Source organism: Saccharospirillum alexandrii (genome assembly GCF_004000275.1).
Lineage (GTDB): Bacteria > Pseudomonadota > Gammaproteobacteria > Pseudomonadales > Natronospirillaceae > Saccharospirillum > Saccharospirillum alexandrii.
In genome coordinates this window covers 340,769-390,169 of sequence record NZ_RCIP01000004.1, presented here as the reverse complement: position 1 = coordinate 390,169, position 49,401 = coordinate 340,769, and the positions used below count along the sequence as shown (strand labels likewise).

Annotated in this window: 43 protein-coding genes; 26 read left to right on the top strand and 17 right to left on the bottom strand. The window is 56.2% G+C overall.

What is annotated here, in order from left to right; all coding sequences use genetic code 11:
* Nucleotides 1–181: 181 nt before the first annotated feature.
* The 9 genes from EP166_RS17690 to prfC all read right to left on the bottom strand — a co-directional run bounded on the left by EP166_RS17690 (nucleotide 182) and on the right by prfC (nucleotide 7,078).
* Nucleotides 182–583 (bottom strand): ClpXP protease specificity-enhancing factor, encoded by a 402-nt coding sequence (locus EP166_RS17690; protein WP_181952732.1) that lies wholly within the window; start codon nucleotides 581–583, stop codon nucleotides 182–184.
* The gene (locus EP166_RS17685) at nucleotides 583–1,212 is read right to left on the bottom strand and encodes a glutathione S-transferase N-terminal domain-containing protein (RefSeq protein ID WP_028672244.1); all 630 of its coding nucleotides are present in this window, start codon (nucleotides 1,210–1,212) and stop codon (nucleotides 583–585) included. The genes EP166_RS17690 and EP166_RS17685 overlap by 1 nt, the downstream gene beginning before the upstream one ends.
* A gap of 93 nt (nucleotides 1,213–1,305) precedes the next feature.
* Nucleotides 1,306–2,061 (bottom strand): cytochrome c1, encoded by a 756-nt coding sequence (locus EP166_RS17680; protein ID WP_127559519.1) that lies wholly within the window; start codon nucleotides 2,059–2,061, stop codon nucleotides 1,306–1,308.
* A complete protein-coding gene (locus tag EP166_RS17675) occupies nucleotides 2,058–3,284 on the bottom strand; it encodes a cytochrome b (RefSeq protein ID WP_127559517.1) in 1,227 nt (408 codons plus the stop codon). The genes EP166_RS17680 and EP166_RS17675 overlap by 4 nt, the downstream gene beginning before the upstream one ends.
* Complete coding sequence (petA, locus tag EP166_RS17670) at nucleotides 3,284–3,877, bottom strand: ubiquinol-cytochrome c reductase iron-sulfur subunit (RefSeq protein WP_127559515.1); 594 nt, start codon at nucleotides 3,875–3,877, stop codon at nucleotides 3,284–3,286. Before petA ends, EP166_RS17675 begins: the two co-directional genes overlap by 1 nt.
* A gap of 235 nt (nucleotides 3,878–4,112) precedes the next feature.
* Entirely contained in the window at nucleotides 4,113–4,508 is a 396-nt protein-coding gene (gene rpsI / locus EP166_RS17665) for a 30S ribosomal protein S9 (protein ID WP_127559513.1), read from the bottom strand.
* 11 nt (nucleotides 4,509–4,519) lie between these two features.
* A complete protein-coding gene (rplM, locus tag EP166_RS17660) occupies nucleotides 4,520–4,948 on the bottom strand; it encodes a 50S ribosomal protein L13 (RefSeq protein WP_127559511.1) in 429 nt (142 codons plus the stop codon).
* Nucleotides 4,949–5,089: 141 nt separating this feature from the next.
* Nucleotides 5,090–5,431, bottom strand: a complete 342-nt coding sequence (locus tag EP166_RS17655) for a hypothetical protein (RefSeq protein ID WP_127559509.1) — start codon at nucleotides 5,429–5,431, stop codon at nucleotides 5,090–5,092.
* 69 nt (nucleotides 5,432–5,500) lie between these two features.
* Nucleotides 5,501–7,078 carry a peptide chain release factor 3 gene (gene prfC, locus EP166_RS17650; RefSeq protein WP_127559507.1) on the bottom strand — a complete coding sequence of 526 codons (1,578 nt, stop codon included), beginning with the start codon at nucleotides 7,076–7,078 and terminating at the stop codon, nucleotides 5,501–5,503.
* 144 nt (nucleotides 7,079–7,222) lie between these two features.
* Between prfC and cmoA the strand changes: the two genes are divergently transcribed.
* The 3 genes from cmoA (at nucleotide 7,223) to EP166_RS17635 (ending at nucleotide 10,532) form a co-directional block, all read left to right on the top strand.
* A complete protein-coding gene (gene cmoA / locus EP166_RS17645; RefSeq protein ID WP_127559580.1) occupies nucleotides 7,223–7,972 on the top strand; it encodes a carboxy-S-adenosyl-L-methionine synthase CmoA in 750 nt (249 codons plus the stop codon).
* A gap of 11 nt (nucleotides 7,973–7,983) precedes the next feature.
* Nucleotides 7,984–8,988: a tRNA 5-methoxyuridine(34)/uridine 5-oxyacetic acid(34) synthase CmoB gene (gene cmoB, locus EP166_RS17640; RefSeq protein ID WP_127559505.1), complete on the top strand. Its 1,005-nt coding sequence runs from the start codon at nucleotides 7,984–7,986 to the stop codon at nucleotides 8,986–8,988.
* Between the two features lie 773 nt (nucleotides 8,989–9,761).
* On the top strand, nucleotides 9,762–10,532 hold the full coding sequence (locus EP166_RS17635; RefSeq protein WP_127559503.1) for a hypothetical protein: 771 nt from the start codon (nucleotides 9,762–9,764) through the stop codon (nucleotides 10,530–10,532).
* 19 nt (nucleotides 10,533–10,551) lie between these two features.
* Here the strand turns inward: EP166_RS17635 and EP166_RS21670 are convergent, their stop codons facing one another.
* Nucleotides 10,552–11,964 (bottom strand): methyl-accepting chemotaxis protein, encoded by a 1,413-nt coding sequence (locus tag EP166_RS21670; RefSeq protein WP_127559501.1) that lies wholly within the window; start codon nucleotides 11,962–11,964, stop codon nucleotides 10,552–10,554.
* Between the two features lie 179 nt (nucleotides 11,965–12,143).
* Here EP166_RS21670 and gtfA point away from each other — a divergent pair, with 179 nt between their 5' ends.
* The 6 genes from gtfA to EP166_RS17600 all read left to right on the top strand — a co-directional run bounded on the left by gtfA (nucleotide 12,144) and on the right by EP166_RS17600 (nucleotide 20,554).
* Nucleotides 12,144–13,589 (top strand): sucrose phosphorylase, encoded by a 1,446-nt coding sequence (gene gtfA / locus EP166_RS17625; protein ID WP_127559499.1) that lies wholly within the window; start codon nucleotides 12,144–12,146, stop codon nucleotides 13,587–13,589.
* A gap of 477 nt (nucleotides 13,590–14,066) precedes the next feature.
* Complete coding sequence (locus tag EP166_RS17620) at nucleotides 14,067–15,422, top strand: ABC transporter substrate-binding protein (RefSeq protein ID WP_127559498.1); 1,356 nt, start codon at nucleotides 14,067–14,069, stop codon at nucleotides 15,420–15,422.
* An 81-nt stretch (nucleotides 15,423–15,503) separates the two neighbouring features.
* The gene (locus EP166_RS17615) at nucleotides 15,504–16,508 is read left to right on the top strand and encodes an ABC transporter permease subunit (protein ID WP_127559495.1); all 1,005 of its coding nucleotides are present in this window, start codon (nucleotides 15,504–15,506) and stop codon (nucleotides 16,506–16,508) included.
* A 10-nt stretch (nucleotides 16,509–16,518) separates the two neighbouring features.
* Entirely contained in the window at nucleotides 16,519–17,661 is a 1,143-nt protein-coding gene (locus EP166_RS17610; RefSeq protein ID WP_127559493.1) for a carbohydrate ABC transporter permease, read from the top strand.
* Between the two features lie 12 nt (nucleotides 17,662–17,673).
* On the top strand, nucleotides 17,674–19,278 hold the full coding sequence (locus tag EP166_RS17605; protein WP_425470058.1) for an alpha-glucosidase: 1,605 nt from the start codon (nucleotides 17,674–17,676) through the stop codon (nucleotides 19,276–19,278).
* A gap of 214 nt (nucleotides 19,279–19,492) precedes the next feature.
* Complete coding sequence (locus EP166_RS17600; RefSeq protein WP_246026338.1) at nucleotides 19,493–20,554, top strand: LacI family DNA-binding transcriptional regulator; 1,062 nt, start codon at nucleotides 19,493–19,495, stop codon at nucleotides 20,552–20,554.
* On the opposite strand, the gene EP166_RS17595 is transcribed toward EP166_RS17600, so the two are convergent.
* The gene (locus tag EP166_RS17595; protein WP_127559489.1) at nucleotides 20,551–21,906 is read right to left on the bottom strand and encodes a magnesium transporter; all 1,356 of its coding nucleotides are present in this window, start codon (nucleotides 21,904–21,906) and stop codon (nucleotides 20,551–20,553) included. The genes EP166_RS17600 and EP166_RS17595 overlap by 4 nt on opposite strands.
* A 314-nt stretch (nucleotides 21,907–22,220) precedes the next feature.
* On the opposite strand from EP166_RS17595, the gene rimK reads away from it, so the two are divergent.
* From rimK to EP166_RS17550, 10 genes are all read left to right on the top strand, one after another.
* Nucleotides 22,221–23,120: a 30S ribosomal protein S6--L-glutamate ligase gene (gene rimK, locus EP166_RS17590; protein WP_127559487.1), complete on the top strand. Its 900-nt coding sequence runs from the start codon at nucleotides 22,221–22,223 to the stop codon at nucleotides 23,118–23,120.
* A gap of 2 nt (nucleotides 23,121–23,122) precedes the next feature.
* A complete protein-coding gene (locus EP166_RS17585; RefSeq protein ID WP_127559485.1) occupies nucleotides 23,123–24,130 on the top strand; it encodes a succinylglutamate desuccinylase/aspartoacylase family protein in 1,008 nt (335 codons plus the stop codon).
* 15 nt (nucleotides 24,131–24,145) lie between these two features.
* Nucleotides 24,146–25,843, top strand: coding sequence for a transporter substrate-binding domain-containing protein (locus EP166_RS17580; RefSeq protein WP_220432622.1), 1,698 nt, complete (start codon nucleotides 24,146–24,148; stop codon nucleotides 25,841–25,843).
* Complete coding sequence (locus EP166_RS21710) at nucleotides 25,840–26,202, top strand: response regulator transcription factor (RefSeq protein ID WP_342775652.1); 363 nt, start codon at nucleotides 25,840–25,842, stop codon at nucleotides 26,200–26,202. The genes EP166_RS17580 and EP166_RS21710 overlap by 4 nt, the downstream gene beginning before the upstream one ends.
* A 6-nt stretch (nucleotides 26,203–26,208) precedes the next feature.
* Nucleotides 26,209–27,273, top strand: coding sequence for a sigma 54-interacting transcriptional regulator (locus tag EP166_RS17575; protein ID WP_342775654.1), 1,065 nt, complete (start codon nucleotides 26,209–26,211; stop codon nucleotides 27,271–27,273).
* A gap of 579 nt (nucleotides 27,274–27,852) precedes the next feature.
* On the top strand, nucleotides 27,853–28,875 hold the full coding sequence (locus tag EP166_RS17570) for an amino acid ABC transporter substrate-binding protein (protein ID WP_127559483.1): 1,023 nt from the start codon (nucleotides 27,853–27,855) through the stop codon (nucleotides 28,873–28,875).
* A gap of 122 nt (nucleotides 28,876–28,997) precedes the next feature.
* Nucleotides 28,998–30,188, top strand: a complete 1,191-nt coding sequence (locus tag EP166_RS17565) for an amino acid ABC transporter permease (RefSeq protein WP_127559481.1) — start codon at nucleotides 28,998–29,000, stop codon at nucleotides 30,186–30,188.
* 1 nt (nucleotide 30,189) lies between these two features.
* Entirely contained in the window at nucleotides 30,190–31,281 is a 1,092-nt protein-coding gene (locus tag EP166_RS17560; RefSeq protein WP_127559479.1) for an amino acid ABC transporter permease, read from the top strand.
* A gap of 11 nt (nucleotides 31,282–31,292) precedes the next feature.
* Complete coding sequence (locus tag EP166_RS17555; protein ID WP_127559477.1) at nucleotides 31,293–32,057, top strand: amino acid ABC transporter ATP-binding protein; 765 nt, start codon at nucleotides 31,293–31,295, stop codon at nucleotides 32,055–32,057.
* 285 nt (nucleotides 32,058–32,342) lie between these two features.
* A complete protein-coding gene (locus EP166_RS17550) occupies nucleotides 32,343–33,077 on the top strand; it encodes a substrate-binding periplasmic protein (protein WP_127559475.1) in 735 nt (244 codons plus the stop codon).
* Here the strand turns inward: EP166_RS17550 and EP166_RS17545 are convergent.
* A complete protein-coding gene (locus tag EP166_RS17545) occupies nucleotides 33,074–34,024 on the bottom strand; it encodes an AEC family transporter (RefSeq protein WP_220432620.1) in 951 nt (316 codons plus the stop codon). The two genes, EP166_RS17550 and EP166_RS17545, sit on opposite strands and share 4 nt — an antisense overlap.
* A 283-nt stretch (nucleotides 34,025–34,307) precedes the next feature.
* Between EP166_RS17545 and EP166_RS17540 the strand changes: the two genes are divergently transcribed.
* Nucleotides 34,308–35,930 carry a methyl-accepting chemotaxis protein gene (locus EP166_RS17540; protein WP_164744003.1) on the top strand — a complete coding sequence of 541 codons (1,623 nt, stop codon included), beginning with the start codon at nucleotides 34,308–34,310 and terminating at the stop codon, nucleotides 35,928–35,930.
* A 27-nt stretch (nucleotides 35,931–35,957) separates the two neighbouring features.
* Here EP166_RS17540 and EP166_RS17535 read toward each other — a convergent pair whose 3' ends face one another.
* Nucleotides 35,958–36,335, bottom strand: coding sequence for a DUF3461 family protein (locus EP166_RS17535; protein WP_127559471.1), 378 nt, complete (start codon nucleotides 36,333–36,335; stop codon nucleotides 35,958–35,960).
* 226 nt (nucleotides 36,336–36,561) lie between these two features.
* On the opposite strand from EP166_RS17535, the gene EP166_RS17530 reads away from it, so the two are divergent.
* The gene (locus tag EP166_RS17530; protein ID WP_127559469.1) at nucleotides 36,562–36,846 is read left to right on the top strand and encodes a DUF4350 domain-containing protein; all 285 of its coding nucleotides are present in this window, start codon (nucleotides 36,562–36,564) and stop codon (nucleotides 36,844–36,846) included.
* A gap of 371 nt (nucleotides 36,847–37,217) precedes the next feature.
* Nucleotides 37,218–38,675 (top strand): xylulokinase, encoded by a 1,458-nt coding sequence (gene xylB, locus EP166_RS17525; protein WP_127559467.1) that lies wholly within the window; start codon nucleotides 37,218–37,220, stop codon nucleotides 38,673–38,675.
* A 43-nt stretch (nucleotides 38,676–38,718) separates the two neighbouring features.
* Here xylB and fbaA read toward each other — a convergent pair whose 3' ends face one another.
* Nucleotides 38,719–39,798: a class II fructose-bisphosphate aldolase gene (fbaA, locus tag EP166_RS17520; RefSeq protein WP_127559465.1), complete on the bottom strand. Its 1,080-nt coding sequence runs from the start codon at nucleotides 39,796–39,798 to the stop codon at nucleotides 38,719–38,721.
* Nucleotides 39,799–40,069: 271 nt separating this feature from the next.
* Nucleotides 40,070–41,233, bottom strand: coding sequence for a phosphoglycerate kinase (locus tag EP166_RS17515; RefSeq protein WP_127559463.1), 1,164 nt, complete (start codon nucleotides 41,231–41,233; stop codon nucleotides 40,070–40,072).
* Nucleotides 41,234–41,429: 196 nt separating this feature from the next.
* On the opposite strand from EP166_RS17515, the gene udk reads away from it, so the two are divergent.
* Nucleotides 41,430–42,065 (top strand): uridine kinase, encoded by a 636-nt coding sequence (gene udk, locus EP166_RS17510; protein WP_127559461.1) that lies wholly within the window; start codon nucleotides 41,430–41,432, stop codon nucleotides 42,063–42,065.
* A 467-nt stretch (nucleotides 42,066–42,532) separates the two neighbouring features.
* Here udk and EP166_RS17505 read toward each other — a convergent pair whose 3' ends face one another.
* On the bottom strand, nucleotides 42,533–44,035 hold the full coding sequence (locus tag EP166_RS17505; protein ID WP_127559460.1) for a carboxypeptidase M32: 1,503 nt from the start codon (nucleotides 44,033–44,035) through the stop codon (nucleotides 42,533–42,535).
* Between the two features lie 209 nt (nucleotides 44,036–44,244).
* On the opposite strand from EP166_RS17505, the gene EP166_RS17500 reads away from it, so the two are divergent.
* Nucleotides 44,245–44,775, top strand: coding sequence for a putative pterin-binding protein (locus EP166_RS17500; RefSeq protein ID WP_127559458.1), 531 nt, complete (start codon nucleotides 44,245–44,247; stop codon nucleotides 44,773–44,775).
* Nucleotides 44,776–44,778: 3 nt separating this feature from the next.
* Nucleotides 44,779–46,572, top strand: a complete 1,794-nt coding sequence (locus EP166_RS17495; RefSeq protein ID WP_127559457.1) for a response regulator — start codon at nucleotides 44,779–44,781, stop codon at nucleotides 46,570–46,572.
* Here the strand turns inward: EP166_RS17495 and EP166_RS17490 are convergent.
* Nucleotides 46,535–47,980 carry a RimK family protein gene (locus EP166_RS17490; RefSeq protein ID WP_127559455.1) on the bottom strand — a complete coding sequence of 482 codons (1,446 nt, stop codon included), beginning with the start codon at nucleotides 47,978–47,980 and terminating at the stop codon, nucleotides 46,535–46,537. The genes EP166_RS17495 and EP166_RS17490 overlap by 38 nt on opposite strands.
* 199 nt (nucleotides 47,981–48,179) lie before the next feature.
* Here EP166_RS17490 and EP166_RS17485 point away from each other — a divergent pair, with 199 nt between their 5' ends.
* A complete protein-coding gene (locus EP166_RS17485; protein WP_164744002.1) occupies nucleotides 48,180–49,283 on the top strand; it encodes a GNAT family N-acetyltransferase/peptidase C39 family protein in 1,104 nt (367 codons plus the stop codon).
* Nucleotides 49,284–49,401 lie beyond the last annotated feature (118 nt).

Genomic DNA, 49,401 nt, shown 5'->3' with positions numbered 1-49,401 from the left:
TCACTTCATCCCGCCTCTCGGCTGGTTGGAGCCGCTGTTCGGTCACAGCGGAGGCGCATTATAGGGACTGAGTTCCCCGGGTCAACGCCTTTACTGACTTTCTTCAAAACTTTCTGCAGAAATTAAAAAAGGCGTCCCGGGGAACGCCTTTTACAGTGCACTCTCAGCTATCAGGCCGGAGCTACTTTACCACGCGCAAAGACGGCTTCTTACTACCACCGTCATCACCACCCGATGGCGTGTCGTCCGGATCCGGATCGTCCGGTGCCTCGAGATCGAACCCCATGCCCTGACCATTCTCTTTGGCAAAGATGGCCATAATAGAAGACATGGGCGCTCTGACCAGAGTAGGCACACCGGAAAAGCGAGCACTGAATTCCACCCAGCGGTTGTCGAGCACCAACTCCCTGACCGCCGAAGGCGCTATATTAAGTGTGATCTGACCATCCCGAACAAATTGCACAGGCACTTCGACACCTGGGAAGTCGGCTGCAATCACCAGATAAGGCGTGCAGTTGTTGTCGACAATCCACTGATGGAAAGCCCTGAGCATGTAGGGTTTGTTGGAGGTCATTTCACTCATCAGTCGCGCATCTCCTGCTCGACTTCAGACAGGCTGATCTGGAACGATTCACGTTCAAACAGACGTTCCATGTATTTGTGGATCGGCTTGGCCTGTTTTTCAGTCAACTCAATACCCAGGGCCGGCAAACGCCACAGAATAGGGGCAACGCAACAATCGACTAGAGTGAACTCCTCGCTCATGAAGAACGGCTTTTCGTCGAACAAAGGCGCAATGGCCAGCAGGCTTTCGCGCAGTTCTTTACGCGCCTTGGTCACACTGTCTTTACTCTTGGCAGCAACGATAACATCGACCTTGTCGCACCAGTCGCGCTGGATGCGAGCCATGTACTGGCGACTCTCGGCCCGGGCAACGGGATATACCGGCAGCAACGGCGGGTGCGGGAAACGCTCGTCGAGGTACTCCATCATCACGTAGTGTTCAAACAGCGTGAGGTCACGGTCGACCAGTGTTGGCAGAGAGTTATAAGGGTTGATGTCGGCAATTTCCTGAGGCATGTCATCCGGATCGACGTCTTTGATGTCGACCGCTACGCCCTTTTCCGCCAGCACAATACGCACCCTGTGGCTGTATTGACTGGCCGGATCGGAGTAAAAAGTCATGGAAGAACGTTTGGCAACGACGCCCATTAGGTACTCTCCTCGATGTAAAAACACCCTGATACAAGACAAAACAAGCGCGGACCAGCCGCGCTTATCAAAAAATGGTACTCGGCAGTCACGTTAGTGAATGTCTTTCCACAACTCGCGATACAGCAACTGACCGATCACCAGGAACACCGCCAGGAAGGCAAACACCATCCAGCCAATGCGTTCACGGTCTTTGGCATACGGCTCGCCCATGTAATCCAGGAAATTCACCAGATCATAGATGGTCTCGTCGTACTCAGCCTTGGTTTGCGAGCCTTCAACCGCGTAGTTTTCACAACCACCGTCGGTGATAAGGTTCCCCGTTAACGGGTCAAAACGACGGTCACTGACGGCATGAGGTGCTTCAGCACACAAACCCTGAAGCTCCATCAGAACGTGCGGCATACCGACATTGGCAAACACAGAGTTGTTGACACCCAGCGGGCGGCTATCGTCTTGGTAGAAACCACGAAGGTATGTGTACAACCAGTCTTCGCCGCGAACCCGGGCTACCAGCGTCAGGTCCGGCGGCGCCGCACCAAACCAGGCCGCGCCATCGTCGTAGCTCATGGAGTTCTGCATCAGCGAACCGATGGCCGCATCGGTAAAGATCAGGTTTTCCGCGAAAATCTCTTCGGGAATATCCAGATCAGCAGCAACCCGGTTGTAACGGGCGTATTCCAGTGAGTGACAGGCCATGCAGTAGTTCATATAGGTCTGAACACCGCGTTGCAGCGAGGCCTTGTCAGTAATGTCGGTCTCGATGTGATCCAACTCAACCGCGGCACCGGCGGCCAGGGCCACCAGTGGAGACATGCTCAATATGAGAGACAGGAACAGTTTCTTCATTTCGCTGGCACCCTCTCTGGTACGGGTTTGGTGGATTCCATGCGCGTGTATATCGGCATCAGCAGGAAGAAGCCGAAATAGATCACAGAGCCAATGCGGGCCAACCAGGTATTCAGATCGGTTACCGGCTGACCACCCAGGTAAGACAGCATGATGAAGGCCAGGGCAAACACCACAATGGCGGTCTTGCTCATCCAGCCCTTGTAACGCCAGCTCAGCACCGGGCTCTTATCCAGCCAGGGCAGGATGAAGAGAATGGCAATGGCGGCGCCCATGGCGATCACACCCATCAACTTGTCAGGCACAGCCCGCAAGATGGAGTAGAAAGCACCGTAATACCAGGTCGGTGCAATATGCTCTGGCGTCTTCAGCGGGTTAGCCGGCTCAAAGTTGGCATGCTCGAGGAAATAGCCGCCGCCTTCAGGGAAGAAGAAGATCACACCGCAGAACACGAACAGGAAGACGATGATCATCGGCAACTTGCCAAGCGTGTAGTAGGGGTGGAACGGAATGCCGTCCAGTGGTTTACCCTGTTCGTCTTTGTGCTTCTTGATGTCGATGCCGTCGGGGTTGTTGGAACCCACTTCGTGCAGCGCCAGAATGTGCAGCACCACCAATAGCGCCAGAACCAGCGGCAAGGCGATAACGTGCAGTGCAAAGAAGCGGTTCAGCGTGATGCCGGAAATCAGGAAGTCACCCCGGATCCACTCAGTCAGGCCATCGCCGATGACCGGAATGGCACCGAACAGAGAGATGATCACCTGGGCACCCCAGTAAGACATCTGACCCCAGGGCAGTACATAGCCCATGAAGCCTTCGGCCATCAGCACCAGGTAGATGAACATGCCGAACACCCAGATCAGTTCACGAGGCTTTTTGTACGAGCCGTACATAATGCCGCGGAACATGTGAAGGTAAACGACAATAAAGAAGAAAGACGCACCGGTGGAGTGCATGTAGCGAATCAGCCACCCCATCTCAACATCGCGCATGATGTATTCGACGGAGAGAAAGGCTTCATCGGCACTGGGCACGAACGACATGGTTAGCCAGATCCCGGTCAGGATCTGGTTGGCGAATACCAATGTTGCCAGCAACCCGAACACGTACCAGAAGTTCAGGTTAACCGGCGCATAGTACTTGGACATGTGCTTTTCATAGGCATTGGTGACCGGCAGGCGCTGGTCGAGCCATTGCATGAAGGCTGGCTTGTTAGTACTCATCAGGCAGTATCCTCACCAATGGTTAGCATGGACCCTTCGATCATATGCGGAGGCACCACCAGATTGGTTGGGGCGGGAACACCGCGAAAGACGCGACCGGCCAGATCAAAACGGGACCCGTGGCACGGGCAAAAGAAACCACCCATCCAGTTCTCATCGAACGACTGAGGCTCAACATTGGGCAGGAACTGGGGTGAACAGCCCAGATGGGTGCATACGCCTTCCAGTACCAGCAAGTCCTCGGAGCGGGAACGCGCCGGGTTCTGTGCGTATTCTGGTTGCTGTGACACCACTTCTGAGTTGGGGTCAGACAGACGGTCGACCAGTTCATCACTTTTTAGGTTGGCGATGGCCTCTTCAGTACGTCGAACGATGAAAATCGGCTTGCCGCGCCATTCTGCAATGCGCATTTCGCCGGGTTCGAGCCTACTGATGTCAACGGTCACCGGAGCCCCGATCGCCTTAGCTTTCTCACTGGGAAACCAGGAGCGGACGAACGGGGTTGCAACTCCAACCGCGCCTACGGCACCCATGGCGCCTGTCGCGATATAGAGAAAGCGGCGCCGACCCTTATTTACGCCGTCTTGCGTCATTATTAGGTCCTCTGTCTGAAGGTAGAAAAAATACGGGGCAGTTTCCACAAAATGACGGGAATACTAAAGAATTACACTCCCACTGACAAGAAAACCCTTCGCCTTACAAGGGTATTGGCAGGGGTCGGACCTTACCGGCTATCCATATGGTCATGGTTTCGACTGGCTGGCGCGGTAACAAACAAAAACGCCCGGACAAGTCCGGGCGTTTTGAAAGCAGGGCCATCCAGAACGATTAACGCTTGGAGTATTGCGGACGCTTACGCGCCTTGTGCAGACCGACTTTCTTACGTTCAACCATCCGGGCGTCGCGGGTTACGTAACCGGCGGCACGCAGTTGCTTGCGCAGAGTCTCGTCGTAGACCATCAGGGCACGGGTAATGCCATGACGAATCGCACCGGCCTGACCGTTGGCACCGCCACCGGCAACGCTGATGATGACGTCAAATTTGTCAGTCAGCTCAACCAGTTCCAGCGGCTGACGAACGATCATGCGTGACGTTTCACGACCAAAGTACACATCCAGAGGGCGCTTGTTGACGCTGATCTGGCCAGTACCTGGACGCAGGTAGACACGTGCGGCTGAGGTTTTGCGGCGACCTGTACCGTAATATTGCTGAATTGCTGTCATGTCGCTCCCCATTAAATCTTAAGTTCTTTGGGCTGTTGTGCAGTATGCGGATGATCGACACCGGCATACACCTTCAGCTTCTTCAGCATGGCACGGCCAAGCGGATTCCGGGGAATCATGCCTTTAACCGCCAGTTCGATCACGCGCTCGGGCTTGTGGTCGATCATTTTTTCGAAGCTCATAGACTTCAGGCCACCCGGGTACCCGGTATGACGGTGATACATTTTTTGCTTGGTCTTACGACCGGTCACAGCCACTTTCTCGGCGTTGATCACGACGATGTAATCGCCAGTATCCACGTGAGGCGTGAACTCTGCTTTATGCTTGCCGCGCAAACGACGAGCAATTTCGGTCGACAAGCGACCCAACGTTTGGCCTTGGGCATCGACTACGTACCAGTCGCGCTTTACTTCAGCCGGTTTTGCTACAAAAGTTTTCATTTAACTCCGCCTAATAAAAGTGGGGGGCTCAGGGGCAGTTAATCCGAAATAAGGGCGCGGATAGTAAAGAAACAACCACCCCTTTGCAAGCGCCTTCGATCAAATAGTATTCAAAAACGGGCCGATGGCCGAACGGCCCTGCTACATCCCGTCGCTTTCCGTGGTTCCGCCCGGCATTCTCACTCTCGCGAAGCGCACCAGGCCTACGCCAAGGCCGGCAATGCAGCCAAAAACCGTCACCAGCATACCGAACACAGTTTCAGGCTCCAGGCCCACTTCCGGGCTCAACACAAAGCGGGTGACACCCCAGAAATAGGCGAGACTGGTCACCAGAAACGTCAGCATCAACATACTGACCACCCAGTACCCCTTGGCATCGTAGAGCCGCAAGCGGCCTTTCAGCACCCGGCTGTGTAGCAGCGTAAAGAGGCCGGTCGAGGCACCCGCAACAATCAGCGCCAGCGCCACCAGATAGATGATCATGCCGTCCCTCCAGGTTGAATGATGCCGCCCGTCACTCGGCAACGGCCAAAACGGGCACCAGGCCCTGCATCAATGTTCCCGGGTTTTCCGGAACGCAATATCAGGGTGCCGTTCCTGCGCCATCTGCAGATTGACCATGGTCGGGGCCACATAGGCCAGGTTATCTCCGCCATCCAGCGCCAGATTATCGTAGGCCTTATCGCGGAATTGCTCCAGTTTGCGCGGGTCCGAGCACTCGACCCAGCGCGCCGTGGCCACACTGATGGGCTCGTAAACCGCATCGACCTTGTACTCCGACTTCAAGCGCTGGGCCACCACGTCGAACTGCAGCATACCAACAGCGCCGACGATCAGGTCATTGTTCTTGAGCGGCCGGAAGACCTGGACTGCGCCCTCTTCAGACAGCTGCATCAGGCCCTTTTGCAATTGCTTGGCCTTAAGCGGGTCGCGCAGGCGAATGCGGCGGAACAGTTCGGGCGCGAAGTTCGGGATACCCGAGAACTTGACCATCTCACCCTGGGTAAAGGTATCACCAATCTGAATCGTACCGTGGTTGTGAAGCCCGATGATGTCACCGGGCCAGGCTTCCTCGACAGCAGACCGATCACCTGCGAGGAAGGTCAGAGCGTCGGAGATGCGTACGTCTTTGCCGGTGCGGACATGTTTCATCTTCATGCCTTTCTCGTATTTGCCGGACACAATGCGCAGGAAGGCAACACGATCGCGGTGGTTCGGGTCCATGTTTGCCTGAATCTTGAAGACGAAACCGGAGAAAGAGCTTTCACTGGCATCCACAACCCGCTCATCGGTGGCCCTAGGCTGGGGGTTCGGCGCCCAGTCCACCAGGCCGTCGAGCATGTGGTCGACGCCAAAGTTACCCAGCGCCGTGCCGAAGAACACCGGTGTGAGTTGTCCGGCCAGGAACTCTTCCAGATCGAACTTGTTGGCGGCGGCCAGCAGTTCAACATCCTGACGCAATTCCTCGGCGTATTCGCCCAGCGCCTTGTCCACATCTGGGTTGTCGAGCCCCTTGATGACCCGACGCTCCTGGATCATGTGCCCCTGGCCAGTCTGATACAGCAGCACTTCATCGTTCAGCAGGTGGTAGACGCCCTTGAACTGCTTGCCCTGGCCAATCGGCCAGGTGATGGGCGCACAACTGATCTTCAGGATATTCTCGACTTCATCCATAAGCTCAAGCGGCTCGCGGATATCGCGGTCGAGCTTGTTCATAAAGGTCAGTACCGGGGTTTCGCGCATCCGGGCGACGTCCATCAGCTTGATGGTCCGGTCCTCAACGCCCTTGGCCGCATCGATTACCATTAAACAGGAGTCAACCGCGGTCAGGGTACGGTAAGTGTCTTCGGAGAAGTCTTCGTGCCCCGGGGTATCGAGCAGATTCACCAGCTTGTCGTTGTAGGGGAACTGCATAACCGAGGTGGTAATGGAAATACCCCGGTCTTTTTCCATTTCCATCCAGTCCGACTTCGCATGCTGGCCAGACTTCTTGCCCTTCACGGTACCGGCCGTCTGCAGGGCCTTCCCGAACAGCAGCACCTTTTCAGTAATGGTGGTCTTACCGGCATCGGGGTGCGAAATGATGGCGAAGGTATGACGTTTTGAGACTTCTTCAGCAATGGTGCTCATAGATAAGCGGCATTTCCCAGACAAAGCGGTTCAAATTGCCGCGCATTATAACGTTCGCCGCCTGATTTTCGACCACAGGGGCGAAGATAGTCGGCGGTCCATGTAAAATACCGCCACCCAATGCCCAAAGTGACCCGCTTGACCATGACGCATCACCAGCCACCCGAACCCGCCAAAGACACGATCTACGCCAGCGCACACGGTCAGGTCGCCGACTTCCGCTTTGACGATACCGTCGCACGCGTCTTTCCGGACATGATCAAACGCTCGGTGCCGGGCTATAGCCACATAATAGGCATGATCGGCATCCTCGCCGAGCAATACGCCCAGCCCAACAGCCGGCTCTATGATCTGGGCAGCTCCCTCGGTGCCGCCAGTCTGGCCATGCGCCACCGGGTACATGCCCCGGGCGCCGTGATTGTCGCTGTCGACAACAGCGAAGCCATGCTCGAACGCAGCCGGGATTTCCTGGAGAGTGAGGACTTGCCAACCCCGGTGCAGATGCTCTGTGCGGACATCACCTCACTGACGCTTGAGAACGCCTCCTTCGTAGTGCTGAACTTTACCCTGCAGTTCATTCCACTCGAACACCGCCAGATGACCTTGCAGCGAATATACGACGGCATGCTGCCCGGCGCAGCTCTGGTGCTTTCTGAAAAACTGCGCTTTCCCGATCCGGTGCAAGACCAGTTGCTGATTCAACACCACCACGATTTCAAGCGCGCCAATGGCTACAGCGACCTGGAAATCAGCCAGAAGCGCCAGGCGATTGAACGCGTGCTGCTGCCCGAAACCGCCGAAGACCACCTGAAGCGGCTGAAAGCGGTTGGCTTCAGCACCGCAACCCTCTGGTTTCAGAGCTTCAACTTCGCCTCCTTTCTGGCCATTAAGTAGCACGGGTACCCATGATCGACTTTCGACCTTTTATAGCGACCCTGAGCCATACGCCCCTGTCTGTCTGGCAAGCGCCACTCCAGTCTCAGTTGGACGAGTTATTTGCCACTCTGAACGATGGCAACCTGCCGCGCTTTTTGAAATGCATCGACCAGCTCCCGGATGTGACCGATATCAGTTTCGACCCGCACCATGTCGAACTGACAACAACCAACCCCCTAAGCGATACAGACCAGACGCAACTGGAGCACGCCCTGCGCGGCTTAATCCCCTGGCGCAAGGGACCGTTCCGGTTGTTTGGCACCCACATCGACTCGGAATGGCGCTGTGACCTGAAATGGGCCCGTGTCGCCCCGCACCTGAGCGACCTTAACGGCCGTTGCGTGCTGGATGTCGGCAGTGGCAACGGCTACTACGGCTGGCGCATGAAAGCGGCTGGCGCTCGCGTTGTGGCCGGCATCGACCCCTCCTGGTTATCCGTCGTGCAACACCTGGCCATCAACCATTATGTTCAAGACCCGAGTCACACGGTTTTGCCGTTCACGCTGGAAAGCCTGACCCCCGACCTCGAAGCCTTCGATACGGTATTTTCGATGGGCGTGCTCTACCACCGACGCTCGCCGCTCGATCACCTCGCCGAGCTGCGCGCTGCGTTAAGACCCGGCGGTGAACTGGTACTGGAAACCCTGGTCGTCGACGGCAACGAACGCGAAGCCTTTGTGCCACCGGGCCGGTACGCCCGCATGAATAACGTCTGGTTTCTGCCCAGCCCGAAAGCACTAGCGCACTGGCTGGAAAAATCCGGTTTCGAAGACGTGCACATCGCTGATGTCACGCCCACAACAACCGAAGAGCAACGCACCACCGACTGGAAACCCGGCCAGTCGCTGATTGATTACCTAAGCCCAACTGATCAAACACAAACTATCGAAGGACACCCAGCACCTTTGCGAGCTACACTTATCGCGACAAAACCGGCTGGTGCCAAACGTCTCCGCAGGTACTATCTGGACTGAGGTCACTCTCAGAAAACTCGGCTAAATAGACAGCTATCGATATGGCAGCCACATTGTACAGCCAACTTGATCACAATTTTTAAACTATCTGAAGAAGTGATGCTTTTTTAACAATAAATGGTCACTTTTTCGGCTGTTCAAAACTACGTCAATCGAATAATCTCTCCTCATCGCATTAAACATCTAGACTCAACAACGGCGTAGGGACTCAGCATTAGCTGAACCGCCAATGAAAATTGGAAGGAAGGATGTCTTCATGAGCCAGATTATAAACAGCCCATCTACATACTTTGCATTGCCAAACTTACAAAAATTTCTGTTCATTAGCGCACCGGGTTGTAGGCCGGTCGGGCTAACAGTCACATCGTTATTATGTAATACGACCTTGTGACGCCCTGATGGCGAGCCTGACAGTAAAAAGCTATTTTTTTAACGCGGCATCATGTCGAGTAATGTGAAAGCATAGCTGAGTGCTGTTGAGAGCGGGCGAACTTAACCGGCAGCTTTCAAGTCAAAATGGAGAGAGCATGACAAAAACTCAGATAGCCTGCTTACCTTTTGGGGTTACATCGTTTTGGCTTGGAAAGTCAGGCCCGTTTGCTGGTATCGATGGGGTAGTTTTTTTCCTGGCTTTATCCGTGTTGATTTCAATAAATCTGCTTCATGAATTTCACAACCAATAACTAGAAATACTCAGCGAGCATTAAAGACCACTACTGACTAATTAAACGTTTCAATACAAAGAGACTGGGTAATAATGGAAGGCCATTTTTTTGAGAACTAACAAAGACGCGCTTAGAGCAATGGCTTTTGTAGTTGGCTTGCCGCTAGGACTGAGCTTTTTACTTGGCTTCCCTTTCGATACAATGTCACAACCTCAAGCAATGTATTTAGCTCACTCAATCTTATACTTTCTTGCTGTATTCACCCCTGGTTTAATAATCAAAAGCTACAACGAGACTCCACGAACAAAATTGCAGAGCACTCGGACCTCGGCACGTAGCCTGACCAGTACAGGTGGCTTGGTTGCTTTGATATCATTTCCCAGTTCGGAAACAACACTACTATTGTATTTTTATGAGTGGATCTGGTTGATTTTGATACTAATGTCTGCCTTGTCTTTCCTGGTTTTCCGGCTTTATTCTTCTTTCAGGTTTAATAAAGTAAGTCAAAAAATGATAATTATTGCATTTCGAACCATTGGCTATGCGTCTCTTTTTTCGGCTGTCATGGGGTATGTCTATAGCCTATCAATAGTTCAGACAATCTGTTCATTCTTAGTAATTCTTGGAGTTTTTAATAATCAAGTATGGCCTGGTAATACCAAACTTCTTGCGACGAGGAAGAAGGCAACACCGTTAGCCAAACGTGCAATAGATTTCGTTGAAAGCTTGTCTTTCTCGTCCGGCATTACGCTATTGATATCCCTTTCACCTTCAAATCATGCTGGTTCAATAGCAAACACCGCCGTTTTTTTCTTAGTTTTATTTGCAGCTCACTGGTTGATATCCCTAGCCAAGAGCCGCCAGCCAGTGAGTAATTGAATACTAGCACTGAATAATTTCACTTCGTCACCACACTCAACTCATCAGCAGACTGCTGTACCAGATCAGCCACTTCGGCCAGAGCTACCAATCGATTGCTGAGGTTTTGCACCGTCTTCAAGGTGGAGCTGCTAATCTGGTTCAATTCCTCACCACTGCGAGTTTGTTGCTGCATTTCCGTTGCAACGGTCCTCAGTTGTTGTTGGAGCTCTGTAAAAGCACTGCGCATGGCAGTCACCTGCTCGGTCACAGCGTGCACTCGCTGCTCGCTGTCTTTCGCCTGAGTCAGGCCCTGCTTTATGTGTTTGGCACTGTCAGCCAGCAAGGTATTAATCTCATTGGCGGACTGGTTGCTACGGGTCGACAGTGTTCGGACTTCGTCGGCCACCACAGCAAAACCTCGCCCATGCTCCCCGGCCCGGGCGGCTTCAATCGCCGCATTCAAGGCCAGCAAATTGGTCTGGGTGGCAATATCGATAATCACCTGCGAGGCTTGCTCAATACGGTCGTTGCTGGCCTTTATCACATCCATCAGTGCCAGTAACTGAGAGGCCAGCTGCCGGGTCTGCTCACTTTCGGATTCCGTGGCATCCAGCGACTGCCCAACCTGACTCAATGCCTCCTCGCTCACCGAAACTGCATCCTGCACCCGCTCCAGGCTCGCAGCCAGACTGGCCGCAAACTCATGCTGGCGACCGGCAGCATCGTTCAACTCTCCGGACTGCGCACCTATCTGAGCCTCTACCTCGCCCAGCGAAGCGGTCGCCCTGACCAGCCGCCCGGATACATCCCGTGTTTGTGTCATCACGGTATTCATCTGGTCACTGGCTTGCTCAAGGCTGGCCTTCTGTTTGCTGACTGCCGCCTCGGCCGAGCGAGCTTCCGCTACAGCGCTCAACGTGATGCGCTGCATATAAGATTGCCCAACCCAAATCATTACTACCGGTAACAGATATCCAACGACGATATCCCGATTGAGATCAGAGCCCGTCAAAGGTGGCTCGGGAAAGGTATGCCCGGTCAGCTTGAGACGCACAAACACGATCGCGACCAACAGCATCGCAGCCGACCAAACCGAGCCCCACAACGGATTGGTCATCATATAAGCCAACACGATCAAGGTGACCATCCACAACAGATACTGCGAATCGATGCCACCGAACATATAGGCTGAATACAGCGCATGAACCGCCATGCCCAAAATGGCAAGATTGCCGCCGAGCACCACTGAATACCCCTGGCGCACCAGAAACGGCACCGGCAACACCAGCGCCATCAATATCAGGGCCGTCAACTGCAACTCGCCTACATCAAAGGCACGCCATTTAACCAGAGAGTAAGCGCCCACCAGCAACGCCAGCAGGCAAAACACCACAACTGCTTTCTCCCGAACCTGATCACCCTCAGTATTGGGCAAGAACCACGTCAACATTGAACCACCTCAGCAACTTTGACTGCAGTATGACTGCTATAGGTGTTAGAACTTTAGACCGGGTTGGTCAGTTTGTCCGTTCAGTCACCAATACCGGTTTAGTCTGAGGTTTAATGCTTTACTTAATCGTTTAAGACGATTATCGTCCACCTCCTGTTAACGCCCTACAGAGACCGAGCATGAAAAATCAGGTTCAGTTAATTACCTACGTTGACCGCTTTGGCGGCAGCGGCGTTCAGGCCCTGCACCGCTTGCTGACCACCTCGCTGGAGGGCGTGTTTGGTGGAGTGCACCTGTTACCGTTCTATACCCCCATCGACGGTTCCGATGCCGGCTTCGATCCGGATGATCATCTGACCGTCGACCCGCGCCTGGGTGACTGGGGCGATGTGCTTGAGCTGAGTAACAGCACCGACGTCATGGCCGACCTGATTGTCAATCACGTCTCCAGCCGTTCGCCGCAGTTTGCCGATGTTGTTGCCCGGGGCAGCGACAGCCCCTGGTTCCCGCTGTTTCTGACTTACCAGAGCGTCTTCCCCGACGGTGCCCGCGAAGAGGAGATCACCGCAATCTACCGGCCGCGGCCCAGCCTGCCCTGGACGCCCTATACCCTGGGCGGTACCAACCATCTGATGTGGACTACTTTCACCCCGCAGCAACTGGACATCAACGTTGAAACCGAGGTCGGCAAGGCGTATCTAAACAGCATTCTCGACCGCTTTGAACAATCCGGCGTGTCGATGATTCGGCTCGATGCCGCTGGCTACGCGATCAAACGCCCGGGCACCCGCTGCTTTATGCTGCCGGAAACCTATGCCTTTATTCAGCAATTGTCCGACAACGCCGCTGCGCGGGGCATTGAAACCCTGGTTGAGATTCACAGTCATTACCAGACCCAGATCGACATTGCCAACCGGGTCGGTCGCGTCTACGACTTCGCACTGCCGCCCCTAATTCTCCATCTGCTGTTTACCGGCGACGCTCGCCCTCTGGTCAACTGGCTGGAACAATCGCCACGCAACTGCATTACCGTGCTGGATACCCACGATGGCATCGGCGTGCTGGATGTCGGGGCCGACGGCGACAAGCCTGGCTTGCTGGCACCCGAGGCGATCGATCAGCTGGTTGAAACCATTCACCAGCGTTCAAACGACCAGAGCCGGTTAGCCACCGGCGCCGCCGCATCGAACCTCGATCTGTACCAGGTCAACTGCACCTATTATGCGGCCCTGGGTGAACGCGATAACGAATACCTCATCGCCCGGGCCCTTCAGTTTTTCGCGCCCGGTGTTCCCCAGGTGTACTACACCGGCCTGCTGGCTGGCGGCAATGACATGGGCCTGCTGACAAAAACCGGCGTTGGCCGTGACATCAACCGGGCGTATTACCGCTCTGCCGACATCGACGACGCGCTGGAACGACCCGTGGTGCAGCAACTTATTGGTCTGATTCGCCTGCGGAACGAGCATTCAGCTTTCGATGGCACCTTTACGCTGGACCTTGCTGACAACCAGCTAACCCTGAGCTGGGCGAACAGCGACGCGCGGCTAACGCTGACCCTCGACTGCCTGGCCCGCAGGGCTCGCATTACCGATCACACCGGGGCCGAGCTGTTTGTGCTTTAGTAGGTTGTTGAAAAAGGCTTCCCGCCTTTTTCAACACACGAGACTCAAAATTGCGATTGTCGCTTCTCTCACAAAATCAATGACTTAACAGTCATCAAATTTGCCGGAGCGTCCTTATTCCGGTAACAGGCTGTTAGAGCTGATACGGGTCAAGACAGTCCGGTTCAGGCGGTGTTAATTTCCCGTTGTCTAGACTGGAAATGCTCCAAAGCACGTCTACGCTGTATCGATTAAGACGTTAAGAAGTAGTTAAGTCTGCTGGTCAGAAGAAATTGTTCTAAAAAAGCAGATGACAACGTGTCTTAAACGATTAAGCTAACAGGGTGCTTAATAAGCCCAATGCCGGTTTCGGTTGGCATTGACCGATTATAACGTTCAACCCAGCACCTACTGGCACCATTTAGTAACCGCTGGCGCTGTTGAGTCAGCAAACGTACGAACCAAACCAATAATAAAACAGCACGAAAGGGCAAAATAATGAAAACCTCCTTAGTAAAAAAATCACTCGTCATCGCAGTATCCGCTGCCATGTCTGCCGGTGTTGCCGCTGAAGTAAACCCGACCAAGGGCAGCGGCGACTACAACTGGGACAGCCTGGCCCCGTTTGAAGATATGGACCTGTCCGGTCAGACCGTGACCGTCGCAGGCCCCTGGCTTGCGCCGGAAAATGCCATTTTTGAAGGCATCGTCAGCCACTTTGAAGCAGCCACCGGTGCGGATGTTCGTTACACCGGCTCCGACAGCTTCGAACAGCAGATCGTCATTGACCTGCAAGCCGGCTCGGCCCCTAACCTGGCGATTTTTCCGCAGCCGGGTTTGGCTAAAGACATGGCCAGCCGTGGCCTGTTGCAGCCACTGGATGATGCAACGCGCCAGAACGTCCTGGACAATTACGCGGCCGGCCAATCCTGGGTTGACCTGAGTACCTACCCCAACGAAAACGGTCAGGACGACTTTTACGGCGTGTTCTTCCGCGTCGACCTGAAAAGCCTGGTCTGGTACTCTCCGGATAACTTCGCCGATTACGGCTACGACGTTCCGGAAACCATGGAAGAGTTGATCGCCCTGTCCGACCAAATGGTTGACGACGGCGTCAGCCCCTGGTGTATCGGTCTGGGTTCGGGTGCAGCAACTGGCTGGCCCGCGACAGACTGGGTAGAAGATATGATGCTGCGTTTGCACGAGCCATCAGTCTACGACGGTTGGGTCGACAACAGCGTCCCCTTCAACGACCCACGTGTTGTTGAAGCGATCGAATTGTTTGGTGATTTCGCCAAGAACCCGGATTACGTTCAGGGTGGCGTTGCCTCCGTTGGTACAACCGACTTCCGCGACAGCCCGAACGGTCTGTTCAGCATTCCTCCCGGCTGCTTCATGCACCGTCAGGCGAGCTTCATTCCAGCCTTCTTCCCCGAAGGTACAGTCATCGGTGAAGACATCGACTTCTTCTACTTCCCGGCTTTCGCAGAGAAAGATCTGGGTGCTCCGGTACTCGGTGCAGGCACCATCGTCACCATGCCGCGTGAGAACGAAGCCGCTCAAGCTCTGCTTGAGTACCTGACTACGCCACTGGCCCACGAAATCTGGATGGCCAACGGTGGCTTCCTGACACCACACAACAACGTCAACAACGATCTGTACGCCAACGACACCTTGCGTCGTCAGGGCGAGATTCTGCAGAACGCCACCACCTTCCGTTTCGACGGCTCTGACCTGATGCCGGGTGCGATCGGCGCAGGCGCCTTCTGGACTGGCATGGTCGACTTCGTCGGCGGTGACTCTGCTGAAGACGTTGCTGATTCCATTCAGGACGCCTGGGATGCTGCCCGATAAGTAATCGGGAACTGCACTAAGGACAACTCGCCCCGGACCCGGGGCGAGTTCATTACCGGTCTAGGTCAGGAGTATCCCCCCGTGATTTCGCAAATCATAACGGCCTCGTTTGTCATTGCTCTGGCAATCGGCCTAAGCGCACTCTTCTTTGTTGGTTCAAACTTTATACTGGATCGTTTTTTATCCAGTGAATCCCTGACATCCGATAGGGATCGTCAGCGGCGCGACAATCTACGTGAAGGCATTCGCCCCTGGATATTTGTTGGCCCAGCCGTTCTGGTTCTGGTTGTCTATCTCGTTTACCCCGTTTTCGCTTCTTTGATTTATTCTTTGCAAGATCGCAATGCCGACGGCTTTGTTGGCCTGGCGAATTACGCCTGGGCTTTTGGGAACGAGGGTTTCCAAATCGCGATTCGCAACAATATTCTCTGGTTGATCATCGTACCGACCATGTCCACCGCCTTTGGACTGGTGATTGCCTACATGACTGACCGCCTGTGGTGGGGCCAAATTGCCCGCACCCTGGTATTTCTACCGATGGCCATTTCGTTCGTGGGCGCCTCGGTTATCTGGAAGTTTATTTACGACTACAAAGGCTCCGGTGAAGAAATCGGTCTGTTAAACGCCGTCGTGATGGCATTGGGTGGCGAACCCCAGGCGTGGATTTCTCTGGAACCCTGGAACAACATCTTGCTGATGGTGATTCTGATCTGGATTCAGACGGGCTTTGCCATGGTGATACTGGGTGCGGCCATTCGCGGCGTTCCCGAAGACACCCTGGAAGCTGCCATCATGGAAGGCGCCAATAACTTTCAAATTTTCTTCAAGATCGTGATCCCTCAGATCTTCGGCACCATCGTCGTCGTCTGGACCACCATCACTATTCTTGTCCTCAAGATCTTCGACATCGTGTTTGCCATGACCAACGGCCAATGGGAAACGCAGGTGTTGGCCAACTTCATGTACGACCAGCTGTTCCGTTCCGGTGATATCGGACGCGGCAGTGCGGTCGCTATTGTCATAATGCTCGCGGTAACCCCGGTGATGATCTACAACATCCGCCGTGCCCGCATGGAAAACCAATAAGGAGGCCAAGATGCAATCAGCAAACAAACTGCCTTTGGCCACCCTTGCCAAACACGCTACTGTTTTTCTGCTCGTTCTGTTGTGGACGCTACCGACCTTGGGTCTGCTGATCAGCTCGGTGCGCGACAAAGACTCGCTGACCACCTCGGGTTGGTGGACGGCGCTGGCTCCGGCCGAACGCAATGAGGTTTTCCGTACACCAACGGCTGAAGCACAAACGCAATCCGGCGATGTCTTCGTCATCGAAGACCGCTTGTTTGAAGAAGGTGCGCGCACGCTGGACACCTGGGGTCAGAGGCCAACCGACCTGACAGCCAACCAGGCCGGTGACGTGGTTACCTTGGATAACGGCACCCGCATGACGTTGACGGAAGACGGCCAGTTCCGCTGGGAGTCCGACGAACCGTTCGAGCTAACCCGAGGCGAACGGGTGTTTTACGTCTCACAAGTACCGCCAACCTTCACGCTCAACAACTACGAAGAAGTGCTTTCCTCTGAAGGGGTTGGCCGCGCCTTTATCAACACCCTGACGGTCACCCTGCCCGCGACGTTCATCCCGATTTTGATCGCTGCTTTCGCGGCCTACGCCCTGGCCTGGATGAACTTCCCCGGTCGGTTGTGGATTCTGGCCGGCATCGTGGGTCTGTTGGTTGTGCCGTTGCAAATATCGCTGATCCCGGTACTCAGAATGTACACCGGCCTGTCGGGCATCTTCGGCTGGGAGGCTAAATCCTACGGTGGGGTCTGGCTGGCGCATACGGGGTTCGGTTTGCCGCTGGCGGTTTACTTATTGCGCAATTACATGGCCGGCTTGCCCAAAGAAGTGATGGAATCGGCCCGAATGGACGGTGCCAGTCACTTTGAAGTGTTCCGCACCATTGTGCTGCCGCTGTCGATTCCGGCGCTGGCTTCTTTTGCCATTTTCCAGTTCCTCTGGGTCTGGAACGACCTCCTGGTTGCCCTGGTATTCCTTGGGCAGGGTGAAGGCAAAACCGTGATGACAGCTCAGTTGGTTGAACTGTTGGGTTCACGCGGTGACAACTGGGAAATTCTGACCAGTGGTGCCTTTATTACCATGCTGGTTCCGCTGGTCGTTTTCGTTTCAATGCAACGTTACTTTGTCCGCGGCCTGTTGGCCGGCTCGGTCAAATAAAGGAGTAAAATCTTGTCGAATAATGAACTGAACTGGTGGCGCGGTGGTGTGATTTACCAGATTTATCCGCGCAGCTATTTCGACAGCAACGGCGATGGTATCGGGGATATTCCCGGTATCATTTCCAAACTCGATTACATCGCGCAGTTGAATGTCGATGCGATCTGGCTGTCACCCTTCTTCACCTCACCGATGAAGGACTTTGGCTACGATGTGTCGGACTATCGCAACGTCGACCCCATGTTCGGTTCATTACACGACTTCAAGCACCTGATCGATGAAGCGCATCAACGCGGATTAAAAGTGCTGATCGATCAGGTCTACAGCCACACCTCAGACCAGCATGAATGGTTTCAGGACAGCCGGGAAGACCGCACCAACGACAAAGCCGACTGGTATGTCTGGGCCGATGCCAAAGCCGACGGCACACCACCCAACAACTGGTTATCGCTGTTTGGTGGCTCAGCCTGGCAATGGGATACGCGCCGTGGCCAGTATTTCATGCATAACTTTCTCGATAGCCAGCCAGACCTGAACTTCCATAACCGGGACGTGCAGGATGCCATTCTGGATACGGCCCGGTTCTGGCTCGACCTGGGTGTCGACGGTTTCCGTCTGGATGTCGTGAACATGTATTTTCACGACGAATCACTCACCGACAATGGCCTGGCCGACAGCCCGGAAAAGGTGTTTGTCGGTGTCGATCCGAAAAATCCGTTTTGTCGTCAATACCATATCAACCAGATGTGTCGCGATGACAACCTGGCCTTTTTGCAACGCCTGCGCAGCGTGATGAACGACTACCCCGGCACTACCACCGTCGGTGAAATCGGTGCGCCCCAGGGCATGAAATACATGGCGCAGTACACCTCGGGCGGTGACAAACTGCACATGGCGTACACCTTTGAGCTGCTCAATGATGCTCACGACCCCGATTACATTCGTAAGACCATTCAAAAGGTAGAAGACAACCTTGGTGATGGCTGGCCCTGCTTTGCCCTGAGCAACCACGACGTGGTGCGCAGTGCAACGCGCTGGGGGCAGGATGCCAAAGACCCGGAGGGTTTTGTTAGAACCGCGTTGAGCTTACTGGCAACCCTGCGCGGCAGTCCCTGTTTGTATCAGGGCGAAGAACTGGGTTTACCAGAAGCGGACGTTGGCTTTGAACAACTGCAAGACCCGTTCGGCATCGAATTCTGGCCGGAATTCAAAGGACGTGATGGCTGTCGTACCCCCATGCCGTGGATCAACGAAGCCATGGGTGGCTTCACCAGTGGTGGGCACAGCTGGTTGCCGGTAGAACCGATTCATCGTCAGTTGGCGGTGTCCGAACAAACCAAAGTGGATGAGTCGACGCTGAATTTCACGCGTCGCTTATTCGCGTGGCGCAAGGAACACCCGGCTTTGCAAAACGGTGACTTCGAATGGCTGGAAAGTGACCCGGCGTTGCTGTTATTCCGGCGCACCAATGCACAGGAAACCATCACCGTGGCCATCAACATGACCGCCAACGCCTTGCCGGCCAAGGTAGAAGGCCAGGCCATTGAGGTACCGGGGTTTACACAGACGGGCAGTGATACCATTGCCGCCTACAGTGTTGCCGCCTGGGTGCATTAACAGGCCGCCTGTTCCCCGGGAGCAATAAGCCGGCCAGTCATCATCGGAACTGAAATTCAGCATCCCAGTTGATGGCTGGCCTTTAAACGGGCGGGTCGTTACACTCCCCAGCCCAAAATGAACCACCACGACGCGCGATAGCAGCACTCGATTGACACAAAAGACCCAAGCTTACGGTCACAACCAACAATAAAAACGGCAGGTAATAACCAGAGTGAGTAAGCCCGCACCTTCCACCAGTGCGTCGCGACGGATGACATTAAAGGCGGTTGCCCGGGAGCTGAATGTTTCCACGGCTACTATCTCCAATGCCTTCAACCGACCCGACCAATTATCCGCAAGCCTGCGTGATCACATCCTGCTCGAGTGCAAGCGACTGGGTTATCACGGGCCAAACGCGGCTGCCCGCAGTTTGCGTACCGGTGCTACCGGTATTGTGGGTGTCATGCTGGCCGAACGGTTGTCTTACAACTTTCGCGACAGCTGTGCGACTGAATTCTTGCAAGGCGTCTCCGAAGTACTAGACGACGCCAGAGCCAACCTATTGCTAATGCCCGGACGCGATGAGTTCTATCACGAACAATCCATGGAATCGATTCCGGACCGCTACATCGTGTATGGCCCACCACGCGATCTCAGCGTACTGGACCGACTGGTGCGGCAACACAAACCGGTTGTCACCGTTGATTTCACGCTGGAAAATCATTTGTCGTTAAACGTCGACAACTACGGCGGGGCCAGGCAAGCCGCTGACCATGTGTTCAGCCAGACAAAGGGCGACGTGGTTGTCATCGGATTACGGCTCACCAGTTCGGATGATGTCGGACGCATCGACAGCCATGAATTGTTCGATGCGAAAATGTCGATTTCCCGTCAGCGCCTCGAAGCCTATCGGGACTCCGCGCTGGCTCACCACTATACACTTGGGGACGACCGCGTCTGGAACACCCATGAAAGCACCTGGGCTGATGGTGTTAAAGCCGCCCGGGAAGCCTTAACGATGAACCCTCGCCCCACCGCCATGCTGTGCATGTCGGATCAGCTCGCACTGGCGGCGTTAAGCGTCGCCCGTGACATGGGCTTAAGCGTGCCCGACGATGTACGCATCGTCGGCTTCGACGACATACCCGAAGCCCGCCAGATGCACCCCACCATCACCACTGTGTACCAGCCCAGCATCGAAAAAGGCCGCCTGGCCGCCATGATGGTTTTAAACCCGGAGCGCTATGAAAGCCGGGTATTACCAACCCACCTGCAAGTTCGCGAAACGGGTTAACCAGCCAAACTCAACGCAATGGTCGCTGTCCCCAGAAACGCGAAGAAGCCGACGACGTCGGTTACCGTGGTCAGCACCACTGAGCCAGCAATGGCCGGGTCGATTTTCATGCGCGACAATACCCAGGGTACGATCACTCCCGCCAGGGACGCAGCGATGATGTTCACCAGAATGGCAAAGGCAATGATCCACATCAGCATCCAGCTGTCGAACCACCAGGCGGCTATTAAGCCGATCGCAATGGCCCAGAAAAAGGCGTTGATGGTGCCGAGGATCAGCTCCTTGCGAATCAGGTTGCGCACGTTCGCGGCCCCCAACTGACCCGTCGCCAAACCGCGAATGGCAAGCCCCAGGGTTTGGCTGCCAGCAATGCCACCCATGCTGGCGACAACCGGCATCATCACCGCCAGTGCCACCCATTGCGACAATGCCAGTTCGAACAGGCCGATTACCCAGGCAGCCAGTAACGCGGTGATCAGGTTAATGCCCAGCCACAGCCCGCGTTTGGGCACCGAACGACGCACCGGCGAGAACAAATCTTCCTCATCCAGACCACTGCTCAACTGCATCATCTGGCGTTCTTTTTCTTCCAGCATCACATCGAGCGCATCTCGCGAAGTGAATCGACCCATCACCGCACCGGTCTCATCCACAACCGGCAACATGGCCCGGTCGGCAGCGCGCAACCGCTGCGCCGCTTCGTGCAGGGAAGAAGCTGGGTTTAGCGGGGTCAGTTCGTCATCGGCGTAATCACTCAGTGGTGCTGTGCTGGGGGTTTGCATGGCCGCATCGAGCGACAAGCACCCCTGAAAGCGTCCGTCTTCATCGAGCAGAACAATCACGTCGGTCATTTCCGGAATACCGGTTTCCCGCAACGCCTTGCGAAACAACCGGCCCGGTGTTGATGCTTCGGCCGTAATGACTTTAAAACTGAGCCAGCGGCCCACCTGGTCGTCATCGTAGGTTAAGGCATTCTTTAATTGCTCGCGGTCTTCGCTGTCCATCCGGTGCAGGACTTTGCGGCCCAGTTGCCCCGGGAGGTCATCCATCAGCTCCAGCAAGTCTTCCGGATCGGTCTTGCCCAGCCATTGCAGTAAAGCCTCCGGCGGGGCCGCTTTGAGCAACGAGCGGCGATGCTCGTCGTGCAGCTCGACCAGTACTGCCCCCCGCAATTCCGGTGCCACGGTTTGCCAGATGGTCAGGCGTTGCTCGAACGGCAAACACTCAAGCGCAAAGGCAATATCGGCCTCCGACAACCCCTCCAGCCAGTCTGCTACGGGCTCACGATCTTCAGCCAGCTCACTGAGCCAGTAGTCGACATGTTCAAGCAAGGTATCTTCGCGGGTGGCCATGGGTAATGCTTCCCTTTATGTGGATGTACCGGCTGAAGAACTCAGCCAGTGCAGCAGCTCAGTCTCTGGGTAATTGTCGTTAACTCTAGCAAAAAAGCGGCCTTCCGGCCCCGCTAACGCACGCACGAATCCTGTAAAAGCGCTAAACTGGTTTTAAAACCGGTTTAAGACGACCTCACTTGGCAACACCGGCATTTAAGGGGATGATGCACACCTTGTCGGGAACCGGACACAGCGCCGTTCCTGCTACACTCTGATTTGCCATATCCCCTGCGCAACACCAGACATTACCGGTACAACTTTGGGAGTTATCCATGAAACTGGCGGTGCTTTCACGCGAGCCTTCGAATTACTCATCCCAGCGATTGGTCGAGGCGGCCGAGAAACGGGGCCATGAGATTCGCATTGTCGATACCCTGCGCTGCTACATGAGCATCGTGGCGCATCGCCCATCCATTCATTACATGGGCGAGCCACTGGAAGACATGGATGCCATTATTCCGCGCATCGGCTCCTCCATTACCTTCTATGGCACGGCCGTGGTCCGCCAGTTCGAGATGATGGGCACTCATACGCTGAATTCGTCACTGTCGATCTCCCGCTCGCGCGACAAACTGCGCTCCATGCAAATGCTGGCGCGCAAGGGCATTGGCTTACCGATTACCGGCTTCGCTCACAGCCCCGATGAAGTGCCCGATCTGATCCAAATGGTCGGCGGTGCACCCCTGGTGGTCAAACTACTGGAGGGGACCCAGGGCATCGGCGTTGTGTTGTGCGAGACCCGCCAGGCTGCGGAGTCGGTCATCGAGGCGTTTCTGGGCCTCGATACCAACATCCTGGTTCAGGAATACATCAAAGAAGCCGGTGGTGCCGACATTCGCTGCTTCGTGATTGGCGATAAAGTCGTCGCGGCCATCAAACGCCAGGCGGCGCCAGGCGAATTTCGCTCCAATCTGCACCGGGGTGGTTCAGCCGCGGTGGTAAAAATCACCCCGGAAGAACGCAAGACGGCGGTGCGTGCCGCTAAAATCATGGGGCTGCAGGTGGCCGGGGTCGATATTCTGCGGTCCAATCACGGCCCGGTGGTGATGGAAGTCAACTCCTCTCCTGGTCTGGAAGGCATTGAAATGGCAACTGGCAAAGACGTTGCCGGCATGGTCATCGATCATCTTGCGAAAGAGATGAGTGAAAAACCCAAGCGAGTGGAAGGCTGACCGTGACGCAGATCAACCCCACCAGGCTGACGTCCGGAAAGTGGCACAACGTTCCCTTGTCACTGCCGGGCGCGCCGGGCAATTCCGACGCCATCATGCACTGTTTTGTACGGCGCAGCCGCAAACCGGGTCCGACCATTTTCATCACAGCGGCCATGCATGGCGATGAGCTCAATGGCCTGGAGATCATTCGCCGCTTTATGCGCAGCCGCAAACTCGGCGGATTACAGGGTACGGTAATCGTCGTTCCAGTGGTGAACGTTCACGGGTTCGGGATGGGCTCGCGCTACCTGCCCGATCGGCGGGATCTGAATCGGGTGTTTCCAGGCTCGGCCAAGGGGTCTCTGGCGGCACGCGTGGCCGAAGTGCTGATGCAGGAAGTGGTGCTGCGTTCCGACTACGGTATCGATCTGCACACCGGCGCTATTCACCGGTTCAACGTGCCACAAATACGGGCAGAGCTCGATAACGAGGTCGTCGAAGGCATGGCACGGGCGTTCGGCGTGCCGCTGGTACTGAACAGTGAATTGCGCGAGGGGTCGCTGCGGGAGTCGGCCGGGCAGAACAACATTCCGGTCATCGTGTACGAGGCAGGCGAAGCGCTGCGTCTCGACGAAATCAGCATCAAGGCCGGCACCCAGGGCATTATTAACGTCATGATGCACCTGGGTATGCTCAACGGCACCCCCAAAATCCGCAAGGAACAAGCGATTGCCGACAACTCCTACTGGGAGCGCGCCAGCGATTCGGGCGTGTTCCAGTGCCTGGTCAAACCCGGCACTTATATTCAGAAAGAGCAGGTTCTGGCGCGCATCATGAACCCCAGCACCATGGAAGCCTCAGAAGTCAGAGCTTCCCGCGCTGGCGTACTGGTCGGCCTGACCCAGTTGGCCCTGGTCTACGAAGGCGACGCCCTGTTCCACATTGCCCGCTACCGCGGTATGCACGAAGACGTCGCCCAACAGGTAGAGCGCTTTCACGAGGAACTGGGCCCGGAATACGGGACCTGACACATCGGACGCTGCATGCCACATCCGAAAACTGCCCGCATGAGTTACCTCACCTTCCTGGCTCTATTCGTGCTGGGCTGTTTACCTATGGCCTACGCAGAGCCGGCCAATCAGGTTATTCGCGTTGGCGGTGACGACAGTTACCCACCCTACGAATTCATAGACCAGGATGGCAACATCGCCGGCTACAACGTCGACATGACCCGGGCGATCGCTGAAGTGATGGGGATTGATGTGGAAATCACCCTCGACAGTTGGTCGATCATGCGGGAAAAGCTGGAAAATGGCGAAATGGATGTGCTTCAGGGCATGGTGGCCTCTGAAGAGCGCGAAAAGGAGTTTTCGTTCAGTGCCCCGTCGGTCATGGTCAACTATTCGTTTTTTGCGCGCAAGGGCGACCCGGAACCCGCCAGCTATGACGACCTGAAAGGCAAGTCGGTCGTGGTTCAGCATGAGGGCATCGTTCACGATTTTCTGCGTGAAAATGATTTTGGTGTCACCATCGCCACCGTGCGGGCCCACTCCGATGCGCTACGCCAACTGGCCGCCGGTAACTACGACTACGCCCTGGGCGCCACCCTGCCCAGCCTCTATTACAGCCGCGAGAACAAACTGTCCAACATCGGCGTCGTTTGGCGACCGCTGCGCCCTCAGCCTTATGGTTATGCGGTGAGCAAAGGCAACGAAGAGATTCTGACGCTGTTCTCCGAAGGGCTCGCCATTCTGCGCAACACCGGCCGCCAGCAAGACATCTACGACAAGTGGCTGGGCTCGCTGGAACGCCAGGGCACGACCAACTGGCGTTTGCTGGGCATTATCGCCGCCATCAGCAGCGCGGTCCTGTTACTGGGCCTGGTTCTGGTGACCCTCTGGATTCGCACGCTGCAGCGGCAGGTTGAACGCCGCACACAAGAGGTCAAGAAACAGCAGCAGCAGTTGATTCAAGCCGACAAGATGAGTTCACTCGGCACCCTGGTGTCGGGTGTTGCCCATGAAATCAACAATCCGAGCGGGCTGATCCTGCTCAATCTGCCGATGCTGAAAGACGCCTGGGAAGACGCCTTGCCACATCTGGACGGGCTCTATGAACAGCACGACGGCTTCGATATTGCCGGGCTCGATTACCGTCGCATCCGCCATGAAATCCCCTACATCATCAACGAGATGAATGAAGGCGCCCAGCGCATCAAACGCATCGTCAACGACCTGCGCGATTTCGCCCGCCAGGAAGCGACCGATGCCATCGAACCGATGAACCTGAACGATGTGGTCTCCACCGCTGTGCGCCTGCTCGATGTCACCATTCGTGGCTACACCAACCGGTTCAGCCTGATTCTCGACCCCTATCTGCCCTCGATGCTGGGCCACCCGCAGCGCATCGAGCAGGTGGTGATCAACCTGATCATCAACGCCTGCCAGTCACTGCCAGACGACCAGCACGGCGTGAAGGTCGAGACCCGCATCGACCACATCCGCCAGCGCATTGTGCTTTCCGTGCACGACGAAGGCTGTGGCATTGAACCGGATGCAATGCCCAACCTGACCGACCCGTTTTTTACCACCAAACGCGAGCAGGGCGGCACCGGGCTTGGCTTGTCGGTCTCGGCCGGTATCATTAAGGCTTACGATGGCACCATGAAGTTTCATTCACGCCCCGGTGAAGGCACCCGGGTAGACGTCACCTTTCCGTGGAAGATGGTCGAACCTCAATGACAGACAATAAAAACAAGAAACGCAGCCTCTACCCTGAGTTCGGTGTGTTACTGATCGACGATGAACCCTCCTACCACCGCAGCCTGGGCCTGATGCTCGAACGTAAGGGCGGCATCACCAACCTGCACTACTGCCAGGACAGTCGCGAGGCGATGAGCTACCTGGAACATCACGCCATTGGCGTGGTCCTGCTTGATCTGAACATGCCCCATAAATCCGGCAAAGACTTGCTGATCGAGATGGCCGAGGCCTTCCCCGATGTTGCCGTGGTGGTCATCAGTGGTTTGAACCAGGTCGAGACGGCGGTGGAATGCCTGCGCCTGGGTGCCTTTGATTTTTACGTGAAGACCACCGAGTAGGCGCGCCTGCTCGAAGGCATCAAACGCGCCATTCAACTGCAGGAGATCAAACGGGAAAACCAGGAGCTGCGCCACCGGGTACTGAGCCGGCGGCTGGATTCACCCGAGGCCTTTGCCAACATCCTAACGCAAAGCCGCAGCATGGCCTCGGTGTTTCAATATCTGGAGTCAGTCGCGAAAAGCTCGCAACCTGTGATGATTTGCGGCGAAAGTGGCACCGGAAAAGAACTGATCGCCCGGGCGGTTCACACCCTAAGCGGCCGCCAGGGCAAGCTGGTCACCGTTAACGTGGCCGGGCTCGATGACCACATCTTCAACGACACCCTGTTCGGCCACCGCAAGGGCGCCTTCACCGGTGCCGACCAGGAGCGGCGTGGTCTGGTCGAGGAAGCCTCGGGTGGTACCCTGTTTCTCGATGAAATTGGCGACCTTAGCCCCAGCAGTCAGGTGAAATTGCTGCGGTTGCTGCAGGAAGGCGAGTTCTACCCCATGGGTTCAGATCGCCCGAAGCGCCTGCAGGCACGCATTTTCGTTGCTACCCATCAGGATCTGGCAGAGCGCCAGCGCGACGGAGCCTTCCGGCGCGACCTCTATTACCGACTCTGCACCCACCAGGTGTTAATCCCGCCTCTGCGCGCGCGCCGCGAAGACATTCGCCTGCTGTTTACCTTTTTCGCTGAACAAGCCGCCGACGATATGGGCAAGCCCCTGCCCGAGTTCAGCCCGGATCTCTGGGCCGCACTGCAAGCCTATGAATTCCCGGGTAACGTACGTGAACTGCGGGCCATTGCCTTCGACTCGGTAAGCCGACACCACGGCGGCGCCATGACACGACAGGACCTGCACCTGTTCAGTCATGCGCAAGGAGCTGACACCAGCAGCCAGGACAACACCCTGGTTCACTTCGCACCCGACAACCGCTTGCCCACGCTGGCCGAAATCGATGACCTGCTCATTGCGGAGGCCATGCACCGGGCAGACCATAATCAGTCTATCGCAGCCCGGATTCTGGGCATTTCGCAGCCTGCGTTAAGCAAGCGGCTGAAGCGGCAACGCGAACTCGAATCGTAATCTGAACCGACGCAACACCCCGGCGACTGGGTATTTGTGACCCAGCGCTCAAAACAAAACCCGGTTATTCCTTTGGTTATAGTTATTCCAATGGTTATAGCCAGCGCCATACACCCTACTGACACTCCTCTGACATCCAATAAACCTATGTAAAGCACTGCCTCAGTGCACTTTCTCACAGCGAACCCACGCACTGCCTTGACGCAGTGCAGAATAGAGCCCGCCCCCGGGCGGGCGACTATTCCTCTGGTTATAGCCACGGCCTCTCTTAAAAGCCTGTCAACTGACCAATAAAGCCTTTAATATCAATGAATTAGAGTGTATCGGTACAAATTGGCCTTATCCTTGCAATTCGTTCACTGCATCGAACCATAACAACATAAAGTAAGGCGACTTAAGTTGCCGCTCGATCCTCCTTACAGACTGCAGACGTTTCGGCGTGTGCATCATGTTTGTTTTCGGTCACGAGCCGAAGACGAGAATCCGCGCAGACCCCGGTCTGAGTGGTCATCAGTGCTTTGGCACACCGACAGGTCTGCCAAAGCCGATAATAAAAGCAATGAAATAATGGAGAGTAAAATGCTTAAGAAACTGACCAGCACTAGCGCCGTAGCGGCGTTGTCACTGTCTGTCCTGGCCGCTGGCGTTCAAGCCGGTGAAACCGTTGATGCAGTCATGGACAAAGGCTACATTCAGTGCGGTGTTAACACCTCTCTGGCTGGCTTCTCAAACGCCACTGGCGGTGAGTGGGCCGGACTTGACGTCGACCTGTGCCGCGCGGTAGCCGCAGCCATGCTGGGTGACTCAGAAGCCGTTCGTTTTACTGCTCTGACCGCCAACCAGCGTTTTACTGCCCTGCAGTCTGGCGAAGTCGACATCCTGTCTCGTAACACTACCTGGACTCTGACCCGTGATACGGCTCTGGGCCTGAACTTCGCTGGCGTCAACTACTACGACGGCCAGGGTTTCATGGTTCGTAAAGATCTGGGTGTTTCCAGCGCCAAAGAACTCAGCGGTGCGGCCATCTGCGTAGAGCCAGGCACCACCACTGAACTGAACCTGGCTGACTATTTCCGTGCCCAGGGCATGGAATTCGAGCCGGTTGTTATCGAAAACACCTCTGAAGTCACCGCCGCCTTCTTCGCCGGCCGTTGCGACGTATACACCACAGATGCTTCAGGTCTGGCCTCTGCCCGTAACGTCTCTGCCGAAAACCCGGCTGACTACATGATCCTGCCAGAAATCATCTCTAAAGAGCCACTGGGCCCAGCTGTTCGCCATGGTGACGACGAGTTCATGGACATTGTCCGCTGGACACTGAACGCCATGATCGAAGCTGAGGAATATGGCATCACTTCTGAGAACGTGGATGACATGCGTGACAACAGCTCAAACCCTGGCGTCCAGCGTCTGCTGGGTACAACTCCGGGCCTGGGTGAAGCATTGGGCATCGACGAAGACTGGGCGTACAACATCATTTCTCAGGTCGGTAACTACGGTGAGTCTTACGAGACCAACGTAACCGAACTGCTGGGCCTGGAGCGTGGTATTAACGCTCTGTGGACCGACGGTGGCCTGATGTATGCCCAACCCGTTCGTTAATCATGAGCCTGGCAATGCAATATTGCTGATCTCTGTTTAACGCCGCGGCCCTGTCCTACAGGGCCGCTTTCTATAAGCTCATTGCATTATTCTGATTTGCATTCCCTTTGGAGACGTCGGGTATGAGCCCCAAACACTCAAAAAGTAACGACGTTAACCCGATTCTGACTCTTTTGTATGACAAGACATTTCGCTCTGTCGTCTATCAGATTCTGGTTTTTGGTGGAGTTTTTCTGCTCGGCTGGTATTTGGTCGGCAACACCATGGCCAACCTCGAGAGCCAAAACATCGCCACCGGCTTCGGTTTTCTGGAACGAGAAGCCGCCTTTGGTATCAGCGAAAGTGTCATCGCCTACTCGCCTGAAAGTAACTACGGCCGAGCCTTACTGGTCGGCATTACCAATACACTTAAAGTGGCCAGCATCGGTATCATTCTCGCGACCATTCTCGGGACGCTTATCGGTATTGCCACGGTTTCAAAAAACTGGCTGCTGCGTTTCATCGGCGTTACCTACATTGAAACCTTCCGGAACATTCCAGTATTGCTGCAGTTAATTTTCTGGTACGCCATCATTAACCGCGGTCTGCCCAACATCCGTTCGGCACTTAGCCCGATCGAAGGGGTCTATCTGTCTAACCGGGGGCTTTATATTCCCGTGATGGCCGACCACCCGGCCTGGACCTGGGTGGGTGCTGGATTCATCGTCGGCATCATCGGCGCGATCATCTTGCGCAAATGGAGCTTGAAACGCCTGGAAGCGACTGGCCACATATTCCCGCACCTGAGTGTCGGTCTGGGCATCGTTGTCGCGGTTCCCTTCCTGGTTTGGTTGGTATTCGGCGCTCCCACCGAGATGAATGTCCCTGCGATTCAAGGGTTCAACTTCCAGGGTGGCGCACGCATGAGCCCTGAGTTTACCGCCTTGCTACTGGGTCTGACGCTCTACACCACAACCTACATTGCGGAAGTGGTTCGAAGCGGTATCCAGTCGGTTCCCCATGGCCAGACGGAAGCAGCCACCTCTCTGGGGTTACGCTCTACCTGGATCATGCGATTGATCGTGCTGCCGCAGGCACTGCGCGTCATCATTCCGCCACTGACCAACCAATACCTGAACCTGACCAAGAACAGTTCGTTGGCCGTTGCCATTGGCTACCCTGATCTGGTGTCCGTCTCGAACACCACCATGAACCAGACGGGTCAGGCCGTTGAGGGGGTCGCCATTTTCATGACGGTCTACCTCAGCATCAGCTTGCTGGTCTCCTTCTTTATGAACTGGTACAACAAGCGCATGTCGCTGGTGGAGCGTTGATATGACCGAGAATACCAACCGAGCCCGGCCCATCAGCGGACCCGTTCTGAACCGCAGTCTGCGCTGGATGAGAGACAATCTTTTCTCGTCACCGATCAATACGGTCATTACTCTGCTGTGCGTCTACATTATCTGGAACGTACTCGACGTTATTGTTTCGTGGGCAGTCCTCAATGCCAGCTTTGGTGCAGCCAAAGAGGCCTGTGAAGCCGCTACGGGAGCCTGCTGGGCCTACGTTCACGACATGTGGCGTTTCCTGTTGTTCGGCACCTTCCCGGCCGACCAGCACTGGCGCCCATTGTTGGCGATGGTCATGCTGACATCGGGTATGTTGCTGAGCATGAACCGCCGCTTCTGGTCACCCTGGTTGGCTGTTGCCTGGATTGTCGGGTTCATCGCAGTCTATTTTGTCCTGCGGGGCGGGGTACTGGGTCTGTCACCGGTGCGTACTGCCCAATGGGGTGGTTTGACCCTGACACTGGTTCTGGCAGTCGTTGGTATCGCCTTCGCTGCGCCACTGGCCTTGTTGCTGGCCCTGGGACGTCGCTCCGAGATGCCACTGATTAAGGTAGTGTGCATCGTGGTCATCGAAGTGTTCCGCGGCGTGCCTCTGATTTCTGTGCTGTTCATGGCATCGGTCATGTTTCCCCTGTTCTTGCCAGAGGGTGTGAGCATTGACGTGCTGCTTCGGGCACAGATCGGCATCATTATTTTCCAGGCTGCCTATCTTGCCGAGGTCTTTCGGGGAGGCATGCAGGCCATTCCCAAAGGTCAGTATGAAGCCGCTGATTCTCTGGGCCTGAATTACTGGCAAAAAACGTTCAAGATCATTTTGCCGCAGGCGTTGCGTCTGGTGATCCCGCCAACCATGAGTACCTTTATTTCGCTGTTCAAGGATACCTCTTTGGTGGTCATTATCGGCCTGTTTGATCTACTGGCAGCAACCCGCGCAGCCGTCAACGACCCCATGTGGCGCCAGCAATTTATTGAGGCCTATGTATTCATTGCCCTTATTTACTTCTGCTTCTGCTTCTTTATGTCGCGATACAGCGCGTACCTCGACAATGACCTGAAGAAGAGCACCTCACACTAGGAGTCCAGACTATGACTGAACAAAGCCGACTGGCCGACCGTGAATCTGTTATTCAGGTCAAGAAAATGAACAAATGGTACGGTGACTTTCACGTACTAACCGACATCGATCTGGACGTAAAACAGGGCGAGCGCATCGTTATCTGCGGGCCTTCCGGTTCCGGTAAGTCAACGCTGATTCGTTGTCTGAATCGCCTGGAAGAACACCAGGAAGGCGACATCACCGTCAACGGCATTGAGCTGGGTGACAACGTCAAGAACATCGAAGTCATCCGCAAGGATGTGTGCATGGTGTTCCAGCATTTTAACCTGTTCCCACACCTGACCGTGCTCGATAACCTGACGCTGGCTCCCATGTTCGTGCTCAAGCAACCCAAGCGGGAAGCTGAAGCGACGGCAATGAAGTTTCTTGAGCGGGTTAAAATTGCCGAGCAGGCCAACAAATTCCCGGGGCAGCTATCCGGTGGTCAGCAGCAGCGTGTAGCGATTGCGCGCTCACTGTGCATGAACCCGAAAGTGATGTTGTTCGACGAACCCACTTCGGCGCTCGACCCGGAGATGATCAAGGAAGTGCTGGACGTAATGATCGAGTTGGCCGAAGAAGGCATGACTATGTTGTGCGTAACCCACGAGATGGGCTTCGCCAAGCAGGTCGCCGACCGCGTGATCTTTATGGACGCCGGCCAGATTGTTGAAGAAAACGAACCTCACGAGTTCTTCAACAACCCGCAGAACGACCGGACCAAGCTGTTCCTCAGCCAGATTCTCGGTCATTAAAAAAAGTAACAAACCCGGTGTCAGCGTAACGGGTTGATGTTTACAACAGGCGAGTCAGTCCTGGCTCGCCTGTCGCTTGCTCCACCCCGGTGTTTAAAAAAGCACGGTTTTTACCCTCCCGCAGCGCCCAAGCCGCCGCTCGCCTGTGCGCACACGGTTTGCTGTACGGAACTGTCTTGACCAAGCAGAGTCTGAGCCAGGGAACCGCTCATGATGACCAATCGACGGATAGCCTGACCCAAAAACGTCCAGCTTTCTGACTGGAATCACCTGAGAGTCACTGCCATGAAAAACAGCATTACCCTGGCTAAATCTTTGTTGTTGTCTTTGCTCTGCTTGATCGGTTTGCCAGCCGTCGCTGAAGACGATGATACCCAGTTGTACATCTACACCGAGAACTACGGCAACTATAACTACAGCCTCAGTGGTCGCGACTACGAACACAGGCGAGATGATATTGGCGGCACCTCAACCGAGGTGGTCAAGGCGTTACTGGCCGATGCCGGATACGACTACCGCATGCGATTGCGCAACTGGGGCGTCGGCTACGGCCGCACTCTGGAACGCCCGTACTATGGAATTTTTTCCACGGCCAGAACACCACAGCGTGAAGACATTTTTCAGTGGGTAGGCCCCATCGCCCAGTACAACTGGACGATCTTTCGGTATGAAGGCAGTGATATCGAGGTGAACGATATTGATGATCTGCGCACGCTGAGAGTGGGTGGTTATGCCAACTCGGCCACCACTTTGTTCCTGCAGGACCAGGGCATTGAGGTCTCCACCCTGCCCAACGACAGTCTGAATGCTCAGCGGCTGGCTCAGGGCCAGATTGATGTGTGGATTGCCTCCGACGTCAATGCCAACGACCTGGCCGAAGAAGCCGGCTACCCTGCCATCGAACCGGCCTGGGTGATTCGCACGGTCGACATGTACCTGGCGATGAACAAGGACACCCCGGTTGAGGTTGTCAACCGGCTGCAAGCGTCACTGGAACGCGTGCAAAGCCAGGCCAATTAAACCCAGCCCAGAGCGCGCAAGACGACCAACCCGAGGCTGGTCGTCACCAGGCTAACCACGGTCGTCGTAGCAATGATGGAGGCCGCCAGGTTGGCATTGCCGCCCATTGCACGCACCATCACGTAGCTGGCGGCAGCGGTGGGCGTGCTGGCCATCAGATAGAACACCCCCAGTTCAACATCCCGGTAGCCCAGAGCATAGGCAATCAGCACACCACTGAGCGGTATCAGGGCCAGTTTGAACACGGAGGTGAGGGTGGTTACCCGCCCGGCCTCAACAAACCCGGCCCAGCTTAAACTGGCGCCTACGCAGATCAGCGCCAACGGCAGGGTCATGCGGGCAAAATAGTCGCCGGTATCGAGCACCCAGTCCGGAACCGGAATGTCCAGAACCACAATGGCACCGGCCAGCGCGATGGCGATGATCAGCGGATTGCGAACAATGTCTTTGGCAGCAGACACCAGCGGGTGGCCCACGACCTGACGCGGCGACCAGCGGCTCAGTGTAATCACCGACAGCACGTTATAGAGCAAGGTAATGAAGGCGAGATAGACTGACGCCAGCACGGCGGCTTCCTGGCCAAAAGCGTTCAGCGCAAAGGCCAGGCCGATAATGCCCATGTTGCCGCGAAAGCTGCCCTGAACAAAGACACCGCGTTCGTCTTTGTGTGGCACCAGCCAGGGTGCCAGTACTGACAAAACAACAAACCAGCCCAGCGTAAACAACGCCGCCACCAGAATAATACCCCCACCGGGAATGGTCTCCGGCCTGGAACCGACGATGTTCAGGAACAGTAAACTGGGCAGTGCCACGTTAAACACCAGTTTGGAGCCACTCTGCACAAAGGCATCGTTAATCCATTCCCAGCGTTTAAAAGCCGCCCCCAACACCACCACCAGGGCAATCGGGCCGGTAATCTGTAACGAAAACAACAATAGAGACAACACCAGGGCGTTTCCTCGCAGGCAGGCAAACTGAACAACCGCCACGGCGACCGCCGGGGCGGCGGCAGTCTACCATCAAGCCACACTAAAAACTCAATGGCTGACGAAACCCGCCGATACTACACTTATAACGTGAGTTTCGGAGTCCTGTTGTGTATTGCCGCCAGGAGTCCGTGTCAGTCACTTGGTTGCCAACTCCGAGACTTGAGTAGCAAACAGAATTGACAAATAGGCAGATCTTCCCGGGCCAAAACAACAATCCATCAGAATGCCGAGGAATTGCCCTGTGTTAAAACGCTTCACCATTCGTCAGCGGCTAACCGCTACCTTTATCGGTATCGTGCTGGTTTTCGTCGTATTGGGTTCGCTCAGCCTTAACCGGCTCGATGCAAGTAATGCCCAGGTTTCCGTTATTGCCCAGGATCGACTACCCAACCTGATCGCGGCCAACACGCTGTTCAAGTACTTCAGTGATATTCAGGTACCGGCCACAGCAATGATTTTTTCAAGTTCCGCTTCGGAACGGGAAGCCTTGCAGCAGACCATCGATGAGTCGGTTGCCGCGCTGAACTCGGCCAAAGCCGCGTATCAGCAGAACATCACGGCGGATGAGAATCAGCAGATTTTCGATGCCTTCGTGGCCGCCGAGACCCAGTTTTTGCAAGCGTTGAACGACGGCATTCAACTGGCATCCAACTGGCGTGGTGCCGATGCACTGCGTCTGCGGACTGAAACCATGCTTCCATTGGCTGAGCAAGCCTTCGACCATCTGCAAGCGCTGATTAACTATCAGCAAGAGCGTATCGCCACGGCTGAACTGGAAGCCGGTCAGGCTTACCAGGCATCGCGCCTGGTAACCATTACGGCGATCAGTGCGGTTGCTGTATTGCTCGCGCTGATCGCCTGGTCGCTGGTCAGAAGCATTTCCCGGCCGTTGCAGCAGGCCATTCATGTCGCCAACGACATCGCCGCCGGTATGCTAACAACCGATATCAACATAGAAGGTAAAGATGAAATTTCCCTGCTATTGCAGGCGCTGAGAACCATGCAACATAGCCTGCGCGATACCCTGAGCCAGATCGCTGAATCGGCCGACCGGCTTGGCCATGCCTCAAGCACACTCGATGCCGTCACCGAGCAGTCGCTGCAGGAATTGCAGCAACAAAACGATCAGTTGGAGCAGGCCGCTACGGCCGTTAACGAACTGACCGCCGCCATTGAAGAGGTGGCCAGCAACGCCGTGGGCACCGCCGGTGAATCCCAACAGGCCAATGAACGCACTCAGTTTGGTCGAGAGAAAGTGCAATCGACGGTGCAAGCCATAGAGCAGTTAGCCAGCCGGATTCAGGGCGCCAGTGGCAATATGACCACGCTGGCGCAACGCGTGGCCGATGTCGGGTCGGTACTGGACGTGATTCGTGCCATTGCCGAACAGACCAACCTGCTGGCCCTGAACGCGGCCATTGAAGCAGCCAGAGCCGGTGAGGCAGGCCGCGGCTTTGCCGTGGTGGCTGATGAAGTGCGCGCCCTGGCCAGCCGTACGGCCGACTCAACACGCGAGATTGAGGCCATTATTCAAGCGGTGGAAACCAGTTCAGAGCAGGCGGCGGGCACGTTGCGCGACAGTGATACTGATGCGCAGCACACGCTGGATGCCGGCCACGAGGCGGGCGAGGCACTGGTGGCCATTGCCGATTTGGTCAACACCATCAACGACCGAAACACCTCATCGGCCAGTGCCGCCGAGCAGCAAGCTCAGGTGGCCAAGGAAGTCGACAAAAACCTGGTCAACCTGCGCGACCTGGCAGCCAACACCGCAACCGGTGCTGACCAGACCCGCCAGTCGAGCCGGGACCTGGCCAGTCTGGCTGATAACCTGAATCGGCTGGTCAAACGCTTCGAGGTGTAAAAACGGCTCCCTCGGGAGCCTGAGCCCTTACAGCTTTTTCAGATCGGCCTCGATCTCTTCGATCTTGCTTTGCACCACTTTTTCCAGGTGATGCAGGTCGTTGAGGATCTTTTTCTTCAGATCCACTTCTTTGACTTCCCGCTTGGCGATAACATCGAGTTCCTCGACCACGTACCGCAGTGTCGGGGCAATCTCGGTGGTGTCGGCGTATTTTTGCGTGCCACTGTCGACTTTGACGCGCTTCATCTGGCGCGGGTATTTGAATTTTTCACTGCGCGCGAACATCTCGCCTTTGTCACGCTTGTAATAAATCTTCAAGATATCGAACCGACCTTCGGTGCGCAGGGTGTATTTTTCGATTCGGTCGGTGTCGGTAACGCCAATGGCTTTCAGGTTTTCAAACATGGACAATCCTTTACGGGAACAAATGCGTTCGTGGGCGGTGTGAAATAACGATGATACCGTCAGATTAGAACATTCACTGCAGGTATCAACACTCTGTCGCAGTTTTGTAGCCCCCGACACGGGGTGACCTGTAGCGCGGCGTGTACAGCGTTTGACACGTCACAGTAGCAAATCACTGAGGCCGGCACCCCCTTTCCAAACCGATTAACCAGGAGGAACCTGAACCATGACGTTGCACATTCGGCTGATCGAAATTGAGCGTTATGTCCCCGGTGTGAATAACACCGCCGACCTGTCGCGCGCTTTCGGCCCCCTAAAACGTTATTGTCGCGACCAGGTCAATGTAGCCCTGACGCTGGCCCCCTGGTCCGAAGTCGATCGCGGTGAAGCCACCCTGGTGATTCTGGGCATCGACCGGGGCCAGGTAGAAACCGAAGCCCGCCATCTGGAGGACTGGATGGAAGCCAACCTCGAAGGCCAGAGCCTGCGCCTGGAAGCCAGTTGGCTGTAACCCAAGCTTCGGAGTCTTATGAGGCTTTATCGCCTAAAACCCGCGCCGGATGGCAGGGTTGTTCCCGCGGGGGCGCCGTGAAAACTTCCATGTTGGCTTAACTTCGGGATATGAATCCCATCCCTGGAATTCACCCTTCGGGCTCGCTACGCTCATGCTAAAACGCTCCAGGCGTTTTAGTCCATGCCTCAGATACCCCCGCAGGAACAACCCTGCCACCCGGCGCTAGCCTGTCGCGATTATCCATAAAAAGTAAAATTGGCATCCGGTCGGAAAAATGTACCTGACCACTCCACCGCAATGAACATTTGACGCTAACCGGCCACCCCGGCATTATATTTTGACTAATAAAATAATTACAGGAGCACCCTATGTATCTGGGACTCGACCTCGGCACCTCCGGGTTGAAAGCGGTATTGATCGACACAGCCGGACACGTAGTTGATACCGCCAGCGCGAGCCTGACGACAGATTCACCTCAGCCGTTGTGGAGTGAGCAAGACACACAGCAGTGGTGGCAGGCTATTCAATCGGTATTGGCGACGCTCGGAGGCCGTCAGGATCTGAAACAGATCAAGGGCATTGGTTTGTCGGGGCACATGCACGGGGCGGTGTTGATCGATGCCGATCATCAGGTCATCCGACCCTGCATTCTGTGGAACGATGGCCGCAGTGCCGCCGAGTGTGCCGAGCTTGAAGCAGCCCTGCCAGATTTTCGCGAGCGCAGCGGCAATGTTGCCATGCCTGGCTTTACAGCGCCCAAGGTGCTGTGGGTTAAGCACCACGAGCCGGATGCCTTTGCCCGCATTCATAAGGTGCTGCTGCCAAAAGATTATCTGCGCCTGCTGCTCACGGGCCGCTGTGTTTCTGAGATGTCGGACGCTGCCGGCACGCTCTGGCTCGACCCGGCCAAACGCGACTGGGACGATGACCTGCTGGCGATCAGCGGCCTCGGTAGGCAGCACATGCCCGATCTGATTGAGGGCAGCCAGCCCAGTGGCCAATTGACCGAAGCAGCCGCTAAGGCTCTGGGCCTGAACCCGGTTCCGGTCGCCGGTGGGGCCGGTGACAACGCCGCCGGTGCGGTGGGCGTTGGCGTTACCGAGCCCGGCCAGGGGTTTATTTCACTGGGCACGTCCGGGGTTTATTTTGTCGTCAGCGAGCAGCATTGCGCAGCGCCCGAGCAAACCGTGCATGCCTTTTGCCATTGCCTGCCCGGCCGCTGGCACCAGATGTCGGTCATGCTCAGTGCCGCCAGTTGCCTCGACTGGTTCGCCAACATCAGCAACACAACGGTCCCCAAGCTGCTCGAAGAGGTTGAAGCCAGCCCTCACACCGAAACCAGTGTGTTGTTTCTGCCGTACCTCAGTGGCGAACGCACACCCCATAATAACCCGCTGCTCAGCGCCCAGTTTTTCGGACTCAACACCCGCTCGCGCCGGGTGGATATGACCCGCGCGATTCTCGAAGGCGTTGCGTTCAGCATGGCCGATGGCGAACAGGCACTGACAGCCGCCGGCACGCCACTGGATGATATTTCGTTGATCGGTGGCGGTGCACGTTCGGCGTTATGGCGCCAGCTGATTGCGGATGTGTTGCAGCGGCCGCTGCATTTTCGCGAAGGGGGTGAAGTTGGGCCCGGCCTGGGCGCTGCCCGGTTGGCGCAGTTGGCGGTTGAGGGTGACAGCCCGGAGAACATTCGCGCGCTGTGCCCGGCACCGCCCATTGTGCAGACGCATCTGTCGGATGCGTCTCGGGCGACCTATTACCAGGGCAAGCTTGAGCAGTACCGGGCCTTGCATCGACAGACAGCCGCGCTTAACGGCTGAGTGTCAGGCATACGCCCCGGCGTGCCGGGGCGAATTCGGTCGATCAGTTGCGGTCGACCGCGTTCAGGTCGGCAAAGGTTTTTTCCAGGCGGGCACTCATGCTTTCCTGGGCTTTGCGCAGCCAGACACGCGGGTCATAGTATTTCTTGTTCGGGCTGTCTTCACCCTCAGGGTTACCGATCTGGCTTTGCAGGTAGCCTTCGTGCGCCTGGTAATACTCACGAATACCGTTCCAGTTGGCCCATTGGGTGTCGGTGTCGATGTTCATTTTGATGACGCCGTAGCTGATCGATTCTTCGATCTCGGCTTCGGTCGAGCCGGAACCACCGTGGAAGACGAAATCCAGAGCGTTCTTTTCCAGTCCGAATTTCTCGGAACAATGCGCCTGGGAATCACGCAGAATGGTCGGTGTCAGCTTGACGTTGCCGGGCTTGTATACGCCATGCACGTTGCCGAATGAGGCGGCAATGGTGAAGCGCGGGCTGATGGCGTTCAGTTTTTCGTAGGCGTAGGCAACGTCTTCTGGCTTGGTGTAGAGGTTGGAGGCATCGAGATGGCTGTTGTCGACACCGTCTTCTTCACCGCCGGTCACACCCAGTTCGATCTCAAGCGTCATGCCCATTTTGGCCATGCGGGCGAGGTATTCGGAGCAGGTGGCGATGTTTTCTTCCAGCGAGTCTTCTGACAGGTCGATCATGTGGGAGGAGAACAGTGGCTTGCCGGTTTCGGCGAAGAACTTTTCGCCTTCATCGAGCATGCCATCGATCCAGGGCAGCAGTTTGCGGGCAGCGTGGTCGGTATGCAGAATCACCGGAACACCGTAGGTTTCAGCAACAGCATGCACGTATTTGGCACCGGCGATACCACCGAGCACCTGGGTACCCTGGCCGTCCAGTTTCAACCCTTTACCGGCAAAGAAGCCGGCGCCGCCGTTCGAGAACTGAATGATCACCGGCGATTTGACGCGAGCGGCGGTTTCCAGCACGGCGTTAACGGTATTGGTGTCTATGCAATTCACCGCCGGCAGTGCGAACTTCTCGGCCTTGGCGATGGCAAAAATTTTCTGAACGTCGTCGCCGGTCACAACACCGGGTTTTACTACGTCGAGTACTTTTTGAGACATGAGTCGTATCCTCTGCTGTCGATGAACGGCACCCCTTCCAGTGGCTACCGCTTATTGTTGTGCGCTCGGCTCATGACACCCTGGGTTGGTCACCCTTTAACGCCACGAGTCCGTGTTGGCCACCGGGTGAGTCTATCCGGGGTCGGCGTAGACCCGTCCATGGGGCCTAGATCGCAGCATCCATGCTGCGAACTCCCCCGGATAGACTCACCCGGCAGCCACCACTCAGTGTTTTGGTTAACCCTCACTTAAACCTGAGTTCTATATTTCTTCAGTCTTTGGCGCGTTGTTCCAGAATTTCAACGGCAGGCAGTACTTTGCCTTCCACAAATTCCAGGAAGGCACCACCGCCAGTAGAAATGTAGGAGAAGCGGTCTTCCATACCGAATTTTTGCACTGCCGCGATCACATCGCCACCACCCAGCACTGAAAACGCGCCAGAATCGGCAATGGCTTCAGCAACGTCACGGGTACCGTGGGCGAAGTTATCAAATTCAAACACGCCACAGGGGCCATTCCACAGAATGGTTTTGGCGTTCTTGATCACTTCGGCAAAGCGCTTGGCCGTTTCCGGGCCGAGGTCCATGATTTCTTCGTCGTCCTGCACCTGATCGACCGGCTTGACCACGGCTTCGGCCTTGGGGCTGAACTCTTTGCCGACGCGTACGTCGATCGGTTCAGGGATGTCGAGTTCTTCCATCAGTTTTTTCGCCTGTGGAATCAGGTCTTTCTCGTGCAGGGAGTTACCGACATTGTAGCCGCGCGCGGCGACAAAGGTGTTGGAGATGCCACCACCGACGATCAGCTGATCACAGACTTTCGACAGGCTCTCCAGCACGGTCAGCTTGGTCGATACCTTGGCGCCGCCGACGATGGCAACCATCGGCCGTGCCGGGTTATCCATGGCTTTGGCAAGGGCTTCCAGTTCGCCAGCGAGCAGCGGGCCGGCGCAGGCGACCGGAGCGTACTTGGCGACACCATGGGTAGACGCCTGGGCGCGGTGGGCGGTGCCGAAGGCGTCCATGACATAAACGTCGCACAGGGCGGCCATTTTCTTCGACAGGGCGTCGTCGTTTTTCTTTTCGCCTTTGTTGAAGCGAACGTTCTCCAACATGACGACCGAGGCATCGGTGTCGACACCCTCAACCCAGTCGCGAATCAGCGGAATGTCCTGCCCGAGCAGTTGGCTCATGTAGGCAGCAACCGGGGCCAGTGAGGCTTTTTCGTCGAATTCGCCCTCTTCCGGACGGCCCAGGTGCGACATGATCATGACCTTGGCGCCCTGCTCGAGGGCTGCTTTAATGGTCGGCAGCGAGGCGGTAATGCGGTTATCCGAGGTGACCTTGCCCTGGTCATCCAGCGGCACGTTCAGGTCCTGGCGGATCAGTACGCGCTTACCGGCCAGATCGAGGTCAGACATTTTGATCACAGACATGGCAGTTCCTTAGGGGACGTCGTTGAAAATGGGATCGCCATTGTAGACCCTGCAGGGTCGAGAATCACGGGGTCTGTAATTTTATTACAAGTCGCCCGGTGCCTGTTTTTCCTGAACATTTGATCAAAGACAAGTCTGCAGTGCCTTGCTACAATGCTTACCCAGCCATTCTTTAGTCATTTGCTGGAAGCCTTTCATGTCTGTCACCCCCATTTTCATCGGCATCGCCGGTGCCTCTGCCTCCGGCAAGAGCCTGCTTGCAGGCACGATCTATCAGGAATTGAAACAGGAGCTGGGCGACTCGGCACTGGCGATCATCAAGGAAGACAGCTATTACCGCGAGCAGGGCAACCTGACCATCGAAGAACGCACGGAAATCAATTACGACCACCCCAATGCCTTCGATCACGACTTGCTGATCCAACACATGGATGCGCTGCATTCGGGAAAGGACGTCGAGATCCCGATCTACGATTACACCATTCACAATCGCTCCGACCAGACGTTCCCGCTCAAGCCCGCCCGCATTGTTATCATTGAAGGCATTCTGCTGCTGCACGACAAAGCCATTCGCAAGCGCCTCGACGCCAAGGTGTTCATGGACACCCCGCTCGATATCTGCCTGCTGCGTCGCCTGCAACGTGACATCGCCGAACGTGGACGCACGGTCGAATCGATCATCGAGCAATACAAGCGCACCGTCCGCCCAATGTTTCTGGAATTCATCGAACCCACCAAGCAATTCGCCGACATCATCGTGCCTCGCGGCGGCAAAAACCGCGTTGCCATTGAGATGCTCAAAGCTCGTATTCTGCAGATGTTGGACGACTGACGGATTCCGTGGTTGCTTAAACTTCCTATACGGTGGTTATTTTTATTTCGGTGGCCTAGTGCGTGCAGGCCACCGGGTAGACCGTTGCGGGGTCGGCGTGAACCCATCCATGGGGCCTAGTCCGTAGCATCCATGCTACGGACTTCCCCGCAACGGTCTACCCGGCAGCCTACACTTGGTATATGGCCTACGCTTAATCTAGAGCAACTTCCCCAAAGCGCATTAGATATCCAACACGTTTACTCTACCAAGCCTCCCTACCAGGATGTTCCATGAATGAGTATTAACATCTGGTTTTGTGGGAGGAAGCAGCAGCACCCAACTAAGTGCTGGGTACTGGGTATACCTATCTGGGGAAGTCCGCAGCAGGGATGCTGCGGCCTAGGCTCCATGGATGGATTCACGCCGACCCCAGATAGGTATACCCGGTATCCAGCACGAACCCCTGCCACAAAAACAACCCAACGTTAAGCCGACAGGTACCGCGACTGCAGATGGTCCAGGAAGTAATCCGGGTTCAGCACTTCGCCAGTGGCCTGGGTCATCAGGTCGTCGTAATTGTTAAAGCGACCCTGTTGCCAGATGTTTCGCGACAGCCAGTCGAAGATCGGCGCCAGGTCCAGCTGGGCTATGCGTTCGGCAGCGTCGGGAATGTCCCGTAACAAAGCAGCATGCAGTTGGGCGGCGTTCAGGGCACCCAGAGTGTAGGACGGGAAGTAGCCGATGGCGCCCATGGGCCAGTGGATGTCCTGCATCGGACCGTTGCGGTAGTCGCCTCGGGTATCGAGCCCCAGCAGATCGGACATGGCCTGGTTCCAGCGCTCGGGAATGTCTTTGACGCTGGCCTTGCCGAGGATGATGTCGCGCTCCAGTTCGTAGCGCAGGATGACGTGTGACGGGTACGTCACTTCGTCGGCATTGACCCGAATCAGGCCTGGCTCTACCCGGGTGTAGAGGGCGTGCAGGTTGTCGGCTGTGAAAGCCGGGTCGTCACCCAGATGCTGGCGCACCATCGGAGCGATGGCATCGATAAAGGGGCGGGAGCGGCCCAGTTGCATTTCAAAAAACAGGCTCTGGCTTTCGTGCACGCCCATGCCCATGGCCTGCCCGACCGGTTGGCTCGTCCAGGCGTGTGGTAAGCCGGTTTCATACCGGGAATGGCCGGTTTCGTGGATCACGCCCATCAGGCCTTCGATGACGTTGTGTTCATCGTATCGGGTGGTGATGCGGCTGTCCGCTGGTACACCACCGCTAAACGGGTGGGCCGTCTGGTCGAGACGACCGGCGTCGAAATCGAAGCCCAGGGTCGACATCAGGGCTCGTGCCAGGGCGTCCTGTTGCGGTATGGCGATGGGCCGCCCCGGTTTAATCGGGGTGGACCGCTGCGACTGGCGTTCCAGAATCTGTTGCAGCGTTCCTGGCAGTTCGGCCTTCAACCGGTCGAATACCGGATCGATGCGGCTCATGGTTGTGCCGGGATCATACTGATCCATCAGGGCGTCGTAGGCATTTGCGTAGCCCCGGTCAGCGCCCAATGCATCCTGATAGGCAGCGGCGGCTTCACCGGCCAGATCGAACACCCGTTGTAGCAGCGGCTCAAAGCCAGCCCAATCGTTGTTGGGCCTCAGGGTGCGCCAGGCATGTTCGCACTCACTGCTGGCCAGTGACTGGGCTTCGACCAGCTCTTTGGGAATGGCACGGGTCTGTTGCCAGCTGCGTTTCATTTCACGCAGGTTGGCCTGCTGCCAGTCGGTGAGGTCGGCTTCCTGTTCCGCCTCATCAAAGCGGTCGGAAAGGCGTTCGTCCTGCAGGATCTCGGTTCGCAGCACGGTCAGTTCAGCCATGGCCTTACTGCGGGCCGCGTTGCCCTTGGGTGGCATCATCACATGCTGGTCCCAGCTCAACATGGCTTCGGCATGGCCCAGTTGGGCCAGGCGATGAAAGGTTTTCTCCAGTATCGAGTAACTCATAGCATTCCCCGGTATGTCTGTGGCCGAACTTGAACGGTGATTGCACCATGATCTGACATCCGGTCTGTGCTGTCACGGGTACAATAGGCGATTTCGCGGGCTGATCCTCACCTAAGGCGCAGCAAAGTCGGCTCGTTCACACTTTACCTATCGACACCTCCTTCCCGGTTTTCTATGCTCTTGCAACTCCCTTCGTAGAAGTCGTTTCCATGCAATCAGCTCCCTACCTATTTCGTCACGCACCCGCCGCTATGGCCAGCTACCGCAGCTTGCTAGCGCCGGTTCGCCGGGTTTTCTGGCGGGTGTCGGTTCTGATTGCCCTGGTCATACCTGCCTGGGCAGAGCCCTTGCTAATCACCGGTCCTCACGGCGAATTCAGCTTCAACCAGGAAGACATTCTGGCGCTGTCGGATCAGGAAGTGGTTACCGAAACCCCCTGGACGGATGGCAGCCTGACCTTTCGCGGAGCGCCGCTGGCCGCAGTACTGGCTGAAGCGGGGATCGAGCAGGGCTGGGTGAATGCCCGGGGGCTGAACAATTACTCCATCAACCTGCCGGTTGATCAGGTACTGGCGGCACACGCCTTTCTGGCTGTACACATGAACGGCGAACTGATGCGCATTAAGGATAAAGGCCCCTTCTGGATCGTCTTTCCCTGGAGTGAACACCCCGATCTGCTAACGCGCGATGTCCGTGCCTGGTCGGTCTGGCAATTGCAAGCGCTAAGCGTGCTGGACTGAGGCATGTTAAACCGCATTGGGTTCATCACCGCCTGGGTGGTGTCGTTCGTGGTCATGCTGATCTGGCTCGGCATGCTGATCGTGCGTGTCTCGGGCGAGATCAGTGTGTATCGCGACCAACTGCGCGACGACCGTGTCTGGCACATCACCCAGTTGCAGTTGGAAATGGAGCGGCTGCGCGGCTCGCTGGCGCTTTACCTGGAAAACCCCTCCGGCCAGTACCAGGAAGAAGCCTCGATTTCGGCTGAAATTTTATGGAGTCGCGCAGCGTTACTGACCCAAGGCGAAACCGGTGATTTCGCACGCACCTACGACACTCAGGTTTACAACCAGGTCAACAGCATTCTCAACCGCTTGCGTGCCGACGAAGCCCTGATCTATGAGATGTCGACTGACTATGCACGCCGGTTGCTGCCGGTACTCCAAACCTGGATAGAGTCTTTCCGGTACCGCATTTCCCGGCTGACTGAAAACGCCATGTCCCAGGCCGATGCCCGCGGAGAACGAGTGCAACAGGCTTACCAGCAAATCCGCACGGTACTGCTCACACTGGGTGCTCTCGGGGCTGGCTTGCTGGTCGTCTTACTGTGGGCCTTCAACCGCAACCGCAATTTGCGTTTGGCGGCCGAAAAGGCAAACCGCGTTCAGTCTCACTTTCTGGCCAATATGAGCCACGAAATTCGCACCCCGCTTAACGGCATTATCGGCACCATTCAATTACTCTCCGAATCGCCCGACCCGGAAGAACACAAGTCACTGATCGGTACGCTGGAGCAGTCGTCAGAGGCACTGTTATCCCAAATTAACGATGTGCTCGATTACAGCCGGCTCGATTCCGGGCACCAGCACCCCGACAACCAGCCGTTCGATCTGATCGAACTGATTGAGTCGTCTACCCGGGTGTTTTATGCCCAGGCGCGCGCCAAGGGCATTGCTCTGAATTTCGTACCACCGCCTCAGGCGTCGGCCTGGGTCAATTCCGACGATGCCAAGATCCGCCAGATACTGCTGAACCTGGTCGGCAATGCCATTAAATTCACCGGGCACGGCACGGTGGAAGTCAGTATGGACCTGACGGATAATGACGTCGATTATGCGGTTTGCCTGCGCGTGAGGGATACTGGCATTGGTATCTCCCGGTCGAAACAATTGCTGTTATTTCAGCCGTTTCATCAGGCCGATGCCTCGACCAGCCGCCGCTATGGCGGTACCGGGCTCGGGCTGGCGATCAGCCAACAACTGGCCCAACTGCTGGGCGGACGCATTGAACTCGACAGCCAGTTTGGACGTGGCAGTGAATTCCGCCTGGTGCTGACGCTGCCCAAAATTGACCCGCCCGCGGCTCGTTTAAACCCCAAACCAGAGTCTGAATGCCCGCACCCGGCAGTGACTGGTTCGGTGCTTGTGGCAGAAGACAACCCGGTCAACCAGACCATTGCCCGGCGCATGCTGGAGAAGGCCGGCGCGACCGTGACGCTGGTCAGCGACGGCCATCAGGTGTTGGAGCGCTGTGCCCGGGAGCGCTTTGACCTGATCTTGATGGACGTGCAAATGCCGGGCCTCGACGGGCTTGACGCCACCCGGCAACTGATCGCCCGGGGCGACCCGCCCCCCATTGTTGCACTCACCGCCAATGCCACCACAGAAAGCCATCACAGCTGCCTGGAAGCAGGCATGTCGGATTTTATCACCAAGCCGTTTCGCTACCAGCAATTGCAACAAATGCTACAGCGCTATTTAGCCGTTAAACCGGGCCCCGTTAACGGCGATCTAGACGCTGACGGAACTCGCTCATAATCGTGTCGTACAACCCGTCTCCGGACCAGGCGTCCTCCACACCGCTGTCGATCGAGGGATTGTCGTTTACTTCAATGATGTAAACGTCGTCGCCACGTTGCTTCAGGTCGACGCCATACAAGCCATCGCCAAAGGCACTGGCAACATCCAGCGCTGCCTTCAACACCACACGCGGCGCTTCGTGCGTTGGCACGGTTTCAAAGCCACCGCTTTGCTGGCTGGGCTTGGCCGAATGGTTGTAGATCTGCCAGTGCCCCTTGGCCATGAAGTAGCGGCAGGCGTAGATGGCCCGACCGTTGAGCACGCCAATGCGCCAGTCGTAATCGGTCGGCACGTAAGCCTGGGCCAGAATGATGGCGCTTTGCTTGAGCAGCTCATCGACTGTCTTCTTCAGGCTCGCCAGATCCGTCACCTTGACCACGCCTTTCGAGAAGGACCCATCCGGAATCTTGATCACCATCGGAAAGCCCAGTGAGGCCTCCAGATCCGCCAGCACGCTGTGTTGCGTGGACGTAATGGCCCGGCTGTTCGGTGCTGGCAAATGCCGGGTGCGGATCAGGTCGGCCAGGTAGATCTTGTTGGTACAGCGTAAGATGCTGTCCGGATCGTCCATCACCACCATGCCTTCGTGGGCCGCCTTGCGCGAAAAGCGATAGGTATGGTGGTTCACATTGGTGGTTTCACGAATGAACAGGGCGTCGTATTCGGCCAGACGGTAGTAATCCGACGGCTGAATAAAATCGACGTCCATGCCCTGGCGGTGCGCGGCCCGTTCAAACTTTTTCAGAGCACCCTTGTCGCTAGGCGGCGTGGTTTCCTTGTCGTTGATCAGAATCGCCAGGTCGTAGCGGTAGCGACGCTGGGCGCGAGGTGCGCGCCAGACTTTCCTGGAAAACCGCTCCAAACTTTCGGCAAACACACCCTCTTCCGGCTCGGACAGCGAGTGCAGACCCAATGCCTTGATCGACGCCAGTTGCCAGTTGGTTTTCTTGTGTACCGTCACGCTCAAAATGGGTACCGGAAACCGTTCGAACAATTGCCGCGAAGCCTCTGCAAGGCCCGGGAACTCACACTGCCCGAAATAGATGTTCCAGCGCCAGCGGGTCTCTTCACCGGCCAGGGTATTCAACGGCTTTTGAATGCTGTGATCCAGCACACCGTAAACGGCCGGCTGCGCCAGGTCGGTCAGCGTTTTGACCGACGGAATCACCTTGTGGCCACGCGCTTCGGCCAGCAGCGAAACATAATAGCCCCGGCTCTGGTACTGATAGTTGCGACACAGGTTGATGATGCGGTGTGGCGTCAGCGGTGATTCATCGATGTAACGCTGCGCCGAAGTGACGTCGTCTGAAGGGTAGTAGGCTTTCCAGTCCGAATCACGGTCGATAACCAGTTTTAACGTAGTCACTAGGGTCCTTTTTGCATTCCAGGCTGCGGGCTAAACCGGGTGACCATCACACCGATTCCGCAGGCGTTGAAAGTGTGCGCTACACGGTTGAAAACGCAAGATGGCCGGATGCGATATTTATGGAAATCCACCCTCTGCTGACCGCTTTTTTAACCTAGTCTATACAGGTTCATTCATCCAACCGCCAGGAACTGCCTTTATGCAAATTCGGCTTGCCCGCCCAGCCGATCTCGGTGCCCTTGTTTCGCTCGAAAACCAATGCTTCGATTACGACCAGATCAGCCGCCGCAGCTTCCAGCGCTTTCTGCGCCAGCCGCAGGACAGGTTTCTAGTTGCCGAAAGTGACACCGGCAATTTGCTGGGTTACGGCCTGCTGCTGCACCGGCGTGGCACGGTGCTGGCGCGCATCTATTCTCTGGCCGTCTCGCCCGAGGCGCGCGGCATGGGGCTGGGCAAACGGCTGCTGCAGGCGCTGGAAACAGAAGCTATCGATACCCAGTGCCGCTTCGTTCGCCTGGAGGTTCGTGACGGCAACGACGCAGCACTGGCCTTGTACAAGGCCCAAGGCTACAAGATCCTGCATAAACGCATCGGCTACTACGTCGACGGCGGTGATGCCTTCGTTCTGGAAAAACGCCTGCACAGCCAGCTGCCACAGCACCCATTACGGCCTTACTACCCTCAGTCGACCCCTTTTACCTGCGGCCCGGCGGCGCTGATGATGGCGCTGAATCACCTCGACCCGGCGCAACCGATGACCCGGGCCCAGGAAATCCAGCTCTGGCGCGAAGCGACGACCGTGTACATGACCACCGGCCTCGGCGGCACCTCGCCACTGGGTCTGGCGCTCTCAGCGCACCGGCGTGGGTTTGAAGCCGAAGTCTGGGCCAGCCATCTTGAACCACCCTTTGTGGACAGCGTACGCGTCGAACACAAGCGCCAGGTTATGATCGAGGTACACAACCAATTCATGGAGGAAGCCCAGGCACGGGGTGTCGGCCTGCACCAGCGTGTATTGATGGCCAGTGAAATTGCCGAACTGCGCCAGGCAGGCTGGCAAATACTGGTACTGATCAGCACCTGGCGGCTCAACCGCAATAAGGCGCCGCACTGGGTCTGGTGGGTCGGTGAAGATGACCACCACGCCTACCTGAACGATCCGGAAATCGACGAAGACGAAGACCAGTCCGCCACCGATAACCAGTTCATGCCGGTGCCACTGGAAGCCATGGATGCCATGACCCGCTATGGCAAGCAACGTTTTCGGGCGGCCGTGCTGGTGCGAAAAAACACTGAGCAGTAGCGCGACACTGCCCGCAATGCGAGCCTGCCTCGTGCTGTTCGCTAACATCTGAACCACCCATAACCAATCCGAAGGTATCATCCGGCCCTGAACACTCGCCTTTAAGAACACGACTCTG

What these genes read in the sequence shown, in the direction of transcription:
- cmoB (WP_127559505.1), top strand. Translation starts at nt 7,984, where the DNA reads ATGATCGACTTTCGACCTTTTATAGCGACCCTGAGCCATACGCCCCTG.
- EP166_RS17555 (WP_127559477.1), top strand. Translation starts at nt 31,293, where the DNA reads ATGACTGAACAAAGCCGACTGGCCGACCGTGAATCTGTTATTCAGGTC.
- EP166_RS17535 (WP_127559471.1), bottom strand. Translation starts at nt 36,335, where the DNA reads ATGTTTGAAAACCTGAAAGCCATTGGCGTTACCGACACCGACCGAATC.
- fbaA (WP_127559465.1), bottom strand. Translation starts at nt 39,798, where the DNA reads ATGTCTCAAAAAGTACTCGACGTAGTAAAACCCGGTGTTGTGACCGGC.
- EP166_RS17690 (WP_181952732.1), bottom strand. Translation starts at nt 583, where the DNA reads ATGAGTGAAATGACCTCCAACAAACCCTACATGCTCAGGGCTTTCCAT.
- prfC (WP_127559507.1), bottom strand. Translation starts at nt 7,078, where the DNA reads ATGAGCACCATTGCTGAAGAAGTCTCAAAACGTCATACCTTCGCCATC.
- EP166_RS17680 (WP_127559519.1), bottom strand. Translation starts at nt 2,061, where the DNA reads ATGAAGAAACTGTTCCTGTCTCTCATATTGAGCATGTCTCCACTGGTG.
- EP166_RS21670 (WP_127559501.1), bottom strand. Translation starts at nt 11,964, where the DNA reads ATGTTGACGTGGTTCTTGCCCAATACTGAGGGTGATCAGGTTCGGGAG.
- EP166_RS17505 (WP_127559460.1), bottom strand. Translation starts at nt 44,035, where the DNA reads ATGAGTTACTCGATACTGGAGAAAACCTTTCATCGCCTGGCCCAACTG.
- EP166_RS17565 (WP_127559481.1), top strand. Translation starts at nt 28,998, where the DNA reads ATGAGCCCCAAACACTCAAAAAGTAACGACGTTAACCCGATTCTGACT.
- EP166_RS17530 (WP_127559469.1), top strand. Translation starts at nt 36,562, where the DNA reads ATGACGTTGCACATTCGGCTGATCGAAATTGAGCGTTATGTCCCCGGT.
- EP166_RS17620 (WP_127559498.1), top strand. Translation starts at nt 14,067, where the DNA reads ATGAAAACCTCCTTAGTAAAAAAATCACTCGTCATCGCAGTATCCGCT.
- udk (WP_127559461.1), top strand. Translation starts at nt 41,430, where the DNA reads ATGTCTGTCACCCCCATTTTCATCGGCATCGCCGGTGCCTCTGCCTCC.
- EP166_RS17610 (WP_127559493.1), top strand. Translation starts at nt 16,519, where the DNA reads ATGCAATCAGCAAACAAACTGCCTTTGGCCACCCTTGCCAAACACGCT.
- EP166_RS17550 (WP_127559475.1), top strand. Translation starts at nt 32,343, where the DNA reads ATGAAAAACAGCATTACCCTGGCTAAATCTTTGTTGTTGTCTTTGCTC.
- EP166_RS17570 (WP_127559483.1), top strand. Translation starts at nt 27,853, where the DNA reads ATGCTTAAGAAACTGACCAGCACTAGCGCCGTAGCGGCGTTGTCACTG.
- rpsI (WP_127559513.1), bottom strand. Translation starts at nt 4,508, where the DNA reads ATGACAGCAATTCAGCAATATTACGGTACAGGTCGCCGCAAAACCTCA.
- rimK (WP_127559487.1), top strand. Translation starts at nt 22,221, where the DNA reads ATGAAACTGGCGGTGCTTTCACGCGAGCCTTCGAATTACTCATCCCAG.
- gtfA (WP_127559499.1), top strand. Translation starts at nt 12,144, where the DNA reads ATGAAAAATCAGGTTCAGTTAATTACCTACGTTGACCGCTTTGGCGGC.
- EP166_RS17500 (WP_127559458.1), top strand. Translation starts at nt 44,245, where the DNA reads ATGCAATCAGCTCCCTACCTATTTCGTCACGCACCCGCCGCTATGGCC.
- EP166_RS17655 (WP_127559509.1), bottom strand. Translation starts at nt 5,431, where the DNA reads ATGATCATCTATCTGGTGGCGCTGGCGCTGATTGTTGCGGGTGCCTCG.
- EP166_RS17580 (WP_220432622.1), top strand. Translation starts at nt 24,146, where the DNA reads ATGCCACATCCGAAAACTGCCCGCATGAGTTACCTCACCTTCCTGGCT.
- EP166_RS17560 (WP_127559479.1), top strand. Translation starts at nt 30,190, where the DNA reads ATGACCGAGAATACCAACCGAGCCCGGCCCATCAGCGGACCCGTTCTG.
- EP166_RS17685 (WP_028672244.1), bottom strand. Translation starts at nt 1,212, where the DNA reads ATGGGCGTCGTTGCCAAACGTTCTTCCATGACTTTTTACTCCGATCCG.
- EP166_RS17515 (WP_127559463.1), bottom strand. Translation starts at nt 41,233, where the DNA reads ATGTCTGTGATCAAAATGTCTGACCTCGATCTGGCCGGTAAGCGCGTA.
- petA (WP_127559515.1), bottom strand. Translation starts at nt 3,877, where the DNA reads ATGACGCAAGACGGCGTAAATAAGGGTCGGCGCCGCTTTCTCTATATC.
- rplM (WP_127559511.1), bottom strand. Translation starts at nt 4,948, where the DNA reads ATGAAAACTTTTGTAGCAAAACCGGCTGAAGTAAAGCGCGACTGGTAC.
- cmoA (WP_127559580.1), top strand. Translation starts at nt 7,223, where the DNA reads ATGACGCATCACCAGCCACCCGAACCCGCCAAAGACACGATCTACGCC.
- EP166_RS17675 (WP_127559517.1), bottom strand. Translation starts at nt 3,284, where the DNA reads ATGAGTACTAACAAGCCAGCCTTCATGCAATGGCTCGACCAGCGCCTG.
- EP166_RS17595 (WP_127559489.1), bottom strand. Translation starts at nt 21,906, where the DNA reads ATGGCCACCCGCGAAGATACCTTGCTTGAACATGTCGACTACTGGCTC.
- EP166_RS17495 (WP_127559457.1), top strand. Translation starts at nt 44,779, where the DNA reads ATGTTAAACCGCATTGGGTTCATCACCGCCTGGGTGGTGTCGTTCGTG.
- EP166_RS21710 (WP_342775652.1), top strand. Translation starts at nt 25,840, where the DNA reads ATGACAGACAATAAAAACAAGAAACGCAGCCTCTACCCTGAGTTCGGT.
- EP166_RS17485 (WP_164744002.1), top strand. Translation starts at nt 48,180, where the DNA reads ATGCAAATTCGGCTTGCCCGCCCAGCCGATCTCGGTGCCCTTGTTTCG.
- xylB (WP_127559467.1), top strand. Translation starts at nt 37,218, where the DNA reads ATGTATCTGGGACTCGACCTCGGCACCTCCGGGTTGAAAGCGGTATTG.